The 54,347-nt window shown below is 72.9% G+C and carries 55 protein-coding genes (2 of these 55 cut by a window edge); 20 read left to right on the plus strand and 35 right to left on the minus strand.

From position 1 onward, the window contains the following. Positions 1 to 1,654 carry the 5' portion of a Na+/H+ antiporter subunit A gene (locus tag ACFQ58_RS04395; protein WP_376949832.1) on the minus strand. The gene continues 1,295 nt to the left of window position 1, outside the view, so only the first 1,654 of its 2,949 coding nucleotides appear in the window; the start codon lies at positions 1,652 to 1,654; its stop codon lies off the left edge, out of view. 99 nt (positions 1,655 to 1,753) lie between these two features. Here ACFQ58_RS04395 and ACFQ58_RS04400 point away from each other — a divergent pair, with 99 nt between their 5' ends. Next, the gene (locus tag ACFQ58_RS04400) at positions 1,754 to 2,617 is read left to right on the plus strand and encodes a sulfurtransferase (RefSeq protein WP_376949833.1); all 864 of its coding nucleotides are present in this window, start codon (positions 1,754 to 1,756) and stop codon (positions 2,615 to 2,617) included. 36 nt (positions 2,618 to 2,653) lie between these two features. Here the strand turns inward: ACFQ58_RS04400 and ACFQ58_RS04405 are convergent, their stop codons facing one another. After that, on the minus strand, positions 2,654 to 3,433 hold the full coding sequence (locus tag ACFQ58_RS04405) for a class I SAM-dependent methyltransferase (RefSeq protein WP_376949834.1): 780 nt from the start codon (positions 3,431 to 3,433) through the stop codon (positions 2,654 to 2,656). A 112-nt stretch (positions 3,434 to 3,545) separates the two neighbouring features. Here ACFQ58_RS04405 and ACFQ58_RS04410 point away from each other — a divergent pair, with 112 nt between their 5' ends. After that, entirely contained in the window at positions 3,546 to 4,523 is a 978-nt protein-coding gene (locus ACFQ58_RS04410) for an FKBP-type peptidyl-prolyl cis-trans isomerase (RefSeq protein ID WP_376949835.1), read from the plus strand. Between the two features lie 169 nt (positions 4,524 to 4,692). Here the strand turns inward: ACFQ58_RS04410 and ACFQ58_RS04415 are convergent, their stop codons facing one another. Further along, positions 4,693 to 6,006: a glycosyltransferase gene (locus ACFQ58_RS04415; protein ID WP_376949836.1), complete on the minus strand. Its 1,314-nt coding sequence runs from the start codon at positions 6,004 to 6,006 to the stop codon at positions 4,693 to 4,695. A gap of 242 nt (positions 6,007 to 6,248) precedes the next feature. On the opposite strand from ACFQ58_RS04415, the gene ACFQ58_RS04420 reads away from it, so the two are divergent. Then, positions 6,249 to 6,665, plus strand: a complete 417-nt coding sequence (locus ACFQ58_RS04420; RefSeq protein ID WP_376949837.1) for a transferase — start codon at positions 6,249 to 6,251, stop codon at positions 6,663 to 6,665. 115 nt (positions 6,666 to 6,780) lie between these two features. Beyond that, the gene (locus tag ACFQ58_RS04425) at positions 6,781 to 8,538 is read left to right on the plus strand and encodes an alpha-glucosidase (protein WP_376949838.1); all 1,758 of its coding nucleotides are present in this window, start codon (positions 6,781 to 6,783) and stop codon (positions 8,536 to 8,538) included. 30 nt (positions 8,539 to 8,568) lie between these two features. Here ACFQ58_RS04425 and ACFQ58_RS04430 read toward each other — a convergent pair whose 3' ends face one another. From ACFQ58_RS04430 to ACFQ58_RS04460, 7 genes are all read right to left on the minus strand, one after another. Further along, positions 8,569 to 10,338, minus strand: coding sequence for a carbohydrate-binding domain-containing protein (locus tag ACFQ58_RS04430; protein WP_376949839.1), 1,770 nt, complete (start codon positions 10,336 to 10,338; stop codon positions 8,569 to 8,571). A gap of 91 nt (positions 10,339 to 10,429) precedes the next feature. Then, positions 10,430 to 11,269, minus strand: a complete 840-nt coding sequence (locus ACFQ58_RS04435) for a polyphosphate polymerase domain-containing protein (protein ID WP_376949840.1) — start codon at positions 11,267 to 11,269, stop codon at positions 10,430 to 10,432. Continuing rightward, on the minus strand, positions 11,266 to 11,886 hold the full coding sequence (locus tag ACFQ58_RS04440) for a DUF4956 domain-containing protein (protein ID WP_376949841.1): 621 nt from the start codon (positions 11,884 to 11,886) through the stop codon (positions 11,266 to 11,268). The genes ACFQ58_RS04435 and ACFQ58_RS04440 overlap by 4 nt, the downstream gene beginning before the upstream one ends. Before the next feature lie 165 nt (positions 11,887 to 12,051). Further along, positions 12,052 to 12,423 (minus strand): PepSY domain-containing protein, encoded by a 372-nt coding sequence (locus ACFQ58_RS04445; RefSeq protein WP_376949842.1) that lies wholly within the window; start codon positions 12,421 to 12,423, stop codon positions 12,052 to 12,054. A gap of 75 nt (positions 12,424 to 12,498) precedes the next feature. Continuing rightward, positions 12,499 to 13,872: a sensor histidine kinase gene (locus ACFQ58_RS04450; protein WP_376949843.1), complete on the minus strand. Its 1,374-nt coding sequence runs from the start codon at positions 13,870 to 13,872 to the stop codon at positions 12,499 to 12,501. Then, a complete protein-coding gene (locus ACFQ58_RS04455) occupies positions 13,865 to 14,542 on the minus strand; it encodes a response regulator transcription factor (RefSeq protein ID WP_376949844.1) in 678 nt (225 codons plus the stop codon). The genes ACFQ58_RS04450 and ACFQ58_RS04455 overlap by 8 nt, the downstream gene beginning before the upstream one ends. A 94-nt stretch (positions 14,543 to 14,636) precedes the next feature. Then, positions 14,637 to 15,686: an LLM class flavin-dependent oxidoreductase gene (locus ACFQ58_RS04460; protein WP_376949845.1), complete on the minus strand. Its 1,050-nt coding sequence runs from the start codon at positions 15,684 to 15,686 to the stop codon at positions 14,637 to 14,639. A gap of 216 nt (positions 15,687 to 15,902) precedes the next feature. Between ACFQ58_RS04460 and ACFQ58_RS04465 the strand changes: the two genes are divergently transcribed. Beyond that, positions 15,903 to 17,339, plus strand: a complete 1,437-nt coding sequence (locus tag ACFQ58_RS04465; protein WP_376949846.1) for an FAD-binding oxidoreductase — start codon at positions 15,903 to 15,905, stop codon at positions 17,337 to 17,339. 205 nt (positions 17,340 to 17,544) lie between these two features. Further along, positions 17,545 to 18,729 carry a hypothetical protein gene (locus ACFQ58_RS04470; RefSeq protein ID WP_376949847.1) on the plus strand — a complete coding sequence of 395 codons (1,185 nt, stop codon included), beginning with the start codon at positions 17,545 to 17,547 and terminating at the stop codon, positions 18,727 to 18,729. A 28-nt stretch (positions 18,730 to 18,757) separates the two neighbouring features. Here ACFQ58_RS04470 and ACFQ58_RS04475 read toward each other — a convergent pair whose 3' ends face one another. Then, positions 18,758 to 19,276: a hypothetical protein gene (locus ACFQ58_RS04475; RefSeq protein ID WP_376949848.1), complete on the minus strand. Its 519-nt coding sequence runs from the start codon at positions 19,274 to 19,276 to the stop codon at positions 18,758 to 18,760. A gap of 74 nt (positions 19,277 to 19,350) precedes the next feature. On the opposite strand from ACFQ58_RS04475, the gene ACFQ58_RS04480 reads away from it, so the two are divergent. Beyond that, positions 19,351 to 20,352 (plus strand): LLM class F420-dependent oxidoreductase, encoded by a 1,002-nt coding sequence (locus tag ACFQ58_RS04480; RefSeq protein ID WP_376949849.1) that lies wholly within the window; start codon positions 19,351 to 19,353, stop codon positions 20,350 to 20,352. Between the two features lie 96 nt (positions 20,353 to 20,448). Here the strand turns inward: ACFQ58_RS04480 and ACFQ58_RS04485 are convergent, their stop codons facing one another. Then, a complete protein-coding gene (locus ACFQ58_RS04485; protein WP_376949850.1) occupies positions 20,449 to 20,724 on the minus strand; it encodes a glutaredoxin family protein in 276 nt (91 codons plus the stop codon). A gap of 76 nt (positions 20,725 to 20,800) precedes the next feature. Here ACFQ58_RS04485 and ACFQ58_RS04490 point away from each other — a divergent pair, with 76 nt between their 5' ends. Next, positions 20,801 to 21,235 carry a YdeI/OmpD-associated family protein gene (locus ACFQ58_RS04490; protein WP_376949851.1) on the plus strand — a complete coding sequence of 145 codons (435 nt, stop codon included), beginning with the start codon at positions 20,801 to 20,803 and terminating at the stop codon, positions 21,233 to 21,235. A 39-nt stretch (positions 21,236 to 21,274) separates the two neighbouring features. On the opposite strand, the gene ACFQ58_RS04495 is transcribed toward ACFQ58_RS04490, so the two are convergent. Both ACFQ58_RS04495 and ACFQ58_RS04500 read right to left on the minus strand, forming a co-directional pair. Next, positions 21,275 to 24,823 carry a TM0106 family RecB-like putative nuclease gene (locus ACFQ58_RS04495; RefSeq protein WP_376949852.1) on the minus strand — a complete coding sequence of 1,183 codons (3,549 nt, stop codon included), beginning with the start codon at positions 24,821 to 24,823 and terminating at the stop codon, positions 21,275 to 21,277. 57 nt (positions 24,824 to 24,880) lie between these two features. Continuing rightward, positions 24,881 to 25,897, minus strand: coding sequence for a zinc-binding alcohol dehydrogenase family protein (locus ACFQ58_RS04500; RefSeq protein ID WP_376949853.1), 1,017 nt, complete (start codon positions 25,895 to 25,897; stop codon positions 24,881 to 24,883). A gap of 64 nt (positions 25,898 to 25,961) precedes the next feature. Here ACFQ58_RS04500 and ACFQ58_RS04505 point away from each other — a divergent pair, with 64 nt between their 5' ends. Then, the gene (locus tag ACFQ58_RS04505) at positions 25,962 to 26,354 is read left to right on the plus strand and encodes an MmcQ/YjbR family DNA-binding protein (protein WP_376949854.1); all 393 of its coding nucleotides are present in this window, start codon (positions 25,962 to 25,964) and stop codon (positions 26,352 to 26,354) included. Between the two features lie 16 nt (positions 26,355 to 26,370). On the opposite strand, the gene ACFQ58_RS04510 is transcribed toward ACFQ58_RS04505, so the two are convergent. Next, a complete protein-coding gene (locus tag ACFQ58_RS04510; RefSeq protein ID WP_376949855.1) occupies positions 26,371 to 27,003 on the minus strand; it encodes a TetR/AcrR family transcriptional regulator in 633 nt (210 codons plus the stop codon). A 91-nt stretch (positions 27,004 to 27,094) separates the two neighbouring features. On the opposite strand from ACFQ58_RS04510, the gene ACFQ58_RS04515 reads away from it, so the two are divergent. The 5 genes from ACFQ58_RS04515 to ACFQ58_RS04535 all read left to right on the plus strand — a co-directional run bounded on the left by ACFQ58_RS04515 (position 27,095) and on the right by ACFQ58_RS04535 (position 32,964). Then, a complete protein-coding gene (locus ACFQ58_RS04515; protein ID WP_376949856.1) occupies positions 27,095 to 28,657 on the plus strand; it encodes a purine-cytosine permease family protein in 1,563 nt (520 codons plus the stop codon). Further along, a complete protein-coding gene (locus ACFQ58_RS04520; RefSeq protein WP_376949857.1) occupies positions 28,654 to 29,712 on the plus strand; it encodes an agmatine/peptidylarginine deiminase in 1,059 nt (352 codons plus the stop codon). Before ACFQ58_RS04515 ends, ACFQ58_RS04520 begins: the two co-directional genes overlap by 4 nt. A 107-nt stretch (positions 29,713 to 29,819) precedes the next feature. Then, positions 29,820 to 31,568 (plus strand): amidase, encoded by a 1,749-nt coding sequence (locus ACFQ58_RS04525; protein ID WP_376949858.1) that lies wholly within the window; start codon positions 29,820 to 29,822, stop codon positions 31,566 to 31,568. A 127-nt stretch (positions 31,569 to 31,695) separates the two neighbouring features. Further along, positions 31,696 to 32,064, plus strand: coding sequence for an HNH endonuclease (locus tag ACFQ58_RS04530; protein ID WP_376949859.1), 369 nt, complete (start codon positions 31,696 to 31,698; stop codon positions 32,062 to 32,064). A gap of 144 nt (positions 32,065 to 32,208) precedes the next feature. Beyond that, positions 32,209 to 32,964 carry an SDR family NAD(P)-dependent oxidoreductase gene (locus tag ACFQ58_RS04535; RefSeq protein WP_376949860.1) on the plus strand — a complete coding sequence of 252 codons (756 nt, stop codon included), beginning with the start codon at positions 32,209 to 32,211 and terminating at the stop codon, positions 32,962 to 32,964. Between the two features lie 21 nt (positions 32,965 to 32,985). On the opposite strand, the gene ACFQ58_RS04540 is transcribed toward ACFQ58_RS04535, so the two are convergent. The 8 genes from ACFQ58_RS04540 to ACFQ58_RS04575 form a co-directional block, all read right to left on the minus strand. Next, positions 32,986 to 33,408 (minus strand): TM2 domain-containing protein, encoded by a 423-nt coding sequence (locus ACFQ58_RS04540; RefSeq protein WP_376949861.1) that lies wholly within the window; start codon positions 33,406 to 33,408, stop codon positions 32,986 to 32,988. 79 nt (positions 33,409 to 33,487) lie between these two features. Next, positions 33,488 to 34,174 carry an alpha/beta family hydrolase gene (locus tag ACFQ58_RS04545; RefSeq protein WP_376949862.1) on the minus strand — a complete coding sequence of 229 codons (687 nt, stop codon included), beginning with the start codon at positions 34,172 to 34,174 and terminating at the stop codon, positions 33,488 to 33,490. A gap of 18 nt (positions 34,175 to 34,192) precedes the next feature. Continuing rightward, a complete protein-coding gene (locus ACFQ58_RS04550; RefSeq protein WP_376949863.1) occupies positions 34,193 to 35,119 on the minus strand; it encodes a tryptophan-rich sensory protein in 927 nt (308 codons plus the stop codon). 36 nt (positions 35,120 to 35,155) lie between these two features. Continuing rightward, on the minus strand, positions 35,156 to 36,364 hold the full coding sequence (locus ACFQ58_RS04555; protein ID WP_376949864.1) for a YbdK family carboxylate-amine ligase: 1,209 nt from the start codon (positions 36,362 to 36,364) through the stop codon (positions 35,156 to 35,158). A gap of 122 nt (positions 36,365 to 36,486) precedes the next feature. Next, on the minus strand, positions 36,487 to 37,095 hold the full coding sequence (locus ACFQ58_RS04560) for an adenylate/guanylate cyclase domain-containing protein (RefSeq protein ID WP_376949865.1): 609 nt from the start codon (positions 37,093 to 37,095) through the stop codon (positions 36,487 to 36,489). Between the two features lie 24 nt (positions 37,096 to 37,119). After that, positions 37,120 to 37,713, minus strand: a complete 594-nt coding sequence (locus ACFQ58_RS04565) for a hypothetical protein (protein ID WP_376949866.1) — start codon at positions 37,711 to 37,713, stop codon at positions 37,120 to 37,122. Between the two features lie 40 nt (positions 37,714 to 37,753). Continuing rightward, entirely contained in the window at positions 37,754 to 40,657 is a 2,904-nt protein-coding gene (locus ACFQ58_RS04570; protein WP_376949867.1) for an aminotransferase, read from the minus strand. Between the two features lie 121 nt (positions 40,658 to 40,778). Beyond that, positions 40,779 to 40,958, minus strand: coding sequence for a hypothetical protein (locus ACFQ58_RS04575; protein WP_376949868.1), 180 nt, complete (start codon positions 40,956 to 40,958; stop codon positions 40,779 to 40,781). A 151-nt stretch (positions 40,959 to 41,109) separates the two neighbouring features. On the opposite strand from ACFQ58_RS04575, the gene ACFQ58_RS04580 reads away from it, so the two are divergent. Then, positions 41,110 to 41,328 carry a hypothetical protein gene (locus ACFQ58_RS04580; protein ID WP_376949869.1) on the plus strand — a complete coding sequence of 73 codons (219 nt, stop codon included), beginning with the start codon at positions 41,110 to 41,112 and terminating at the stop codon, positions 41,326 to 41,328. 3 nt (positions 41,329 to 41,331) lie between these two features. On the opposite strand, the gene ACFQ58_RS04585 is transcribed toward ACFQ58_RS04580, so the two are convergent. The 4 genes from ACFQ58_RS04585 to msrB form a co-directional block, all read right to left on the minus strand. Further along, positions 41,332 to 42,039 (minus strand): hypothetical protein, encoded by a 708-nt coding sequence (locus ACFQ58_RS04585; RefSeq protein ID WP_376949870.1) that lies wholly within the window; start codon positions 42,037 to 42,039, stop codon positions 41,332 to 41,334. 65 nt (positions 42,040 to 42,104) lie between these two features. Then, positions 42,105 to 43,154 (minus strand): aromatic acid exporter family protein, encoded by a 1,050-nt coding sequence (locus ACFQ58_RS04590; protein ID WP_376949871.1) that lies wholly within the window; start codon positions 43,152 to 43,154, stop codon positions 42,105 to 42,107. 31 nt (positions 43,155 to 43,185) lie between these two features. Then, complete coding sequence (gene msrA / locus ACFQ58_RS04595; RefSeq protein WP_376949872.1) at positions 43,186 to 43,731, minus strand: peptide-methionine (S)-S-oxide reductase MsrA; 546 nt, start codon at positions 43,729 to 43,731, stop codon at positions 43,186 to 43,188. Beyond that, on the minus strand, positions 43,728 to 44,219 hold the full coding sequence (gene msrB, locus ACFQ58_RS04600; protein ID WP_376949873.1) for a peptide-methionine (R)-S-oxide reductase MsrB: 492 nt from the start codon (positions 44,217 to 44,219) through the stop codon (positions 43,728 to 43,730). The genes msrA and msrB overlap by 4 nt, the downstream gene beginning before the upstream one ends. A gap of 181 nt (positions 44,220 to 44,400) precedes the next feature. Here msrB and ACFQ58_RS04605 point away from each other — a divergent pair, with 181 nt between their 5' ends. Continuing rightward, entirely contained in the window at positions 44,401 to 45,360 is a 960-nt protein-coding gene (locus tag ACFQ58_RS04605; protein WP_376949874.1) for a 5'-3' exonuclease H3TH domain-containing protein, read from the plus strand. A 10-nt stretch (positions 45,361 to 45,370) separates the two neighbouring features. Here ACFQ58_RS04605 and ACFQ58_RS04610 read toward each other — a convergent pair whose 3' ends face one another. The 3 genes from ACFQ58_RS04610 to ACFQ58_RS04620 all read right to left on the minus strand — a co-directional run bounded on the left by ACFQ58_RS04610 (position 45,371) and on the right by ACFQ58_RS04620 (position 47,080). Then, a complete protein-coding gene (locus ACFQ58_RS04610) occupies positions 45,371 to 45,850 on the minus strand; it encodes a hypothetical protein (RefSeq protein WP_376949875.1) in 480 nt (159 codons plus the stop codon). Positions 45,851 to 46,191: 341 nt separating this feature from the next. Beyond that, entirely contained in the window at positions 46,192 to 46,755 is a 564-nt protein-coding gene (locus ACFQ58_RS04615) for a hypothetical protein (RefSeq protein ID WP_376949876.1), read from the minus strand. A 136-nt stretch (positions 46,756 to 46,891) separates the two neighbouring features. Further along, on the minus strand, positions 46,892 to 47,080 hold the full coding sequence (locus tag ACFQ58_RS04620; RefSeq protein ID WP_376949877.1) for a hypothetical protein: 189 nt from the start codon (positions 47,078 to 47,080) through the stop codon (positions 46,892 to 46,894). A 235-nt stretch (positions 47,081 to 47,315) separates the two neighbouring features. Here ACFQ58_RS04620 and ACFQ58_RS04625 point away from each other — a divergent pair, with 235 nt between their 5' ends. After that, positions 47,316 to 47,882, plus strand: coding sequence for a hypothetical protein (locus ACFQ58_RS04625; RefSeq protein WP_376949878.1), 567 nt, complete (start codon positions 47,316 to 47,318; stop codon positions 47,880 to 47,882). 13 nt (positions 47,883 to 47,895) lie between these two features. Here ACFQ58_RS04625 and ACFQ58_RS04630 read toward each other — a convergent pair whose 3' ends face one another. Further along, positions 47,896 to 48,336 (minus strand): hypothetical protein, encoded by a 441-nt coding sequence (locus ACFQ58_RS04630; RefSeq protein ID WP_376949879.1) that lies wholly within the window; start codon positions 48,334 to 48,336, stop codon positions 47,896 to 47,898. A 56-nt stretch (positions 48,337 to 48,392) separates the two neighbouring features. On the opposite strand from ACFQ58_RS04630, the gene ACFQ58_RS04635 reads away from it, so the two are divergent. Beyond that, the gene (locus ACFQ58_RS04635) at positions 48,393 to 49,265 is read left to right on the plus strand and encodes an NAD-dependent epimerase/dehydratase family protein (protein ID WP_376949880.1); all 873 of its coding nucleotides are present in this window, start codon (positions 48,393 to 48,395) and stop codon (positions 49,263 to 49,265) included. Between the two features lie 27 nt (positions 49,266 to 49,292). On the opposite strand, the gene ACFQ58_RS04640 is transcribed toward ACFQ58_RS04635, so the two are convergent. From ACFQ58_RS04640 to ACFQ58_RS04655, 4 genes are all read right to left on the minus strand, one after another. Continuing rightward, positions 49,293 to 50,063, minus strand: a complete 771-nt coding sequence (locus ACFQ58_RS04640) for a hypothetical protein (protein ID WP_376949881.1) — start codon at positions 50,061 to 50,063, stop codon at positions 49,293 to 49,295. Positions 50,064 to 50,086: 23 nt separating this feature from the next. Then, entirely contained in the window at positions 50,087 to 50,434 is a 348-nt protein-coding gene (locus ACFQ58_RS04645; protein WP_376949882.1) for a hypothetical protein, read from the minus strand. A gap of 178 nt (positions 50,435 to 50,612) precedes the next feature. Further along, positions 50,613 to 52,394 carry a glycosyltransferase family 4 protein gene (locus tag ACFQ58_RS04650; protein ID WP_376949883.1) on the minus strand — a complete coding sequence of 594 codons (1,782 nt, stop codon included), beginning with the start codon at positions 52,392 to 52,394 and terminating at the stop codon, positions 50,613 to 50,615. 92 nt (positions 52,395 to 52,486) lie between these two features. Next, entirely contained in the window at positions 52,487 to 53,515 is a 1,029-nt protein-coding gene (locus ACFQ58_RS04655) for an NAD-dependent epimerase/dehydratase family protein (protein WP_376949884.1), read from the minus strand. A 75-nt stretch (positions 53,516 to 53,590) separates the two neighbouring features. Between ACFQ58_RS04655 and ACFQ58_RS04660 the strand changes: the two genes are divergently transcribed. Beyond that, positions 53,591 to 54,238, plus strand: a complete 648-nt coding sequence (locus ACFQ58_RS04660) for a TetR/AcrR family transcriptional regulator (RefSeq protein ID WP_376949885.1) — start codon at positions 53,591 to 53,593, stop codon at positions 54,236 to 54,238. 60 nt (positions 54,239 to 54,298) lie between these two features. Then, positions 54,299 to 54,347, plus strand: the beginning of a protein-coding gene (locus ACFQ58_RS04665) for a GlxA family transcriptional regulator (RefSeq protein WP_376949886.1). The gene runs 899 nt beyond the window's last position; the window shows 49 of its 948 coding nt (coding positions 1-49); it begins with the start codon at positions 54,299 to 54,301; its stop codon lies beyond the right edge, outside the window.

Consider the following 54,347-nt stretch of genomic DNA (forward strand, 5'->3'; position numbering starts at 1 on the left):
TGGTCACGCGTGCGGCGGCCCGGTCGACCGCGCTCACGACGTGGACGTAGCCGCGCGCGGACTCGATGGTGTCGGGGACCGCAGCCTGCAGGCGCGCGACGGTCGCGCGGCCCCACACCAGCAGCGCACCGGCGCCGAACACGAGCGCCGAGATCGCCAGCGCCGGCTCGAGGCCGTGCCAGAGCGCGAGGTGGTACTCGTCGGGCCCGGGCAGCTCGGAGGCGTAGGCCGCGAGCAGCGGTTCGACCAGCGGCAGGGCGAAGGCGGTGACGAGCGACGTGATCGCGAGCAGGCCCGTGGGGAACGACATCATCGCGGGCTCGCGGTGCAGCTCGACCGGCGCCACCTCGGGCTTGGTGCCGAACGCGCCCCAGATGAAGCGCACGCTGTATGCCACCGTGAGCATGGAACCGAGGATCGCGGCGACGAGGGCGATCCAGGCCCACGTGTCTCCGTCGGCGCCGGCCTCGAGCTGGGCCGAGAACACGGCCTCCTTGGCGACGAAGCCGAGGAGCGGCGGCACGCCGGCCATGGACGCGGCCGCGAGCGTCGCGAAGACGGCGAGCCACGGCATCCGGCGCCCGAGGCCCGACAGCCGACGCCAGTCGCGCGTGCCCGCCGCGTGGTCGACGATGCCGACGGTGAGGAAGAGGGCCGCCTTGAACAGCGCGTGCGCCAGCAGCAGCGCGGTGCCCGCGAGTGCGGCGTCGCGCGTGCCCTGCCCGACGACCATCACGAGGAAGCCCAGCTGGCTGACGGTGCCGTAGGCGAGCAGCAGCTTCAGGTCGGTCTGCCGCAGGGCGCGCCATCCGCCGACCAGCATGGTGAGGGCGCCGAGCCCGATGACGATCGGATGCCACACTGCGAGGTCGGCGTAGCCCGGCGCGAGCAGGGCGACGAGGTACACGCCCGCCTTCACCATCGCCGCGGCGTGCAGGTAGGCCGACACGGGCGTCGGCGCGGCCATCGCCGCCGGGAGCCAGAAGTGGAACGGCACGAGCGCGCTCTTCGAGATCGCGCCGACGAGCACGAGCGCGATGGCGACCTCGCCCGCGACGCCGGGCACCGGGTCGGCGACGAGCTCGGAGACCGAGGTGGTGCCGCCCGCGACCGCGAGCAGCACGATGCCGACCAGCATGGTCAGTCCGCCGAAGGTGGTGACCGTGAGCGCCTGCAGCGCGGCTCCGCGCGCCTCGCGCTTGCCGGCGTCGTGCGCGATGAGCAGGTACGACAGGACGCTCGTGGCCTCCCAGAACGTGAACAGCACGTACACGTCGTCGGAGGTGACGAGCCCGAGCATCACGCCCGCGAAGGCGAGCAGCAGTGCGGCGAAGCGCCCGAGCGCCGGCTCGTCGTCGCGGAAGTACCACGTGCAGTAAAGCAGCACGAGCGCGCCGATGCCGGTCACCACGAGCGCGAGGAGCAACGAGAGCGCGTCGAGGCGGAAGGACAGGGCGATGTCGAGCGACGGGATCCACTCGGTGCGCTCGGCGAGCACCTCGCCGCCGGCAACCGCGGGCACGAGCGTGAGCAGCCAGGCGAAGACCGCGGTGGGCACGATCGCGACGATCGGGAAGATCCGGCGACCCATCGCCCTCGCGACGAACGGCGTGACCACGGCCACAGCGGTGAACGCCACGAGGGAGAAGATCATCCGCTCTCCCATCGCGCTGTCACCATCAGTCCGGCTTCCGAGTCTACCGGGGCGCCTCGAACCGGATGTCGCGGCGCGGAGCGGTGGGAGGATGGCGGCATGCGCATCCTCATCGAGCCCGCCGAGCTCGCGAGCCTGCTCGGCACCGCCGCGCGACCCGTCGTGCTCGACGTCCGCTGGACGCTCGCGGAACCCGACGGGCGGCAGGCATACCGCGCGGGGCATGTGCCCGGCGCCGTGTACGTCGACCTCGACGGCGAACTCGCCGACCATGGCGTGACCGGCGAGGGGCGCCATCCGCTGCCCGGCGAGGCCGCGTTCACGACGGCGATGCGGCGGTGGGGACTGCACGACGGCGATCCGGTCGTCGTCACGGACGACGCCGGCGGCACCTCGGCGGCCCGGGCCTGGTGGCTGCTCCGGCACGCGGGCGTCGACGACGTCCGGATCCTGGACGGGGCGCTGGCCGGATGGCGCGACGCGGGGCTGCCGCTCGAGACCGGCGACGTCGAGCCGGTGCCGGGCGACGCGACGGCGCGGTTCGGCTCGATGCGGATGATCGACCTCGACGAGGCGGACGCACTGGCCTCCTCCGAACGCGGCGTGCTGCTCGACGCGCGCGCCGGCGAGCGGTACCGCGGCGAGGTCGAGCCGATCGACCCGCGTGCCGGGCACGTCCCCGGCGCCGTGTCGGCGCCGACGGCCGACAATCTCGGCCCGGATGGCCGGTTCCTGCCCGCCGAAGCGCTGCGGGAGCGATTCGGCGCGCTCGGCATCGACGGCGAGCATCCCGTCGGCGCCTACTGCGGTTCGGGCATCACGGCGGCCCACGAGGTTGCGGCGCTCGCGATCGCGGGCTTCGACGCCGCGCTGTATCCGGGGTCGTTCAGCCAGTGGTCCCGTCGGCCCGAACGGCCGGTCGCGACAGGTGCGACGCCCGAGGGCGACGCACCGCCGGCCTGAGCCGCCCGCCCAGTCCGGCCGGCCGGCCGACCGACCTCAGGCGTCGGGGTCGGATGGCCGATGGCCGACGGCGATGAGGACCGTGACGTCGATCGACGAGACGTCCCTCGCCTCGAGGTCGGCGACGAATCGGTCGTGGCCCGCGGAGGGCTCGGCGAGGCCCGTCGCCGCCGCGATGTCCCACGCGACGTCGGGCGTGACCTCGAGGTGGCGCGCCACCGTCTCGGCGCGCACCTCGACGAGGCCCCGTTCGGTGAGCCAGTGGGCGAATGTCCCGGCGGTCTCGGCGTGCGCGACCGTGAGCGCGTGGTGTCGGGTGGGGGGTGTCACGTCGTCGTCGCCTCCGTCGGCCGGCCCCGCGGCGACGATCTCGCCGAGCGGTTCGAGCGCCCCGTGCGCCCAGACCGTGATCACGACCCGTCCGCCGGGTCGGGCGCACTGCACGAGGTGCTCCGTGCCCTGCTCGACGTCGGCGAACGCGGGCACGCCGAGGACGCACTGGACGAGGTCGTACCCGGTGTACGGCCACGTGGTCGGATCGCCGACGTGCGTGCGCAGCTGCGGCATCCGATCGCCCGCGCGCTCGCGGAGCCGCGCGATCCGGGCCTCGGACGGATCGATCGCGTCCACGATGCCGCCGGGACCCACGAGCTCGGCCGTCGGGAGCGCGGTGGCGCCGTCGCCCGCGGCGGCATCGAGCACGCGCTCGTCGAACCTCGGGCTCGACCGCAGCATGCTCGCGCGCGCGATCGGATCCCATAGCTCCGCATCGAGGCGTGCCGCCACCGACAGGTCGACTCCAGCGTCTTCCCCCATGCCGTCATTGTGGCCCCGACCTGCGGATCCGTGAAGTCTCAGGGAATCGATACCCGGATCGGGCAGACTGGTTCCTCGACCTCCCTCCCCGATCGAAACGAGAAGTCCCACCATGAACCGTGCCCTCCGCCGAGGCGCGCCCTTCGCGCTCGTGTCCGTGACCGCCCTGCTGCTCGCCGGCTGCGCGGGCAGCGGCACCTCGCCCGACTCCACCGCCGAGGCGACCGACGAGGCCGCCGCCTGCCTCGAGGTCGAGGCCGGCGAGCAGAGCGACGCCGTCGAGGTCGAGGGCGAGTTCGGCGCCGCGCCGACCGCGACGTTCGAGACGCCGCTCGAGGCCGACGAGCTGCAGCGCACCATCGCGATCGAGGGCGACGGCGACGAGACCGTGTCGGGCGACGAGGTCTCCGCGGTCGTCACCGCGTTCAAGGGATCCGACGGCACCCAGGTCTTCTCGCAGCCGGCGTCGCTCACCGTGGGCGACGGCTCGCTCTACGAGGGCTTCCTCGCCGGAGTCGACTGCGTGCCGATCGGCTCGCGCGTCGTCACGGTGGCGCCCGCCTCCGCCGTCTACGGCGACCAGGGCAACGAGGGCATCGGCGTCGCGGCCGGTGAGACCCTCGTCATCGTGACCGACGTGCAGGAGGTCGTCGAGGCCGAGGACCTTCCCACGCCCGGCGAATGGACCGAGAACGTGCCCGAGGTGGAGTTCAACGGCGAGGAGCCGCCGACGGTCACCATCCCCGATGCCGACCCGTCCGACGAGCTGCTCGTCAAGGTGATCGAGGAGGGCGACGGCGCCGAGGTGCAGGCCGGCGACACCGTGACCCTGCACTACCAGGGCCTCAACTGGGCGACCAAGGAGATCTTCGACCAGAGCTACGGCAAGGAGGCCGCCCGCTTCGGCACCGGCGACGTGATCCCCGGCTTCGGCGGGGCGCTCGTCGGCCAGAAGGTCGGCACGAAGCTCATCGTCACGATCCCGCCGGCGCTGGGCTACGGCGAGGAGGAGTCGGCCAACGGCCTCGGCGGGCAGACGCTCGTCTTCGTGGTCGAGATCCAGGACACCGAGAGCGCCGCTTCCGAGTAGGCGCTCCCGACGCATACACGCCGCGCCCGCGGCATCCATGCCCCTTCGTGGGCGGATGCCGCGGGCGCGGCGCTTGCATTTCAGGAGAACGGAAGCTGCTCAGGTCCCGATCGGCGAGACGATCCTGAACAGCCTCCGTCCTCCTGAAACGGGATGGCGGTCCCGCAGCTCAGCCGACGGGTGACTCGAGCCGCAGGCGGGCGGATGCCACGGCGGCCTCGAGCTCGGACTCGATGATGCCGAACGTGTCGTACTCCGCGATGCGGGCGGCCATCTCGCGGGCGCGCTCGCGGAACCCGGGGTCGCCGAGCACGCGATCGACGGCGCTGCCCACGGCCGCAGGCGTCGGCGTCCCGGTCTTCAGTGTCAGGCCGACGCCGCTCCACTGCACGCGCATCGAGACCTCGGGCTTGTCCTCGGTATCGCCGGCCGCGACGATCGGCACTCCGTGGCTCAACGCGTACTGGGTGCCGCCGAAGCCCGCGTTCGTGACGAAGACGTCGGTCTTGGGCAGTAGCAGGTCGTAGGGGAGGAACTCCGCGGCGCGCGCGTTCGCGGGCAGTCCGCCGAGCTCCGACACCGGGCGTCCGCCGGTCGCCGCGACCACGAGCACGTCGCGGTCGGCGAGTGCCTCGAGCGTCGGGCGGATGAGACGGTCGAAGTCCTTGTTGTCGATCGTGCCCTGGCTGACGTGCACGACCGGGCGGTCGCCGTCGAGCTCGTGCCACCACTCGGGCAGGTCGCCGTTCGCGGGCGAGCCGGGCAGCACGGTGCCCGCGAAGCGGACGTTCGGGCTGAGGTCGCTGCGGCGGTACTCGAACTCGGCCGGCGAGAGCTGCAGGTACCGGTCGCACATGCGGGTGAAGTCGAACACGAAGGCGTCGAGGCCGGGGCGGCCGAGTTCGCGCATGGTCTTCTGCGCGAGCGCCTGCGTCTTGCGGAAGATCACCTTCGTCACGAACGCGTTGAGGACCCGGTTGCGCAGGCGGCCGACGGCATCCGACCTGGGTGCGAGGCCGAGCCCGCCGGGCGCGGTGTCGACGCTGAGCTGCACCAGCGGGATGACGCCGACGCCGATGATCGGCGGTCGCGACGTCGGGTCGTCGAGCAGCAGCGGCAGGACGCCCGCGAAGGCGCCTTCGATCAGGATGGCATCGGGTGCGAGTTCGTCGATCAGCGTTTCGATCGCGCGGAACTGCTCGGCGACGGGGCGGACGAAGATCGTCTGCACGTCGTACTCGAGCTTGGCGATGCCGCGGTGGCGGTCGCGGTCGGGCAGGTGGTCCTGCATCACGCGGTCGTCGAAGTCGGCGATACCGGTCAGGGAGCGGTGTCGCGCGCCGGCCGCCTCGACGGCGGCGCGGAACCGCGAGCCGGTCAGGACGGTGACGTCGTGGCCGCGGGCGACGAGGTCGCGGGCGATGGCGATGACGGGAGCGGCGTGACCCTGGATGGGGCTCGCGCAGAGGAGGTACGTCGACATGTGAGGTCTTCCGAGGTGGTTCCGGGGTCGTCGCGCCTGGCGGCGATCATGCCCTCCGGTCGGAGGCACGAGGGCGAAGGTATGGCCGTCGAATCGGCGCCGACAAGGCTTCCAGCGCGGAATCAGGGATATCCCCGCCGGTATTCAGGGAAGGCCCGGAGACTTGGGGAATGCCCCGGTCAGCCGGGATGTTGTACCTGTATCCGGGAGCGGAGACTCCGCAACCGGCGAATGGAGGACACGTGGGCATCAGCTACGTCGAGTTCGAGGACGAAGCCGGGATCCTGCGTCGCTACCGCAAGCACGTCAACGGCCGAGGCCTCGTGGCCACGACCGCCAAGGTGGACCCGACGGCGTTCGTCGACCCGACCGCCTACGTCGACCCCGGCGCGGAGGTGCAGCGCGGTGCGACCATCTCGCACGGCGCCTGGGTCGAAGCCGACGCGATCATCGCCGAGAAGGCGACCGTCGGCGTGAACGCACGCGTCGGTCGCGGCGCGGTCGTCGGTCGCTTCGCGGTCGTCGGACCCTACGCGGCCGTCGGCGCGGGCGCGCGCGTCCAGAACGGTGCGCGCGTGCCGCGTGAGGCGCACGTCGTCGAGGGCGGCGAGCACCGCGCGTCGGGCGACGACCTGCGACGGCTCGGCCTCGCGGCCTGAGCCGCGGGCGCGCGACGCCGACCCGAACCGCAACGGATGCCCCGGGCACGAGCCCGGGGCATCGTCATGTCCGCAACCGGGTGACGGATCGGTTCGCGGCTGCGAGGATCGGCACATGTCGAACGCAGCCGAGCCGCGCCATCCGTCGACCGCCCCCGACTGGTGGAAGTCGGCAGTGGTGTACCAGGTGTACCCGCGCAGCTTCCAGGACTCCGACGGCGACGGCGTCGGCGATCTCCGCGGCATCCTGCGCCGCCTCGACCACCTCGAACGCCTCGGTGTCGACGTGGTGTGGCTCTCGCCCGTCTACCGCTCGCCGCAGGCCGACAACGGCTACGACATCAGCGACTACCAGGACATCGACCCGACGTTCGGCACGCTGGCCGACTTCGACGACCTGCTCGCCGCCATGCACGAGCGCGGCCTCAAGCTCGTCATGGACCTCGTGGTGAACCACACGTCCGACGAGCATCCGTGGTTCGTCGCCTCTCGCTCGAGCCTCGACGACCCGAAGCGCGACTGGTACTGGTGGCGTCCCCCGCGCGAGGGGACGCACGGCGGCGACCCGGGCGCCGAGCCGACGAACTGGGAATCGTTCTTCTCGGGACCGTCCTGGGAGTGGGACGAGTCGACCGGCGAGTACTACCTGCACCTGTTCGACCGCAAGCAGCCCGACCTCAACTGGGAGAACCCCGAGGTGCGGCACGCCGTGTACGACATGATGCGGTGGTGGCTCGACCGGGGCGTCGACGGCTTCCGGATGGACGTGATCAACCTCATCTCGAAGCATCCGCACCTGCCCGACGGCCCGATCCGCGACGGGCGGCGGTACGGCGACGGCGGTGCGTTCTACGTCGGCGGACCGCGCCTGCACGAGTTCATGCAGGAGATGCACCGCGAGGTGTTCGACGGGCGCGAGGGGCTCATCACGGTCGGCGAGACGCCGGGCGTGACGCTCGACGAGGCCATCCTCTTCACCGACCCGGCGCGGCGCGAGGTCGACATGGTGTTCCAGTTCGAGCACGTCGGCCTCGACCACGGCGTGAGCAAGTTCCGGCCGCGGCCGCTCGAGCCGGGCGAGCTCGCCGCGTCGCTCGCCAAGTGGCAGGTGGGCCTGCACGAGACCGGCTGGAACAGCCTCTACCTCGAGAACCACGACCAGGCGCGGTCGGTCAGCCGGTTCGGCGACGCCGCGGAGCACTGGTACTCGTCCGCCACGGCGCTCGCGACGATGCTCCACCTCCAGCGCGGCACGCCCTACGTGTACCAGGGCCAGGAACTGGGCATGACGAACGCGCCGTTCTCGGTGATCGACGAGTACCGCGACGTCGAGTCCCTGAACGCGTACGCCGAGGAGGTCGCGAGCGGAACAGCCGTCGCCGATGCGCTCTACGGCCTCAGCCTCATGAGCCGCGACCACGCGCGCACCCCGATGCAGTGGGATGCCACGCCGAACGCGGGCTTCACCACCGGCACGCCGTGGCTCGCGGTGAACCCGAACCACGATCGGATCAACGTGGCCGCCCAGGCCGGCGACCCGGGCTCGGTGCTCGAGTACCACCGGCAGCTCATCGCGTTGCGACACGAGCGGCCGGTCGTCGCGCACGGCGACTTCGAGGGCGTCGATGCTGGGCACCCGGCCATCTTCGCGTTCGAGCGCGTGCACGCGGGCGAACGCCTCCTTGTCGTGGTCAACCTGTCGTCGGTCGAGCACGTGCCCGCCTTCGACGCCGAGCTCGCGGGCCGCTGGGGGTCGGCTCCGGGCGAGCCGGGCGACGTGCCGATCCTCACCAACACGATCCCCGACTCGCCCGCGCCGTTCGATGCACCGCTCGCGCCATGGGAGGCGCGGGTCTACGCCTCGGGCGACTGACGCGGCCGACTCGGCCGGCACGGCCGCCCGTCAGGGGCGCGGCGGCATCGCGCCGCCACCGGGGCCGCCCATACCGCCCGAGACCTGCTCGCCGGCGACCGCGGAGCCGACGGCCGTGCCATCCGCCGTCACGATGTATGTCTCGCCGTTCACGAGCTCGGGCGTCGACACCGCGAGCGTGGCCGCCGACTTCGTCGTGGTGATCGTCGCGACGACGGTGCCGTCGGGCGCAGTCAGCTCGAGTGCGGTGCCGGCGCCCACCTGCTGGTCGAGCGTGACGAGCACCGACGCCTGCGCGGCATCCGCGCCGGGCGCCATCGCCATGCCGCTCGAGCCGGCGGCGACGATCGTGCCGCCGCTGATGTCGAATCCGGCGTCGGAGTCGATCGCGCCGTTGTTCTGCGCCGTCGGGCCGTTCACGACGACCGTGCCGCCCGACATCGTGATGGCGCCGTTCACGTCGAGCCCGTCGCCGTCGGCGTCGGCGGTCAGCTCGCCGCCCGTGAGGTCGAGCGTGCTGCCGGCGTTCACGCCGTCGTCGGATGCGACGACCGACGTGCTGCCGCCGGCGATCGACACCGCCGCCGCTTCGAGGCCCTCGTACGACTCGCTCACGCCGACCGTGCCGCCCGAGATGGTGAGCGCGGCGTCGGCGTGCACCGCGTCGTCGCCGCTCGCGAGCTCGAGCGCGCCGTTCGCGAGGTGTACCGTGCTGTCGCTGTGCACGGCGTCCTCGGCGGCGTCGACCGCAACCTCGCCCCCGTCGACGATGATCGAGACGGTGCCCTTGAGGCCCTTCGCAGAGTCGCCATCGGCCACGCTCGAGCCGGCGCCGCCGCCGGCCGTGACGTCGAGCGAGCCGCCCCAGACGATCACGTCGGTCGCGGCATCCAGCCCGTCGCCGGCGGCGTCGATCGTGACGGTGCCGCCCGAGATCGCGAGGTAGCCGCGGTCGGCCTCCTCGGCGTTGTCGGCCTTGAGCCCGTCGCCGCCGGCGGTCACCGTGACGGTGCCGCCCGCGATCATGACCTCGTCCTTGCCGCGGATGCCGTCGTCGACCGCGTCGACCGTGATCTCGCCGCCCGAGATGATGAGCCCGTCCTTCGACGCGATGCCGTCGTTACCGTTGCCCTGCACGGTGAGGGCGCCCTCGCCGGCGATCTCGAGGTCGGCCGCGCTGAAGAGGGCGGCGTTCACGTCGGCGTCGTCGGCGTAGCCCGACGCGTCGCTGAGCGCGTTGTCGCTGCCGTCGGCGAGCACGAGCTGCACGCGCTCGGCGCTCGTGACGGCGAGGGCGGCGGTCGTGTCGCTCGAGATGTCGGCACCGTCGAGGATGACGCGCACGAGCTCGGTGGCGGTCGTGTCGACGACCACCTGGCCGGCGAGTTCGCCGCTCAGGCGGTAGGTGCCCGCCGCGGTGATCGTGACCGTGTCGCCGTCGATGCGCACGCCGGTAGCGCCATCCGCCACCGTCGCCGTGTCGCCGTCGAGCGAGATCGCGACCTCGGATGCCGCGTCCCATGTGTCGTCGCCATCCTCGCCGGGCGGCGCCTCGTTCTCGGCCATGGCCTCGGCGGCAGTGACGCCCGGGTCGACGGCGGCGGTCGAGGCGACAGAGACGGTCGAGTCGGTCGTGCCCGAGCGGTCGGACGTTGCGGCCGTGGTCGCGGTGCAGCCCGCGAACGCGAGCGCGCCGGCGAGCAGCACCGGCGTGATCCGCGCGGCGGCGAGCCAGGGGCGTCGCCGGCGGCCGTCGGGCTGGTCGGCGGTGGTCGGGCGGGGGAGGCGGAAGAAGGTCATGGTCGTGTCCTCTCGGGGTCGGGTCGGTGGAGTGCGGTGGGGATGGGGGGAGTGATGCGTCGTCGGCGGTCGGATGGCGCACCGTCGCGGCTCAATCGAGCGGCTGGGCGATCGCGGCGCGGAAGTGCCGGTCCAGCACGCGCATCCAGCGGTTGGCGGGCAGCCCCGGCCGGATCGCCGCGAGCCCGGTCGCGTACTTCGAGACGCGCATCGGACGGTGGCCGGCCGCCCACAGCGCCCGATCGACCGCGCCGGCCTGCGCGCCGGACTTCGTCTCGACGATCGCGGAGTCGGGGGTGCGCAGCATCCGGCGGAAGCGGCCGTCGACGCCGCGGTCGGTCCACGCGAGGTCGACGTCGATCGTGGCGCGGCTCGCGGGTCGCCCCGACGCAGCGGGCAGCAGCAGGGTCGCCCGCCGGTAGGCGGTGGTGAGCACCGGCTCGAGGCGCTCGTGCGACAGGTCGCCGACCCCGGCCTCGACGAGCACCTCGTCGGCGTAGGCGCGCGCCTCGCCCGAAAGCGTGGCGGTGAGCGCGGGGTCGACCGGGATCCGGTCCTTCACGGTGAGCGCCCGACCGCCTCGGGTCTTCACCTCGAGGAAGCTCGCCTCGGAGTCGACGTACGACCGCGTGCGGATCTTGAACCTCCGCCGACGGGCGTGCGCCGCGAGCCGGAAGCTCGTCAGCTCCGGGGTGTCGAAGTAGACGGACTCGTACGAGCTCGCCCGGGCGCCGTCGAGGTCGAGCACGCGCACTCCGTCGGGAAGCCGCTCGAGCAGCGCCGGCAGCGCCGCGATCGGCAGCATGTACTTGCGGTCGACGCGCGTCTGCAGTTCGGCCTCCGCGTTCAGCTGCTCCAGATCGACCGCCTCGAGCGCGTCGAGGGCGCGCAGTGCCGCGGGCGTCACGGATGCCGCGTGGCGGGCGGTCATCGTCCCGCTCCCTCGAGCTGCACGGCGCGGGCCGGCGCGCCGCCGGGTCCGGCTCCGAGGACGGGCCCCGAGGCGCGGGGCACCTCGAACCGCACCGTCACGGTCGTCGAGTCGTTCACGAGGTCGAGCTGGTCCACGCGCGCCGACCGGATGCGGCCCCCGAGCAGCGACGCGAGATGGTCGTGCAGCTCGACCTCGTCGGGGAACGCACGGTCGAGCACGAGCACCTGCTGCCGCGTGCGACGGAACAGCGCGGGGTGATCGCCGACCGCGAGCACGACGAGGACGAGCGCCATGAGCCCGAGGGTGAGCCATCCGAACGACGCGCCGAGCCCGCCGAGCAGGCCGATCGCGAGCGCCGCGAAGTAGTACGCGACCTCGTGCTGCTCGATCTCGCTCGAGCGCAGCCGGATGATCGACAGCACGCCGAACAGGCCGAGCCCGAGTCCGGCGCCGATCGTGCTGGTGCCGAGCACGAGCGCGACCGCGAGCACGCCGACGTTGACGGTCAGGTAGGCGACGACCAGGTCGCGTCGTCGGTGACGCGGGAAGTAGAGGGCGAAGACGAGCAGGGCGACCGCGACGAGGTCGGCGGCGATGAGGAGGGTCTGATCCATGTGGGGCTCCGAAACGGTGTGCTGGGAGCTCCCATCCAGCCGCAGCCGCCGAGGCGGGCCCTATGCCGATCCGATGCCCTTCCTATGCAGCGCGTGCGGGTGCGCTGGCAGGCGACGCGGAGAAGGGCCCCGCGCGAACGCGCGGAGCCCTTGGAGCGGATGGCCTCAGTCGTCCTGGCCGGCCGGGTCGTCGTCGCCACCCGACCCGTCGTCCTCGGTCTCGGTCCCGATCGGGTTGAAGTCCGCGTCGAGCATCACTTCCACCGACGCGCCAGAGTCGAGCCGGATCTCGACCTCGTAGGCGCTCTCGCCGTCGTCGCCGACCTCGGCCTCGAGGACCTCGCCCGGGCCGGCCTCGTCGAGCGCGGCCTGCGAGGCGCGCTCCAGGTCGGGGCCCGTGAGCACCTGCTCGGACTCGCCCGGCCCGTCGTCGTCTCGTTCGAACCCATTCGTCGCCGAAGCGGCGATCGCGGTGCCGCCCAGCGCGATCGCGGCGGCGGCGCCGGCCGCGGTGATCCAGATGGTGCGCTTCTTCATGTCAGCCTCCTGCTTCGTCGAAGCCAGATTCGCTCCACATGGCTGAACCGTGCCTGAATTCCCCTGAAGGTGGCTTCAGGCACGGTCGGCGGATGGCGCGGCCGGCAGCTCCACGAGCAGCCGCGTGCCGCCCGACGGCGCGTCCTCGACGCGCACCTCGCCGCCATGGGCGCGCGCTATCTCCCGCACGATCGACAGGCCGAGCCCGCTACCGCCGGTGTCGCGTGCACGGGCGTCGTCGAGCCGCACGAAGCGGTCGAACACGCGGTTGCGCTCGGCCGGCGGGACCCCGGCGCCGTCGTCGTCGACCGTGAGGACGACCGTCGCGCCCGGTGCAGTCCCCTCGCCGACGGGCGCGACCGCGAGCGCGATCCGCGCACGCGCGTGCCGCGCCGCGTTGTCGACGAGGTTCCGGACGAGCTGTGCGAGCAACGCGGCGTCGCCTCGCACCCGCGTCGCCCGAACGCCGCTCGTGTCGACGGCGAGGTCCGGCGAGCGGATGCGACGGGCCTCCGCGAGCAACAGGTCGTCGAGGTCGACGTCGACGGGCTCCGGCCGCAACACGCCCTCGTCGGCACGGGCGAGCACCAGCATGCCCTGCACGAGCCGCTCGAGCCGCCCGCCTTCGGCGAGCACGACGTCGCGGAGCTCCTCCGGACTGACGCGCTCAGGGTGGTCGCGCGCGACTTCGGCGAACTGTCGCAGCGTCGCGAGCGGCGATCGGAGCTCGTGCGAGGCATCCGAGATGAAGCGCCGCTGCGTCGCCTGGCTCGACTCGAGGCGGCCGAGCATGGCGTTGAGGGTCCGCGCGAGCCGGGCGATCTCGTCCGTGGTCTGCGGCTCGTCGAGGCGTGCCGCCAGCCGCGTCGCGTTCACGGCGTCGACCTGCCTCCGCATCCGATCGACGGGTGCGAGCGCGCGCCCGACGACGAGCCACGAGGTGAGGCCGACGAGGGCGACGAGGAGCGGCACCGAGACCGCGAGCAGCCGCGCGACCGTCGCGAGCGTCTCCTCGGCCGACTCGGTGCTGCGCCCGACGACGATCTCGACGCCGTCGTCTGCGGACCCGACCGCGATGACGTAGGTCTCGTCGTCGACGCGGACGGTGGAACCCTCGTCCGGGTCGACGGCCGTGCCGGGCGCGTCCTCGCTCGCGGCGACGACACCGCCGGACTCGTCGAGGACCTGCACGAGCCGTTCGTCGTCGAACTCGCCGATCGTGCCGAGCGAGCCCGCTCCGGCCGCCTCGACCTGCGAGGCGATCGCCGCGGCATCCTGCTCGGCCGCATCGGCCAGCGCCTCGAGCAGCGACGCCCGCAGGGTCAGCCAGAAGCCGACCGCGCCGAGCACGAGGGCGGCGGCCACGACGGATGCCGCGACGAGGGTGATGCGCCCCCTGATCCCCATGCGCGGGCGGGCCGCCCGGCGCACGACCACCGGTTCAGTCACCGCTCGCCGCCAGTCGGTACCCAGCACCGCGCAGCGTCTGGATGTCGTCGCGCGCGAACGGGCGGTCGACCTTGTTGCGCAGGTGCCGGATGTACACCTCGACGATGTTCGGATCGCCGTCGAAGTCGAAGTCCCACACGCCCTCGAGGATTTCGCGCTTGGAGACGACCTCGCCCGCGCGGCGCATCAGGAACTCCAGCACCGCGAACTCGCGCGCCGTGAGGTCGACCGGGGTGTCGCCGCGACGCACCGCGCGCGTGGCGGGGTCGAGCTCCAGGTCGCCCGCCGACAGCACCGCCGGCCGCGGCGCCGCGCCGCGCCGGATGAGCGCCCGCACCCGCGCCACGAGCACCGCGAACGAGAACGGCTTGGTCAGGTAGTCGTCGGCACCGGTGTCGAGCGCCTCGACCTGGTCCCACTCGCCGTCCTTCGCCGTGAGCATGAGGACCGGCGTCCAATCGCCGGCCTCGCGGAGCGCGCGACACACGAGGTAGCCGTTCGTGCCGGGCAGCATGATGTCGAGCAGGATCGCGGCGTACCGGTTCTCGCGCGCGTACCAGAGCCCGTCGGTGCCGTTCGCGGCCACGTCGACGGCGAAGCCCTCGGCCTCGAGCCCGCGCTTGAGCCCCTCGGCGAGGCGCGTCTCGTCCTCGACCACCAGCAGGCGCATCCACGGCCTCCCTCCGTTCCGCCCATCCTGTCGGATGGCGCTGAAGCGACGCTGAAGCAGCGCTGAAGCAGCGCGAATCGGAGGCGGCGCGCGGCTATGCCGCGAGGCGATCGGCGAGCAGCTCGAGCGTCCGCACGCGGCCCGGCGCGGCATCCGTCGGCTCGTCGGCCCGCGCACCGGCGACCGGCGCGACCATGACCTCGTCGATGTCGTGCCGCGCGGCGAGGGCGCGCACGGCCGAGGCCGCGGCATCCGCATCGCCGATGACCCACCGCGGCCGCATGCGCCTGATGACCTCGTCGGCGTCGGAATCACGCGGGCCGGCGAGCGCCTCGTCGACCGTCTCGAGCGGCCGCATCGGGCGGTTGAGGCGCAGCCGCGCCATCGACCGCAGCTGCGGCAGCGCTCGCTCCTGCGCATCCTCGGCGGTGTCGGCCACGACCGCGTTCAGCGTGAGGATCGTCTGCGGCGACGGATGCCGCTCGCTCGGCCGGTACCCGGAGCGGTACAGCTCGAGCGCCTGCTCCAGCCCCTCGCCCGAGAAATGGTTCGCGAACACGTACGGCAGGCCCAGCTCGGCCGCGAGCCGCGCCGAGTAGTCGGAGCTGCCGAGCAGCCACAGCTCGGGCACCGCCGTGGCGGCCGGGGTGGCCTGGATCGGGTACTCGCGCCCGCTCGTGAGGCGCAGCGTCGCGCCATCCGGCGACAGCAGGCTCAGGATGTCGGCGACGTGGTCGGGGAAGCGGTCGACGTCGGCCGTCGGACCCGAGATGCGCAGCAACTGCGTGATCACGGGGTCGCTGCCGGGCGCGCGACCGATACCGAGGTCGATGCGGCCCGGAGCGAGCGCCTCGAGCGCCGCGAATTGCTCGGCCACCACGAGGGGTGCGTGGTTCGGCAGCATCACGCCGCCGGAGCCGACACGGATCCGCTCGGTGCGCGCGGCCGTCGCGGCGATGAGCACGGGCGGCGTCGTCGACGCGACCGCCGGCATGTTGTGGTGCTCGGCGAACCAGTAGCGCGTGAAGCCGAGGCGATCCGCGGCCTGGGCGAGGGCGACGGATGCCGCGACCGCGTCGGCCGACCACTGGCCGCTCCGCACGGGCACGAGATCCAGGACCGAGAGACGTGGCGAGAGAGACATCCCTCATCGCAACCGGGCCGATCGGGCCGCTATTCCGGGGCCGCCGGAACAGGGGATAACCCTGAGCCGTCGGGCGGGATGCTCCTGATCCCCGGACCCTGCTCTCCGCATTGGATGGAACGCGTCGTGAGCGCCCCCGGCCACCCGGGCGGCCGTCGGAACGAGCTTGACCCAACGCCCGGCCCGCGACCCCCATGCACTCCGAAAGGATCACCCGTGAACTCCCTTGCCTTCGACACCGCCGCCCTGTCACTTCGCGAAGCGTTCGCGATGCTCGCCGAACGCCTCGACGGCCGGCTCGTCCTGCCCGGCGATGCCGACTGGGACGCCGCCCGCGCGGCGTGGAACCTCTCCGTGGACCAGCGTCCGGCCGCCGTCGTCATCGCGGCGACCGCCGCCGACATCGCCCGCACCGTGCGCGCCGCCCGCGAGATGGGTCTCGCCGTCGCCCCGCAGGGCACCGGGCACAACGCCGCACCGCTCGTCGAGGGCGACGGCCTCTCGGACGCCATCCTGCTGAAGACCCACGAGCTGCGCGCCGTCGAGGTGCGCCCGACGCAGCGCCTCGCGCGGGTCGAGGCCGGCGCGCTCTGGGGCGACGTCGTCGCCGCGGCCGCGCCGCACGGTCTCGCCGCGCTCGCCGGGTCGTCGCACGACGTCGGCGTCGTCGGCTACACGCTCGGCGGCGGCGTCTCGTTCCTCGGCCGCCAGCACGGCCTCGCCGCGAACCACGTGGTCGCGGTCGAGCTCGTGACCGCCGACGGCGAGTTCCGCCGCGTCGACGCCGAGCACGACGCCGAGCTGTTCTGGGCCGTGCGCGGCGGCGGGGGCGACTTCGGTGTCGTGACCGCGATCGAGTTCCGCCTGTTCGAGCTCGAGCAGGTCGTCGCGGGCACGCTGTTCTTCCCGATCGACCGCGCCGAGGAGGTGCTCCAGGCATGGGCCGACTGGACCCGCTCGGTGCCCGACAGCGTCACCTCGGTCGGCCGCGTGCTGCGCATCCCGCCGATGCCCGAACTGCCGCCGTTCCTCTCGGGTCGGTCGTTCGTGGTCGTCGAGGCGGTCGTGCAGGAGTCGCCCGAGCGGGCCGACGCGCTGCTCGCGCCCCTTCGTACGCTGCACCCCGAGATCGACACCGTCCACCCGCAGGCGCCGGCCGAGCTGCTGCAACTGCACATGGACCCGCCCGGCCCGACGCCGGGCCTCGGCGGCGGCATGATGCTGGGTGATCTCCCGGCCGAGGGCGTGCGCGGCTTCGTCGACGCGGTCGGTCCCGACGCCGACACCGCGCTGCTCTCGGTCGAGATCCGCCACCTCGGCGGTGCGTTCGAACCGGCTGCCGCCGTCGACCTCGCGGCCGAGTCCGGGCTGCCGGAGCCCGGCGCGATCGCCGGCTTCGAGGGCCGGTACCTCGTCTACGCGGTCGGCATCGCCGTACCGGAGACCGCCGAGGCGGTCGTGGCCTCGCTCGGACGGCTGCTCTCGCGCATCGAGCCCTGGCGCGCCACGGCGGAGTACCTCAACTTCGTCGAGCGGCCGACGGCCAGCGAACAGGTCTTCGGCGACGACGGCCGGCTCGCGCGCCTGCGTGCGCTGAAGAACGCGGTCGACCCGACGGGCGTCATCCGCTCCAACCACCCCGTGCGTCGCTGACGACCGCAACCGCACACGCTCCACACGATGGGCCCGGCACCTGCCGGGCCCATCGGCGTGTCCGGGCGGATGTCCCGGGCGGATCTCCTGGGCGCGACTCGCCCGGCCGACCGTCCGGATCCGAATCGGGGGTGTCGGTGCGGCGCCGAGGTTCCTAGGCTGGAGGGACGCGACGATGTCGTCGCCGGATTCGCGGGAGGGACGAATGACGACCCATTACGAACTGCCCACCACGACCGACTTCGCGGCGCTGGCCGGTGAACATCACCCGGCCGTCACGATCTACGTGTCGACCTCTCCCGTCGTGAGCGAGCGGGAACGCGCCGAGATCGCGGTGAAGAGCGCGTTCGATGAGGCCATCGACCGGCTGCGCGCCGACGATGCCGACCCTGCCGCCCTCGACGCGTTGAAGTCCGAACGCGACCGCGTCCTGGCCGACAAGTCGGTGTGGAGCGCGCTCGCCCGCTCGCTCGCGGTGTTCGCCGCGCCGGGCTTCAACGAGGTGTACGTCCTGCCCAACCGGCTCGACGACGCGATGCACGTCGGCTCGCACTTCACGCTGGGCCAGCTGTTGCGTGCGCCGAGCCAGGACCAGGAGGCGTTCGCGGTCTGCCTGTCCTCGAACGAATGGACGCTGTGGCACGCCCAGCCGACCGCTCGCGCGGAGGAGATGCCGCTCGACCCCGACCTGCCGCGCAACCTCGAGGACGCGGCCAACCGCGAGCGGGGCGATGCCGGGCAGCGCCGCACGGGCGGGCACGGCGACCGCGGGACGCACGAGGGCGACCGTCGCCCCGAGATCCACGACATCTACGCCAAGCGGGTCGCCGACGCGGTCCGCGGCGTGCTGCAGGCGCACGACCCCGACGATCGCGTGCCGCTGTTCGTCTTCGCCGCCGAGCCGCTGCTCAGCTCGTTCCTCGAGCGGGCGAAGAACGGGCGGCGCGTCATCGCCGTGCCGGGCGGTGCGGATCGGCGCGCGGCGGCCGAGATCGACGAGGAGCTGCGACGCCAGCTGGCCGAGCTCAACGTCGACGAGGCGCGCACGGCGCTCCACCAGCTCGCCGACGGCAGCAAGGGCCGGGTCGAACGCGACATCGCCGCGATCGGCCGCCTCGCGATCGACGGGGCCGTCGAGACGCTCTGGTTCGACTTCACCACGTCGGTCAACGGCACGCTCGACGCCGAGTCGGGTGCGGTCGAGTTCGCCACCGGGAACGGCGAGGGCGACGCGCTGTCCGACGGGCGGCACGCGGGCGATCTTCTTCCGCAACTCGCGATGCTCGTGCTGGCCAAGGGCGGCAAGGTGGTCACGGTCCGCAGCGAGGATCTCGCCGACGACGTGTGGGACGGGCCGGCCATCGCCGAGCTCCGCTTCGCGCTGACGTAGGCGCCGCCGGCCGTCCAGCGAGCCGGGTTCAGAGTGCGACGGCCGCGCGCGGGCCGGCGACGGCCTGCGCCAGCTCGTGCAGCGCTGAGCGCACCGCCGCCGACGCGGCATCCGTCATCGCCCGGACCCGCTCGGGCCATCCGGCGCGCGCATCGCGCTCGTCGCGCACCTCGGGACGCGAGGCCCGTGCGCTCGACCCGAACGAGCCGTTCGCCTCGAGCACGGGGACCACGACCGGAGGCTGGCACTCGAGCCTGACCTCGACCTCGCGCGTGCGCGAGTCCTCGATGATCGCCTCGAAGCTCACCTTCGCCGACCGGGTGCGCCCGCGGCGCCGCGGCGCCGTGCCGCGCACGCCGAGCGTGATCCGGCCTGGACGCGTGCTGCCAGGGAGCACCGGCCCCGCGGGCACGAACTCGACCCGCCACAGCTCGCTCGGGCAGACCGCCACACCAGAGAGGTGGATGACGCGGACGCCGCCCGTCGTGATCGCGACGGCCATGAGGTCGTCGGCGTGCACGTGCGCGTGGTCGGGCTGGTGGTTCATGCTGGCGACGCTACGGCTGTCAAGGGGCGGGGTCATCAGGGCTGGCGCTGACTGCGCGGTCATAGGCTGGCCGGATGCGATTCGGATACTTCATCCCCCAGGGCTGGCGCCACGACCTCGTCGGCATCGACCCGGCCGACCACTGGGCCACGATGCACGGCCTCGCCGCCCACGCCGATCGCGAGGGCTCGCCGTGGGAGTCGATCTGGGTGTACGACCACTTCCACACCGTGCCCGTCCACAGCGAGACCGAGGCCACGCACGAGGCGTGGTCGCTGATGTCGGCCTTCGCGGCGTCGACCTCGCGCGTGCGCCTCGGCCAGATGTGCACGTGCGTGGCGTACCGCAACCCCGCCTACCTCGCGAAGGTCGCCGCCACGGTCGACGTGATCTCGGGCGGCCGCCTCGAGATGGGCATCGGCGCCGGATGGTACGAGCACGAGTGGCGCGCGTACGGATACGGTTTCCCCCACGCACCCGAGCGGCTGCGCATGCTCCGCGAGGGCGTCGAGATCATGCACCAGGCATGGACCACGGGGCGCGCGACCCTCGACGGCGAGTTCACCAAGGTCGACGGCGCGATCGTGCAGCCGCAGCCGCTGCAGGACGGCGGCATCCCGATGTGGGTCGCGGGCGGCGGCGAGAAGGTCACGCTGAAGATCGCGGCGAAGTACGCGTCGTACACGAACTTCTACGGCAGCCCCGAGGAGTTCAGCCACAAGAGCGAGGTGCTTCGCGGGCACACCGACAAGCTGGGCCGCGACTTCGACTCGATCGTGCGCAGCGCCAACTTCAACACGGTGATCGGCACCGATGAGGCGGATGTCGCGCGGCGCCTCGAGCGCCTCGAGGCGCGGGTCGCGCCGTACCTCGGCGCGGGCGCGACCCGGCGCTTCATCGGCGACTACCGCTCGGAGTCGGCGATCGCGGTCGGCACGGTCGACCAGGTGATCGAACGGCTGCTCGACATGAAGGCGCGCGGACTCGGGTACGCGATCCACTACATGCCCGAGCTCGCGTTCGACGACTCGGTGCTCGACCTCTACGAGCGCGAGGTCGTCCCGGCGCTGCGCTGACCCTCCGCTGGCCCGCGGACGCCCGCGAGATGACGCGAACGGCGCTTCCCCTGGTCGGGAAGCGCCGTTCGCGTCATCCGGGCGCGTGGGTGCCGCTCAGGCGGCGGGCGCGAGCGCGTCGAGCTTGGCGCCGAGCTCGGCGTCGGTGGGCTCGGTGAAGTGGGTGCCGTCGGGGAAGACCACGACGGGGATGTTCGTGCGGCCCGAGATCGCCTTGGCGCGCTCGGCGCCCTCGATGACCACCTCGAGGTCGACGTAGTCGTAGTCGACGCCACGGCGGTCGAGCAGGGCCTTCGAGCGGCGGCAGTCGCCGCACCACGCGGCGCCGTACATCGTGATGCGGGCAGGGCTGAGTTCGGTGGGGGAAGTCACGTCCACAACCTACGTGCCGCGGCTGTGCGGTGTTCCCAGCCTTTCGGGCGCCCGCGACCGGTGGCAGACTCGCGGCATGCGCTTCGAGACGGAACTGCTGCTGACGGGCGAGCGGAACACGGGCATCGAGGTGCCGGCCGAACTCGTCGAGGAGCTCGGTGCGGGCAAGCGGCCGCCCGTCGTGGTCACCGTCAACGGGTACGAGTACCGCAGCACGATCGCGCCCATGGGCGGGAAGTTCCTCATTCCGTTCAGCTCGGACAAGCGCGCGGCGACGGGACTCGGCGGCGGCGACGCGATCGTCGTGGACATCGAGCTCGACACGGCACCCCGCACCGTCGAGCTCCCCGCCGACTTCGCCGCCGCACTCGACGAGGCCGGCGCACGTGAGGCGTGGGACCGGCTCTCGCCGAGCCACCAGAAGGCGCACGTCACCGCGATCGACGGCGCCAAGGCCGCCGAGACGCGTCAGCGCCGCATCGCGAAGGCGGTCGAGGCGCTCACGAGCTGAGCGCGATTCGCGCACGAGCCGCGGCGACGCGGCCGCCGGTCACCCCGAGACGCCGACCGCCTCGGGGACGTCGGCCCCCACCAGCCGGATGAACGCGCTCAGCTGGGCGACCCCGTCGGGGCGGCGCGGCAGCGCGTCGAGCAGGCCGGGGGAGTAGAGCAGGTAGGCCGCCCACTTGGCGCGGGAGATCGCGACGTTGAGCCGGTTCTTCAGCAGCAGGAACTCGATGCCGCGGGGTGCGGCACTCGCCGACGACGCGGCCAGCGAGACGATGGCGACCGCAGCCTCCTGGCCCTGGAACTTGTCGACGGTGCCGACCGGCACGTCGGGGAATCCGACGCGGTCGAGCGCCTCGCGCACCGTGGTGAGCTGCGCGTTGTACGGCGTCACGACGATGAGATCGGTCTGCGCGAGTGGCCGGGCGAGCGATCGGACCGGCCCGGATGCCGTGTCGCGCGCGTCGGACCAGTCGCGCCCGAGCAGTGAGGCCACGAGCTCGACCACGATCTCGGCCTCCTCGGGCGACCAGGTCGTGTTGCCCTCGTGCTCGACCGGGATGGGTCGCACGCCGGGATCGATGCCCTCGAGGTGCCGGGTCGAGGCGACCGCATGCGAGTGGAGCTCGCCCTGGTAGGCGAGCCGTGACACGGGCGCGGCGACGGCAGGATGCATTCGTCGGCTCTCGGCGAGGAAGTAGCCGTACTCGGGTGGGAGGACCTCGTGGCCGTCGGCGACCCAGCCGAGAGCGGACGTGTCGACGGGCTCGGGGTGCAGGGCCTGGCTCACCTGCGGCAGTTGTTGCGGGTCGCCGAGCAGGAGCAGGTTGCGGGCGGCCACCGAGACGGCGATCGTCGACGCGAGCGAGAACTGCCCCGCCTCGTCGATGACGAGGAGATCGAGCGAGCCCCGCGGTACGCGCTTGACGTTGCAGAAGTCCCACGCGGTGCCGCCGATGACGTAGCCCGACGGGCGCTCGGCCGTGAACTTCGACAGGTCGTCCTTCTTGGCGAACGCCGTGAACACCCGTGACTCGACGTCGGCCGGGTCCTTCACGGCCTTGCCGACGAGCGTCGCGTCGAGGCCGGCCTCGACGACCGCCTCGAGCACGTGCTCGACGACGGCGTGCGACTGCGCGACCACGCCGATGCGCCAGCCGTGGTCGGCGACGAGGCGCGCGATGACATGCGAGGCCACGTAGGTCTTGCCCGTGCCGGGTGGGCCCTGCACCGCGAGGTACGAGTGCTCGAGTCGCCGCACCGACTCGACGACCGCGTCGACGTAGTCGGCCCCGATCACGGGCGCGAGCCCGCCGGCGGCGCGCGGAGCCAGGCGTCGCAGCACGTCCATCGCGGGGTTCGACGGCAGCGCAGGCACGGTCGCGGGGATCGGCGCCGCCCACTCGGCGATCGCCGCCTTGAGGGCCCGCGAGTCGGGCGGCCACCCTGGGGTCATCGCCATCGGGAGCGCCGGCCACGTGGCGTCGGCGACGCCGACCTCCTCGACGAGCACGCCGGTGTCGGTGACCTCGAGGATGGTGCCGCTCGACCAGGCCCGCTGGCCGGGGCGCTGCGTGCTCGACGGGAACGGGGCCGGCCAGTCGTAGAGCAGGAAGACGTTCGCGCCCACGCCGAACCGGGAGCCGGGGGCGATGCGCCCCCCGAGCCGCACCTCGCGCCGGGGGTACTGCCGCGTGCCCTCTTCGTACCAGCGCTGCTCGACGCGCGAGGCCTGGGGGTCGACGACGAGCACGTCGCGGTGGTCCTCCCACGAGTCGACGGGCTGGTCGACGCGGAGGTAGTGCGACCACCAGAAGCTCTTCGCCTCGCGGTCGTGGTAGTCGATGGCCGCGGCCGACAGGGCGAGCGCGAGCTCGTCGGGCGTGCGTCCGTCGCCGGGTGCCGCGGGACCGACGAGCTCGCGCAGCTGGAGCGCGAGCGGCGTCGGCTCGTAGACCTTTCCCGCACCCTCGGCGAGGTAGGCGGGCGGCACGGGCTCGACGCCCTCACGTCGCGCGATCGCGAGCAGCCAGTCGCGCAGGCGTCGCGTGGAGACGCAGTCGTAGCGGTTGTAGTCGGCGAGGTCGTCGAGGATGCGCTCGGCCTCGACGGTCTCGGCCACCCCGCCCGACTCGACCAGCTGGCGCGCCCGCACGTACTCGGTGATCGAGTCGGCGCCGCTCTTCACGTCGGCCTCGCGCAGCTCGTCGCCCATGTAGAGCGGCTCGAGCTTCTTGATCGAGTACGAGCGGCTGCCCACTCGCACCGAGCGCTTCACGATCGGGTACAGGTCGACGAGCACGCCGTCGTGCAGCAGCTGGTCGACCTCGGCCTCGCCGACGCCGTGTCGGGCGGCGATCGTCGTGAGGTGCGTGCGCTCGTAGGAGGCGTAGTGGTAGATGTGCAGGTCGGGATGCGCCCGGCGACGCAGCTTCACGAGCTCGAGGAACTGCAGCAGCGCCTCGCGCTCCTCGGCGAACGAGTGCGCCCAGAGGGCCGTGTACTGCTCGTGCTCGTCGACCATGCCCCAGAGGTAGTCGAGGTTCCACGACGTGGCGTCGCCCTCGGTGTAGAGCGGATCGCCCTCGAAGTCGAAGAACAGGTCGCCGGGGTCGGGCGCGGGGATCGCGGCGAGGGCGGCCGCCTCGCGCACCTCGACCGGCGGTGCGAGGGGCGGGTCGTCGGGGCCGCGCTCGCCGGATGCCTCGGCGGCGCGCGCAGCCGCCTCGGCGACGAGCTGCAGGCGGGCCTGCGCGCGGAGGTTGTCGACCGTCGAGTCGATGAGGTGCGGGACCGCCCCACTGGATGCCGCGAGCTCGTCGATCGTGGTGATGCCGGCCTCGGCGAGCGGCTCGCGCTGCGTGACCCGCAGGCTGCCGACGAGCAGCACGTCGCGGTTCGCCTGCACCTCGAGCTCGCAGGTGGGGCAGCGGCCGTCGTGCGTGTAGCGGGGGTCGCCCCAGGCGACCGGACCGTCGGCGGCCACGCGCTCGTCGACGAGTTGCCGCAGCCGCGCGACGCGCTGCACGTAGACGGGCGTGATGTCGTCGCGGCGGTGCTCGCTCGTGGTGCCGTCGCCGAGCAGCAGCTCGACCACGTCGTCGCACGGGATGCCGATGCGATCGAGCTGGGACGCGTAGGCGGCGAGCTGCAGGAGCGCGGTGACGCGGGCGTGCCGCGCGAGCTTCGAATCCTGCACGCGGTAGCGGCCGTCGGGCCGCCGCACGATGAAGTCGGCGAAGCCGATGAACCCCGCGTCGGCGAAGGTCGCCTGGTACACGACGGGCGCACCGCCCTCGAGCGCAGCGCGCGTGGTCTCGACGGCCGCGGCCACCGCCTCGGTGTCGCGCACGTTGGGCTGCGGGATCTCGACGACGCCGGCGCCGAACTGCTCGCGGTAGCGCGCGAGCACCCGCCGCTCGTGCTCGTCGCCGAGCCGGCCCGCGCGCTCGAGCATCGCGTCGGTGTTCGGCTCGAAGAGCGTGTCGCGGCCGAGCTTGACGTCGAGCTCGCGCAGGAACGTGAACTCGCAGTCGGACGCCTTCTTCAGGTCGCTCGCGCTCGTGACGACGGAACCGCCTACCAGGTACATCGGGCTCCCTCCGTCGTCATCGAGACCACGGTAGCCGCGCCATCCGACATCGCCCGATCAGCGGGTCAGCACGACCTTGCCGATGCTGCCACCGGATGCCACGATCGCGTGCGCCTCGCGCAGTCCCTCGGCGTCGATCCCCGAGATCTCGCGCGTGAGCGTGCTGCGCAGCCGCCCGGCCTCGAACAGGGCGGATGCCTCGTCGAGCAGCTCGTGCTGGCGGATCATGTCGGGCGTCTCGAACACCCCGCGCGTGAACATCGACTCCCAGAGCCACGCGATGCTCTTCGCCTTGAGCAGCCGCATGTCGAGGTCGGGGTCCTCGTCGATCGCGACGATCGAGCCGAACGGCCGGAGCAGGTCGGCGTAGACGGGCAGGCGTCCGCCGGTCGACGGCGTGAACACGCGGTCGACGCCCTCGGGCGTGATCTCGCGCACCGCGGCGGCGAGGTCGCCATGGTGGTCGACGACGTGCGGCGCCCCCATGCGACGGACCCACTCCTGCGTCTCCGGGCGCGACGCCGTGCCGATCACGGTGACCCCGGTCAGCGCCGTGGCGAGCTGCGTCAGGATCGAGCCGACGCCGCCGGCCGCGGCGACAGCCAGCAGCGTGCCCTCGCTCTCGGACGTGAGCCGGAACCGGTCGAACAGCGACTCCCACGCGGTGATCGTCGTGAGCGGCATCGCCGCGGCATCCGCTATCGAGAGGTTCGCGGGCTTGCGGCCGACGAGGCGCTCGTCGACCGCGTGGTACTCCGCGTTCGTGCCCTGCCGGTTGATGACGCCCGCGTGGTACACCTCGTCGCCGGGCGCGAAGAGCGTGACCTCGGGCCCGACCGCGACGACCGTGCCGGCCGCGTCGAAGCCGAGCACCACCGGCGGCGCGTCGGCAGCGCGCCGCCCGCGCGTCTTGAGGTCGACCGGGTTCACCGAGACCGCGGCGACCTCGACGAGCACGTCGCGCGGCCGCAGCTCGGGCAGGGGCAGCTCGACGTCGGTGAGGGCGCGCTCGTCGTGGAGGGGGACGGATCCGGTTGCGGCGACCGCGTGCATGGTGTTCGGGAGCGTCGTCATGGTGTCCCCAACCGTCTCACGTCGCCCGTTGTTCCGTTCCGGCGCGCGGCGTAGCGTGGCGCGCATGATCGAGTGGGACGAGGTCCGCGAGCTGGCGCTCGCCATGCCCGAGGCGACCGAGGCCGTGAGCCGCGGGCTGCCGCACTGGCGCGTGCGCGACCGCGGATTCGTGTGGGAGCGACCCCTGCGGAAGGCCGACCTCGCGTTCCTCCACCTCGACGACCAGCCGTGGCCGGTGCTCGGCGCGCGCGTCGAGGACGAGGCGGTGAAGTTCGCGCTCGCCGAGATGGATCCGACGGTCTTCTTCACGACGCCGCACTTCGAGGGGTTCCCGGCGATCCTCGTGCGGCTCGACACCGTCTCGCGCCGCCGGCTCGAGGAGGTCGTCGCCGACGCCTGGCTCGCGGTCGCCCCGAAGCGCCTCGCCGACGAGTGGTACGCGCAGCAGGGCGACTGAGCGCGGATGCCGCGGCTCAGCCGCGCGCGGACGCGAGCGCGCCGCGCGGCATCCCGAGCATGCCCTCCACCGCGTGCCCGATGCGTGAGCCGCGATCGGCGGCGTCCTCCCAGCGCACCAGTGCGTGCGCGTTGAGGCCGTCGATCATGCCGAGCAGCTGCCAGGCGACGGATGCCGCGTCATCCGTCTCGAACTCGCCGGCCTCGACGCCCGACTCGATGATGCCCTGCACGAAGCGGCGCCAGTCGTCCATCTCGGCGCGGACGGTCTCGGCGAGCGGCTCGTTGCGGCGGCCGAGCGCCCACGACTCGACCCAGACGACGGTGACGTCGTCGCGCGTGCCGTCGAGGAGGGTGTCGAGCAGCACCGCGAGCCGTTCGCGGGGCGTCGACAGCGCACCGACCAGGCCGCGGACCTCGGCGAGCTCGTCGGCGACGATGCGCCCGAAGGTGCTCGCGACGAGCGCGTCCATGTTCGGCTCGTAGTGGGCGACGAGGGCCGGTGCGACGCCGACACGGGCCGCGATCGAGCGGAGCGTCACGGCGGAGAGGCCCTGCTCGAGCGCGGCGGCCCGCGCGGCATCGGCGATCTCGGCTGATCGCTCGGCGGGGCTCTTGCGGGACGCCCTCGTGCGCGTGGGTGTTGACATCGTGCCGACAGTCTATGTAACCTCGGCTTCTATTGATCGCATGATCAATAACGATTCTTCCCCGCAGTCCACGCGAACGACGAGGTTCAGCATGAGCATCCGCACGACCGAGGCCACCGCGCCGCCGCCGCCCCACGCGCACGCCCTCGCCCACGACGGCGCCTCCGACCGCGTCGGCCACATCGAGACGCACGGCATCGAGACCATCCCCGATGCCGACCGCCACGGCCGCCCGTCCAGCCTGTTCTGGGTCTGGATGTCGGCGAACGTCGTCTACCTCTACTTCGTGCTCGGCGGCGGGCTCGTGCTGCTCGGCCTCTCGATCTGGGAGGCGCTCGCCGTCACCGTGATCGGCAACCTGTGGTGGGCCGTCGTCGGCTGGCTCGCGATCAGCGGTCCGGCCGCCGGCGCACCCAGCGTCACGATCATGCGCGCCATGTTCGGCGTGCGCGGCAACACCGTGTTCGGAGCGGGCCTCGGCGTCGCCATCGGCCTGTTCTACGAGATCATCAACATCGCCGTGGCGACCCTCGCCGCGAACGCGCTGCTCGCGGTGCTCGGCATCGACCTGGGTCCGGCGGGCGGATGGATCGTGCTCGCCGTGATCGCCGCCATCAGCTTCGTCTTCGGCGTGTACGGGCACGCGACGATCCTCGCGCTCTCGCCGTACTTCTCGGCGGCGCTCGCGTTCGCGTTCGTGGTGCTCGCGTTCTTCGTGCTCGGCGCAGCCGACTTCTCGTACCAGCCTGCACCGCTGCCCGAGGGCGAACGGTGGGCGATGCTGCTGCTCGGGTACGCGATCATCGCGTCGGGTCCGCTCTCGTGGGGCACCGGCGCCGACTACGCGCGGTACCTCCCGAAGGACGTCTCCAAGCGGCAGGTCGCGTGGTGGACCGCGCTCGGCGGGTTCCTCCCGGCCGTGCTCATCGGCTCGCTCGGCGTGATCGCCGCGACCGCGATCGACATGACCGACCCGCAGCTGACCATCGGCGAGATCGTGCCCGCGTGGTTCACGCCGATCTTCCTCGCGATCGTCGTGCTCGGCAGCATCACCAACAACTCGCTCGTCGCCTACTCGACCGGCTTCTACGCCCAGGGCCTCGGCGTGCGGGTGTCGCGCGCGAGCACCGTCGTGATCACGGGCATCCTCGCCACCGTCGCCGCCGGCTGGTTCGTGTACGTCGCACCGAGCTTCCTCGACACGCTCAACGCGTCGCTCGAGCTCAGCGTCACGGTGCTCGGCCCGCTCGTCGCGGTGTACGCCGTCGACATCCTGCTGCGCCGCAACCGCTACGGCGCCCGTGACCTCGGCGACCTGCGACCCGGCGCGCCGTTCTGGTACACCCGCGGATGGTTCCTGCCCGGCACGATCGCGATGGTCGCCGCCACCACGGTCGCCGTGCTCATGGCCAACACGACGCTGTACGTCGGGCCCATCGCGGCGGCGCTCGGCGGTGCCGACCTGTCCGCGATCGTCGGACCCGTGCTCGGCGGCGCGCTGTACGCGGTGCTGTGGCTGACCACGAACCCGTACCGCGACCGGGCGAAGCGGCCCGCCGCGGCATCCGTCGCCCCGCCTGCCCCGGCCGCACTCGCTGCCATCATCGAGACGGATGCCGCGGCATCCGCCCGCACCCAGGAGGAACCCGCATGAGCTGGCGCATGCCCGCCGAGACCGCACCCCACGAACGCACCTGGATGGCGTTCCCGCGCGAGGGGCTGACGCTCGGATCCGAGGCGGCCGAGCGCGAGGAGGGCTACGCGGCGTGGACCGCGGCCGCCCACGCGGTCGCCGAGTTCGAGCGCGTCACGATGGTCGTCGACCCGACCGAGGCGGCGCGTGCTCGCCGCATGCTCGGTTCGGAGATCGAGATCGTCGAGGCGCCGCTCGACGAATTCTGGATGCGCGACTTCGGTCCGACCTTCGTGGTCGACGACGAGCGGCCCGGCGTGCTCGGCGCGGTCGACTGGGTCTTCAACGGCTGGGGTGCGCCCGACTGGGCGGAGTGGGAGGTCTCGGCCGAGATCGCCCGGTTCGCGGCGGCGCATGTCGGCGCCGAGCTCGTGAGCTCGGTGCTCGTGAACGAGGGCGGCGGCATCCACGTCGACGGCGAGGGCACGGTGCTGCTGACCGAGACGGTGCAGCTCGACCCGCGCCGGAATCCGTACGCCGACCACGCCCGCGTCGAGGCCGAGCTCGCCCGCACGATCGGCGCGACGCAGGCGATCTGGCTGCCCCGCGGACTCACGCGCGACTACGACCACTTCGGTACGAACGGACACGTCGACATCGTCGCGACCATCCCGTCGCCCGGGCGCCTGTTGCTGCACCACCAGGCCGACGCCGCGCACCCCGACTTCGAGGTGACGCGCGAGCTGCGCACGCTGCTCGAGGGGCAGGCGGATGCCGCGGGCCGGCGCTTCGAGATCATCGACCTGCCCGCCCCCGCGACCCTGCGCGACGACGAGGGGTTCGTCGACTGGAGCTACGTGAACCACCTCGTCGTGAACGATGGCGTCGTCGCGTGCGGCTTCGGCGAGCCCGAAGCTGATGCGCGCGCGGCGGCGATCCTCGCGGACGCCTACCCGGGCCGGCGCGTCGTGACCGTCGACGCACGCCCGATCTTCGCGCGCGGCGGAGGCATCCACTGCATCACGCAGCAGCAGCCCGCGCTCGCCGCCGCGGCTGCCGAGGAGGTCGCGCGATGAGCCCGCAGTCGCCCGCGCTCCCCGGACCGTCCGCCCTCCCCGGGCCGTCCGCGGTTCACAGGAGAAGCGGCGATATACAGGACCGGATCGAGGATGGAGGCCTGCACATGCCCGAATCTCCTGCACACCCGCCGTTCGACGTCGTCGAGGCGTCGATCGCCGACCTCCGTGCGGCGCTCGAGGAGGGCCGCGCGACCGCGGTCGGGCTGGTCGAGGCGTATCTCGCGCGCATCGAGGCGTACGACGTACCGGGCACGGCGACCGCGCTGAACGCGCTCGTCGTGCGCAACCCCGGGGCGCTCGACGAGGCGCGTGCGTCCGACGAGCGTCGCGCCCGCGGCGAGGTGCTGGGCCCGCTCGACGGTATCCCGTACACCGCGAAGGACTCGTACCTCGTGCGAGGCCTGACCTCGGCCGCCGGCAGCCCGGCGTTCGAGCACCTCGTGGCGCAGCGCGACGCGTTCACGATCGAGCGGCTGCGCGCGGGCGGCGCGATCTGCCTCGGCCTGACGAACATGCCGCCCATGGCGAACGGCGGCATGCAGCGCGGCGTCTACGGTCGCGCCGAGAGCCCGTACAACGCGGAGTTCCTGACGGCCGCCTTCGGGTCGGGCTCGTCGAACGGCTCGGGCACCGCGACGGCCGCATCGTTCGCGGCGTTCGGCCTCGGCGAGGAGACCTGGTCGTCAGGCCGCGCGCCCGCGTCGAACAACGCGCTGTGCGCCTACACCCCGAGCCGCGGCGTCATCTCGGTGCGCGGCAACTGGCCGCTCGTGCCCACGATGGACGTCGTCGTGCCTCACGCGCGCACGATGGCCGACCTGTTCGAGGTGCTCGACGTGATCGTCGCGGACGATGCGGAGACCCGCGGCGACTTCTGGCGCGCCCAGCCGTGGATCGAGCTGCCCGCGGCATCCGCCGTTCGCCCGCCGTCGTATCGCGACCTCGGTTCCGCGCCAGGACGGGCCGCGCTCGCCGGCACGCGCATCGGCGTGCCGCGCATGTACGTCAACGCCGACCCCGAGGCGGGCACGGCCGAGCCCGGCGGCCCACCCGTCGGCATCGGCGGGCCCACCGGGCAGCGGATCGAGACGCGCGCGACGGTGGTCGAGCTGTGGGAGGCGGCCCGCCGCGACCTCGAGGCGGCCGGCGCCGAGGTCGTGCTCGTCGACTTCCCGGTCGTGTCGAACTACGAGGGCGACCGACCGGGAGCCCCGACCATCGCGACGCGCGGCCTCGTGAGTCCGGAGTACCTCCGGCGCGAGATCGTCGACCTGTCGGCCTGGGCATGGGAGGACTTCCTCGCCGCGAACGGCGACCCCGCGCTGCGGACGCTCGCCGACGTCGACGGCGCGCGCATCTTCCCGCGGCCCGAAGGGGCGCTCCCGGACCGGTACGCGGGCTTCGACGACGACATCGCCGAGTACCCCGACTGGGTGCGCGCCCACGCGGGCGCGAGCTGGGCCGACATGCCCGAGCTCGAGGAGGGCCTGCGCGGTCTCGAGGAGACCCGCCGCCTCGACCTCGAGCGGTGGATGGACGACCTCGGCCTCGACGCCGTGGCCTTCCCCGCCGTGGCCGACGTCGCCCCCGCCGACATGGACGTGGATCCGGCCTCCGCCGATCTCGGCTGGCGCAACGGCGTCTGGGTCGCGAACGGCAACCTCGTGCCGCGCCATCTCGGCATCCCGACCGTCACGGTCGCCATGGGCCTCCTCCGCGACATCCGGATGCCGGTGGGACTCACGTTCGCGGGTCGCGCCCACGACGACACGGCCCTGCTGCGCCTGGCCGCGGCCTTCGAGTCGCTCGCCCCGCGCCGCGTCGCGCCACCGCGAACCCCGCGCCTTCCCTGACGTCGTTCACAGCGGTCGCGAGAGCACCAGCGCCCGGGGCATCGCCGCTCAGCCCTGGGGAGGACGAGTGAGACCACGCCGGACGAAGGCGGCCGACGCCCGCGGCGGCGCGGCTAACCTGACCCGCATGGCGGTGAGCCGGACGCGCGCGGCCGTGTACGCGCGACGACGCAAGCGGCGGATGTCGCGCTCGACGCACGACCTCTCCGATGCGCAGTGGGCGGCACTCGTCGAGGCGTGGGGTGGATGCGCGTACTGCGGCGCGATCGAACGCAGCCTGCAGCGCGACTGCGTCCTGGCGATCTCGCGCGGCGGGCGCTACACGCTGCTCAACGTGGTCCCCGCGTGCGGGTCGTGCAACGCGAGCAAGTGCAACGACGAGGTGACGTCGTGGCTGCGGCGCAAGCGGCTCGACGAACGCGCGTTCCTCCTCCGCCACCACGAGATCGGACGGGATCTCGCATCGCGGTTCGCCGCCGATGCGCCCGGGGAGTGACTCCCGGCGGCGGGACGCAAGGCCCTGTCGGGCCCGGGAGGGACGTGCGACGGTGAGGGTGCGGTGCGGATGCCGCGGCATCCGCTCGGCCGCACCAGACGCACGAGCACAGGCACACACACCCACACCCGGAGGAGACGGCTCATGGCCCAGTACGACGTGGCGGACCGATCGGCGATCGTGACCGGAGCAGGCAGCGGAATCGGCCGGGCCATCGCGCTGCTGCTCGCGGCGAACGGCGCCTCGGTGGTGGTGAACGACATGGACGGCGAACATGCTGACAGGGTCGTCGACGAGATCCGCAAGGCCGGCGGCGTCGCCGAGCCATCCGTCGGCGACGTGACCGACACCGCCTGGATCGAGGCGTCGATCGGTGTCGCGAACGAGCTTGCACCACTGCGGATCGCGGTGAACAACGCCGGCATCGGCGGGCCGTCCGCCCTCGTCGGGGAGTATCCCGTCGACGGATGGGACAAGGTGATCTCCGTCAACCTGAACTCGGTCTTCCTCGACATGCGCGCCCAGCTGCCGGCGATGGTCGCCAACGGCGGCGGTTCCATCGTGAACGTCGCGTCGATCCTCGGCAGCGTGGGCTTCGCGATGTCGTCGGCCTACGTGACCGCGAAGCATGGACTCGTGGGCCTCACCAAGAACGCGGCGATCGAGTACGCGCCCCTGGGCGTGCGCGTGAACTCGGTCGGCCCCGGCTTCATCAAGACCCCACTCATCGATGCGAACCTCGACGAGGCCACGCAGGAGTTCCTCGCCTCCAAGCACCCGATCGGCCGCCTCGGCACGCCCGAGGAGGTCGCCGCGCTCGTGGTGTTCCTCGCGAGCGACGCCGCGAGCTTCATCACGGGCACCTACCACCTCGTGGACGGCGGCTACACCGCGGTGTGAGCGCCCGCAGCGCAGGCGGCGTCAGCTCGCCGGCCACCACGGCAGCGCGGGCAGGATCTGCTCGACGAGGATCGAGAACGCCTGCGTCACCGCGCCCATGACCCAGCCGAGCAGGATGCCGACGGCCGTCACGATCCACGCGATCGTCTGCTCCTGGCGAGTGCCGACCACGCGTCGGCCGTCCTTGTCCTTCTGGGCGTTCGTGAGCGTCAGGACGAGGTCGACGAGCCACCAGATCCCGAACCCGCCGAAGGTCAGCAGCTTCAGGATGCCGGTGCCCACCTTTCCCAGGTAGAACCGGTCGACGCCGATGAAGCCGAGCAGCCACGCGAAGAGCCACGTGGCGAGGAATGACCGGGTGGAGGTCGCGCTCTGCGAGGCTCGCGCGACGTGCGGGTTGGGTGCAGCGGGGCCCTCCGGTGCGGTGGGCGGGTACGCGCTCATGGTCGCTCCCCTCAGTGGCCTGATGTGCGTGGTTCGAGTCTGCGAGCGACGCCGCGCCGGCGCCGGGGCCGAAGGTCCCTCAGGCTCGGGAGTGCGCGTCGATGAACTCGGCCGTCCGCGGCGCGAGTGAGGCGCCGACCTCGCCCGCGGGCCGTTTCGCGCCCTTCACCTCGAAGGAGTGGTTCGCGTTCTCGATCCAGTCGAGCACGGCGCTCGGGCCGATCCGGCGCACGAGGTCGTCGAGCTGGTCGTTGGGGATCGCGAACGGGTCGTTCCTGCCCTGCAGGAACAACATGGGCACGCCCGTGAGCGACGTGAAGTGCTCGTCGCGCGCTTTCTCGGGCCGGCCCGGCGGATGCAGCGGGTAGCCGAGGAAGACGAGCCCCGCGACATCCATGCCGTCGGCCACCGCCATCGACGCCATACGGCCGCCGAAGGACTTGCCGCTCGCCCACACCGGCTCGCCCTCGCGCGCGTGCGACGCTGCGGCATCCGCCACCGCGCGCCACGTCGCGATCGCGACCGGCGGCCGATCGGGGAACCGCCGGCCGGCCGCCACGTACGGGAAGTCGAAGCGCAGCGTCGCGATGCCGAGTCCGTCGAGTGCCCTGCAGAAGCCCGACATGAACGGATGGTCCTTGCCCGCGCCGGCCCCGTGCGCGACCACGATCGTGGCACTCGCGTCGTCGGGCCGGGCGAGCACGGCGGGCACCGAGCCGATGCCGTCGCCGACCTCGATCGTGAGGGGGTGCTCGTCGACGCTCATGCGTCCATCGTGCACCCCTCACGCCGGAGCCGCCGCGGCTTCCTCCCTGAGCCGGTCCTGCCGGTCGGCGCGTTCGGCCACCATCGCGCCGATGCGGGCGCCGATCGTCACGATGGCCACCACACCCGCGGCGATGAGCGCTGCGATGCCGGCGATCCGCGAGGCGGGCTCATCCGTGAGGCGCGCGACGCTGATCCAGGCGAGACCCCAGCAGATCGAGAGCATCGGGGCGAGGCGCCCCCGACCGGCCAGGCCGATCGCGACGCCGATGCCCCCTGCGACCGAGATCACGATCACCGCCCAGACGATCGGGTCGAACGGGCCGCCGTCGAAGCCGGCTGCCGCGAGCACCGCCGTGGCGTTCGCGGCCGTCGCGACCACGACCCAGCCGAGGTAGAGGCCGATCGAGCCGTCGGTGATGATGCCGTCGAGGACGCTGCGCTGCGGCATCCGGCGCAGCTGCAGGAAGATCCAGCCGAGCAGCGCCGCGAGGACGGCGATCACCGCGAGGCTCGCGCCGAGCAGTCCGAACTGCACCACGCCGATCCACAGCGCGTTGAGGACGAGCGATGCGGCCACCGCGTACCCGACGCGGCGGTGCCGAGGAGCAGCGTGCTGCGCCGGCAGCAACTGCCAGAGCGCGTACGCGAACATGCCCGCGTAGATGAGACTCCAGATCCCGAACGCCGGACGCGCCGGTGCGAGCAGCGTCGCGTCGGCGTCGAACCAGCCGCCCGCGGCGTCCTGGATCGGCGTGGCGGTGAACGCCTCGAACCCCATGAACGTCCCGGGCAGGATGAACGCCCCGGACCCGATGAACGCCGCCGCGATCGCGAGCAGCGATGTCAGCAGCACCACGAGCTGGCGCAGCGTGTCCGCCGCGCCGGCCGGTCTCGCGGATGGGGCGACCGTGCCGTCCGTCGAGCGCTCGCGCCCCGTCGCCATCCCCCGTCCCCCTTCGACGCACCCGTGACGCCGGCCTCACGCCGGGCCGTTCGCCACCCGCGGCTCGTCGGACTGGTGCGGCGACCGGCCGAGCGGAGGGTGGACCGACGTGGGCGCCACGATGGTCGCCGCGAACAGCCGACGCAGGCCGGCATTGCCGTTGCGTCGGAACGCCTCCACCTGGCGCGTTGCGCCCGTGCCGTCGCGCAGCAGGCGCCGGATGAGCTCGTGCACGGTCGCGCGGTCGCCCAGGCGTTCGAGCGTCTCGGCGGTGTACCGCTCGAGTCGGCGCAGGAGCTCGGGCGCCGGCCGCAGGCTGCCGGTGGCCGGATCGAACGCGTCCCGCGAGATGCCCGCGTGCGCGGCATGCACGATGCCGGCGCTGAGCAGCTCGGGCGGGAGGTCGGGGTCGGGGTCGTCGGTGGAGCGCACTCTCCGGAGCATCGCCGCGTGGTCCTGCCCGGCTCGGTCGAACTCATCGATCGCCCGCTGCACCAGCGCGCGGCAGAGCGCCGTGACGAGCAGCGTGTCATCCGCGGTGAGCTGCGCATCCGCCATCCGGAACTCGATGGTCGGCAGGTGCTCCGACAGGCGCACGTTCCACGAGATGAGGGCGAGGTCGTTGGTGCCCGCATGGCCGATGAGCTGCCGGATGCGACGGTCGTAATCGGCCGCGTCGGCGAACCGCGGCGGGCAGCCCGAGGTCGGCCAACGGCGCAGCTGGATGGTGCGCCAGCTGCCGTACCCGGTCACGTTGCCCCGCCAGAACGGCGAGTTGCCCGAGATCGCGGTGAGCAGTGGCAGCCACGGGCGCACCGCGTTCTGCACCGCGACGCCGTGCTCGCGGCTCGGGATGCCGATGTGGACGTGCAGTCCCGCCATCTGGTGGTCGGCGATGACGCCGGCCATGTCGCGCACGATGCGGTGGTAGCGGTCGTTGTCGGTGATCGAGGGGAAGGCGTGCGCGTCGGGCGTCGTCCCGATGCTCGCGACCGAGACCGCGTGCCGCGCGGCGTCGCTGTCGACCTCGTGCCGGAACGCCACGAGCTCGGCGCCCGCCTCCCCGAGGTCGGTGAACACGGGCGAGGCGTGCTCCACCTGCGAGGCGAGGAACTCCTGGTGCGTGACGGCGCTCCACGCCGGGTCGCTCGAGAGACGCCGGAACACGTCCAGCGCGACATCCGCGGGCAGCATCGTCGAAGGGTCGAGGAAGAAGAACTCCTCCTCGATACCGAACGTCGTCATCGCCGCTCCTCTCGCGGCCGCGCACCGGCCGCCGCCCCCCAGCGGTACCGCGCGGCTGCTGCTGGCAGACTGCGCTGGGAACCGCCGTCCTGTCAAGGGCTTTCCCTGCGACCCTGCGGCGGCTAGGCCCCTGCCGGCTGGCGGCCGGTCGCCGCCGCCTCGAAGACCGTCACCCGATCGGCGAATCCCTTCAATTCGATCGGACCGACCTCGCGGAACGAGAGCGCGGGATCGTCGGCAAGGTCGACGACCGGGCCCGTGACGAGGGTCTGCCCGGCGACCGCCGCCCCGGAGATCCGCGAGGCCAGGTTCACGGCGCGGCCGAAGTAGTCGCCGTCCTGCATCACGACCGGGCCGACGGCGATCCCCGCATGGGCGGGCAGTCCGATCACCGGCGCCGCGTCCACCATCTCCAGCGTCGCGCGCACCGCCTGTCCCGCCTGCCGGAAGTGCACCATCACGCCGTCGCCGAGCCACTTCACGGGCGTGCCGGCGTGGTCGGCGACGACGCGCTCCACCATCGAGCTCATCCGGCCGGCGAGCCGCGCGCCCGCGGCATCCCCCTGTGTGTCGGTCAAGTCGGTGTACCCGGCGAGGTCGATGAAGACGAAGGAGGGCGGTCGCGCGGGCCCGGCGTGCGTTCCCGCCGCCTCGAGGGCGCGCTCGATCCCTTCCACCATCCCCGCGGTCCATCCGCGTTCCTGCTGGCGGCGGTACAGCGCGAAGACCATGCGGTCGACCCGGGGCGTCAGTCGCTAACCGAGATCGGCCGCCTGCTCGAGCGCTTCGCCGTACGTCATGCCGGCCTGCACCAGCGCCCCGACGATGTAGGTCTGGAAGAGCTCGTTCTCGGCCTCGGCGACACGGCGCATGCCGTCGACGTACACCCGCCCGAGTCGGGTCAGCGCGTCCGCGTCCACCATCCCGGCGACCATCTGCATCACCGAGAAGATCGCCTCGTCGTCCTCGCGCGTGCGGTCCTCGGGCGTGAGCACCCGGTTCGCCAGCGTCGTGCCGGTCTGCCGGATCAGGTCGAAGGGCATGCCCAACCGGGCGGCGAGTTCGCCGTACGTCTCGGAACGGAGCTCCGACCATCGATACTGCGGGCCGTCCAGGAACTCGAGGTCCAGCCGGCCCGCCGCGACGGCCTCCGCGATCGCCTCCGCGCGGAGGCCCGCGCGGTCGCAGGCCTCGACGAGACGCACCCGCTGGACGTCGCCGCGCCCGAACCTCCCGTCGGCGGCGGGTGCGAGGACGCCGAGTTCGAGCAGCCGGTCGACGAACCCGGCGTGGGCCCCCGCACGCTCGACCAGGTCGTCGCGCGTGTACCGATCAGCCGATCCGTCCACGGGCCCGAGCGTAGACGATGATCGGAGCGCCCGCCGGGATTCACCAGCCCTCGTCGAGCACCCGATCGAGCATGTCGACGAAGAAGTCGGCGCTCTCGCGCGTCACGACGAGCGGCGGCTTGACCTTCAGCACGTTCTGGTGGTCGCCGGTCGGCTGCATGATCACGCCGAGTGTCAGCAACCGGTCGCAGATCGCCGCGGTCTCCTCGGTCGCGGGCTCGAGCGTCGCGCGGTCGCGCACGAACTCGACGCCGAGGTACAGGCCCAGGCCGTGCACGGCTCCGATGAGCGGATGGCGCTGCGCCAGCGCCTCGAGGCGGCCCTTCAGGTACGCGCCCGTGTCGGCCGCGTTCTGCTGGAGCCGCTCGTCGCGGAACGCGTCGAGCACCACGAGCCCGGCGACGCTCGAGGCCGGGCTGCCGCCCGTCGACGAGAAGAAGTACCCCTGCGTGCGGTAGCGCGCGGCGATGTCGCGTGTCGTGATGACCGCACCGAGCGGGTACCCGTTGCCTGCGGCCTTCGCGACCGCGATGACGTCGGGCACGACATCCTGCTGCTCGAAGCCCCAGAACCACTGGCCGAGCCGGCCGTAGCCGGCCTGCACCTCATCGGCGATCGCGAGCCCGCCGACCTCGCGCACGGCGGCGTACACCTCGGCGAGGTACCCGTCGGGCAGCGGGATGCCGCCGGCGTTGCCGGAGAAGGTCTCGGCGATGAAGGCTGCCGGCGGGCGACCGGATGCCGCGAGCTCGCGGATGCGCGCGGCGGCCTCGGGTGCGTACCGCGCGGCGTCGTCGCCGCGGTGGATGCCGCGGAACGGGTTCGGCGCATCGAGCGCGTACACCCAGTCGGGGCGGGTCGCGAGGGCGTTCGGGTTGTCGGCGGTCGAGGTGCTCACCGCGTCGGACGCGTAGGTCCAGCCGTGGTACGCCTCGAGCAGCGACACGACGTCGCGACGGCCGGTCGCGGCCATCGCGACGCGGATGGCGAGGTCGGTCGCCTCGGAGCCCGAGTTCACGAGGAACACCGTGTCGAGCGGGTCCGGCGCGAGCGCGGCGAGGCGCTCGGAGAACTCGACGACCGCGCCGTAGTTGAACCGCGAGTTCGTGTTGAGCGTGCGCAGCTGCGTCGCGACGGCTGCGGCGAGGCCCGGGTGGCCGTGACCCAGCGGCGTCACGTTGTTGACCATGTCGAGGTAGACGCGGCCGTCGGTGCCGACGAGGTGCTCGCGCCAACCCCGCTCGATGCGCGGCGGCGCGTCGTAGTAGTGCTCCTGCACCTCGGCGAACGCGCGGTCGCGTCGCGCGACGAGCCGAGCCGCATCGCTCGAGGCGCCCGCACCGGTGACCGCGAGCGCCGTTTCGGGCGCGGCGTCGCCGAGCCCGAGGGCGAGGGCCGGATCGGCCGTCAGTCGAAGCCACCCCGCGGCGTACTCCGGCCGGACGAAATGCGGCACCCGGGGCCCGTCCGGCGATTCCAGTCGGAGACGCGACCGGGTCCGCGCCGGCACCGTGCCGTCGAGGATGGTGGCGCCATCGGCGCCCTCGACGACGAGGCGCGAGCTGCCGGCGAGGTGGTCGATCCGTTGCGCTTCCGCGAACCAGGCGTCGATGCCCGTCGGCACGGTTGCCGGCGACGCGGCGGAATGGATGCGCGAGCCCGTGAGGCGAGGGATGCCACGCTCGAGCCAGGCTGCGGGAGCGCCCGCGTCGAGCGCGTCGAGCGCGAGCCGGTCCTCGAGGTCGCTGTCGAGCCAGGCGCCGGCGTCGACCGCGTCGGCGGTGATGGACACGTCGAGGCGCACCGCGTCCGCCGACGCGAGCCCTGGATCGGTTCCGAGCCGCGATCGCGTCGCCCAGCCGCCATCGTCGAGATCGATGCCGAGCGCCTCGGCGATGACCCCTTCCATCACGGCCGACGGCACCGACACCGCCTGCTGGAAGATGCGCCACTCGCGCTCGACGCCCGCGGCGGCGTACGCGTTCGCACCGCCGTCGATCTGCACCTGGTGTTCGCCGCTCACGACGAGCACGGCGCCGCGCAGCACGACGAGGGGCCAGAGCGCGCGCACCTCGGCCGCGGAGAGGGGACGCAGCGCGTGGAACGCCCGCACGGCAGGGAGCACCGAGGCCGGCTCGGCGCCGGCGTGATGCAGCACCGACGAGATGGTGATCGCGAGCTCGGAGGCCGCCCAGCTCGCGGTCACGTCGCCGAAGTCGATCATCCCGTCGGGCAGGCGGATGCCACGGTCGGCCGTGCACACCACGTTGTCGTCCGTGAGGTCGAGGTGCACGGCCTGGATCGGGAGGTCGGACGCGACGCGCTGCACGTCGGCCCAGGCGCGCGCCGCGGCATCCGTCACCAGGGCCCGCTTCGCCGGGTCGGGATGGTGCGGCGCGAGGAGGTCGACGACGCGATCGGCGTGGCGCGGGTCCCACTGCAGCACGCGGTCGAGCCCGGGGTGCGCGAACCCGGCGAGCGCGAGGCTGGCGTGCGCCGCCAGCTCCCCCATGCGCGCGATCACTGCGGGGGAGAGGTGGGCGCTCCCGGTCAGCGTGCCGCCCGGCAGGTACTCGAGCAGCCGCATGGCGAGCGGACCCTCGCTCGTGTCCGCGACGACGGAGCGCGGGGAGCCGTCACCGTCGCTACTCGTCGTCGCGATGCGCAGCTGCGGTGCGGCCGCGGCGATGCGGGATGCCGCGTGGTCCTGCGCGTCGAGCTCGGCCGCGGTGAAGGCGGGGTTCGTGATCTTGATCACGCCGACACATTCGCCGGCGGTGTCGCGTGCGAGGAAGTTCTGGTCCTGCTGGCTGCCGAGGGGATCGAGCTCGACGTCGAGCCCCCACCGCTCGCGCACGATCGTCGCCACCTCGTCGGCGCTGAGCCCGGGCGCGGGCAGCTCGCCCGCCGAGAAGAAGTCGAATCCGGCGGGGCCGTGCGTCATGGTCGTCTCCTCGGCCGCCGGCGATCGGCGGCATCGACTCGACGATAGACCGGACGCGCGTCGACTCGGGAGCGCCGTCGCGTCGAGCGCGCTCGACGCGTTTCGCCGCGGAGGCCTCGGGTCAGGCGCGGTGGCGTGGGGTGTGGCGAGCCACCTGCGGGACGGGGACCGGCGCGGCGCCGTCGACGCGGCTTTGGCGGTGGATGAGCGGGGTTCCGTTCACGGCGGCGAGCGTGAACAGCATCGCTGCGGCGAGCGCGCCGAGCCCGAGCGCGCTGAGGGTGGTGAGCAGGACGTCCATAAACGGCACCTCTTCCGTGAGCTGTCGCTTCGACGCTATGCGCGGGATTCCGGGGGGACGAGGGTCTTGACAGTCGGCCGTTCGTCCGCCATGACGCGACGCGCGGGCAGCGCTGCGAGCGATGTCGGCGGCCCCGCCTACCGTGATCTGCATGACGAACCCGACGCATTCGACGATCGAGCCAGGTGTGCTCGACGAGCCCTGCCTCCGCTGCGGCTCCGCCGCCGTGCGGGTCATCGTGTACGGCCCGCTCGACCTCGAGGTCGAGGCCGATGCCGCCGCCGTCGGCCTCCATTCCGAGGCGCCGATCTTCGACTGCCGCGACTGCGGATTCGAGTGGGGCGAGGCGGTGCGCGACCTCCTCGCGTGAGGTTCAGCGTGCCCGTGCCGTCGGGGCGGCCCGATCCATCCGGGTCGCCGAGGTGTTCGGCGGTCGGCTCGAGGTGAGGACGCTGACGGCCGCTCGGCCCACGAAGACCGACCACGCCACGATGCCGAGCAGCTTGGTGCCGTCCTCGACCAGCACCGATGCCTGCGTCGGGGCCACCAGCAGGTCGACCACCGCCGACCCGGCGAACGCCGCCATCGCCAGCAGGAGCAGGCCGCCCGCCAACCGGGTGCGGATCAGCTCGTGGTATCGGGCGAGATAAGCCACGAACGCGATGGCGTACCCCGCGGCGGCGCCCGCACCGGCCCACTGGCCGAATGCGGCGGACTCGTGCAGCAGCAGCAGGTCGTCCAGCACGAACACCAGCCCGAGGCCGGCGCTCCAGGCGAGGAGTGAGCCGGCCGGATCGCGGGTCGCGCGCGAGGCGAGCCATCCCAGCAGCGCCATGCCGCAGGCGACCGCCATCAGGACGATGCCGACGTTCGAAAGCACTCCGTACGCCGGACTGGTCGCGTCGTGTGCGACGGCGACGGACTGGCTGTCGCGCGTGAGGTCGCTGGGCCGGAGCCACGGCTGCGTCGCCGCGCCCACGATCGCGACGATGACCGGCGCCGCCACGGCCGCGTAGACGAGGGCGGGCGTGCCGGACGATCGGGCCGGGTTCCCGCTGGGACGGGTGTCGGGTTGGACCATTCCGGGCACCATACGGAGCTTCGCCGCGGGACGGGAACCCCTTGACAGGCGCCGGACGTGCGTTGTCAGCCCCCAGGCAGCGACGGATCCTCCGCCTGGAGCTCGTCGCGGATGCGCCGCAGGTCCTCGAGCAGCGAGCCGACCAGGATCCAGTGGTCGGACTTCGGCGCGGCGATCTCGAGGGGCGCCGTGAGCGCGGGGATCGCCGAGGTCGGCGGTTCCGGCTCCACGTCGGCGAGGTGCACGGCGAGCCTGATGTCGTGCGCGACGCGGCGAAGCTGCTCCGCGATCGCGCCCACGGTCGGTTCGCCACCCAGGCCGTCGTCGTAGTGGTCGACGAACGCGCGGGTCATCCCGATGACCTGCGTCACCATCGGGCCGAGGCGATCGAGCAGCCGGCGCTGCTCGAGGATGTCGCCGCGATGGGCCGATCGGCGAGGGTTCAACGTGAGGGAGTCCTCGGCGTCGGCGATCGCGCCATCCGCCGCATCGCGCATCGGCCTGAGCAACCGCGCCTCGATCATGAGCCCGTCGAGGTCGGCCTGGCGCTGCGGGCGCTCGAGCGCTCGGGCGAGGCGGGTGACGGATGCCGCGAGCTCGGCCCCGAGCGCGGCGAGCTGGTCGCGCGACGGGCCGGCGAGCACCGGCGGCACGATGAGCGCGTTCACGATGATGCCGATCGCCGCGCCGATGAGCGTCTCGATGATGCGGTCGAACGCGTACTCGGGCGAGGTGCCGCCGAGCGCGAGCACGAGCATCGCGCTGATCGCCACCTGGTTGGACGTGCCCGTGGTCATCCGGGCGGCCCACGCGGCCAGCATCGCGACGAGGATCGCGACGAGGATCACCCAGCTGCTCGACCCGAAGACGAGGCCGAGCAGCGACGCGATGACGACGCCCGCGATGACGCCGACGCTGCGCTCGATCGCCTTGCCGAGCGACTGGTTCACGCTCGGCTGCACGACGAGCAGCGCCGCGATGGCGGCGAAGACCGGCGGCGGCCCGGGGATCAGCCAGCCCGCGAGGAGCCAGGCCGCCACCGTGGCGACCGCCGACTTCAGCACCTGCAGCAGGGGCGCCCGCCTGGTCGCGCGGAACCGTTCGGAGAACCGCATGGCTCTCACGCTAGCGGGCGCCTCCGCCGGGTCAGCTCGCCTCGGCCGCGTTCCGCTTCGGCAGGCGCCATCCGGGTCGCACGAAGTGGCACGTGTAGCCCCACGGGATGCGCTCCAGGTAGTCCTGGTGCTCGGGCTCGGCCTCCCAGAACGCGCCGGCGGGCGCGACCTCGGTCACGACCGGCCCGGGCCAGATGCCCGAGGCGTCGACATCCGCGATCGTCTCGATCGCCGTGTCGTACTGGGCGTCGCTCGTCGGGAAGATCGCCGAGCGGTAGCTCGTGCCGATGTCGTTGCCCTGTCGGTTCCTCGTGGTGGGGTCGTGCACCTGGAAGAAGAACTCCAGCAGCTCGCGGTAGCTCAGCGTGCCCGGATCGAACACGACCTCGAGGGCCTCGGCGTGCGTGCCGTGGTGGCGGTAGGTCGCGTTCGGGACGTCGCCGCCCGAGTAGCCGACGCGCGTGTCGAGCACGCCCGGCAGCTTGCGGATCAGGTCCTCCATGCCCCAGAAGCAGCCGCCGGCCAGGACGGCCGTCTCAGCGCCGGCGCGGGTGGTGATGGTGCCGGGGGTGGTCATGCGCGGTGCTCGCTCTCGTCGGTGGTGCTGGTGGTGTCGGTGTCGGTGGTGAACAGGGTGCGGTACTCGCCGTAGCCCTCGGCCTCGAGGTCGTCGAGGGGCACGAAGCGCAGCGCGGCGGAATTGATGCAGTACCGCAGGCCGCCCTCGTCGACGGGTCCGTCGTCGAAGACGTGCCCGAGGTGGCTGTCGGCGCCCGAGGAGCGGACCTCGACGCGCTTCATCCACAGCGAGCGGTCGACGTGCTCGGTGACGGCCGCGCCGTCGATCGGCCGGGTGAAGCTCGGCCAGCCGGAGCGACTGTCGTACTTGTGCACGCTCGCGAAGAGCGGCTGCCCCGAGACCACGTCGACGTAGAGGCCGCGGTCGTGGTTGTTCCAGTACTGGTTGCGGAATGCCGGCTCGGTCGCGTCCTCCTGCGTGACCTTGCGCTGCAGCGGGGAGAGGCGGTCGATCGCCTCGGGAGTCTTGCGGTAGTCGTGTGACACGGGTGCTCCTTCTCCTGGCGGCTCCGGCTGGGCCGCCCTCGGATCCTGCGACACCGGCTGAGCCGGTTACGTGGGTGTCCATATGGAAGAACCGCGGAAGGACGGCGTGTGTTCCGCAGGATGCGCCCGCTCGCTGTGGGTTCGCTGTGACTGCGTCGGGCGGTGGTGAAAGGATCAGCCCATGGCCGATCGTCTGATGCTGCTCGACACCGCCTCGCTGTACTTCCGCGCCTTCTACGGCGTGCCCGATTCGTTGAAGCGGGCCGATGGCACGCCGGTGAACGCCGTGCGCGGGCTGCTCGACATGATCGCGCGGCTCGTGACCGACTTCGAGCCGACGCACCTCGTGGCCTGCTGGGACGACGACTGGCGTCCGCACTGGCGTGTCGAGCTGATCCCGAGCTACAAGGCGCACCGCGTCGAGGAGGTCGTGCCCGCCGGCCCCGACATCGAGGAGGTGCCCGACCCGCTCGAGGCGCAGGTGCCGATGATCCGCGAGGTGCTCGGCCTGCTCGGCATCCCGGTCGTGGGGGTCGCGGCGCACGAGGCCGACGACGTGATCGGCACGCTCGCGACGGACGCCGGCATGCCGGTCGACGTCGTGACAGGCGACCGCGACCTGTTCCAGCTCGTCGACGACGCGTCGGGCGTGCGCGTGATCTACACGGCGCGCGGCATGAGCAAGCTCGAGCTCGTGACCGACGGATGGGTCGTGGCGAAGTACGGCATCGCGCCGTCGCAGTACGCCGACTTCGCGACGCTGCGCGGTGACACCTCCGACGGACTGCCCGGCGTCGCCGGCATCGGCGAGAAGACCGCGGCCGGCCTGCTCGGCGAGTTCGGCTCGCTCGACGAGATGCTCGCCGTGGCGTCGGGCGAGGCGGGAGTCGAGGTCCCGCCGCGGATGTCCGCGACGATGCGGGCGAAGTTCGCGGCAGCGCACGACTACCTCTCCGTGGCGCCCACGGTGGTGAACGTGGTGCGTACGCTCGACCTGCCCTCGGCCGAGCAGCTCGGTGCACGGCTCGCACCCGCCGGCGACGGCGCGCGCGCGACGATCGAGGCGCTCGCCGAGGAGTGGAACCTGGGCGGGTCGGTGCCGCGCGTGCTCGCTGCGCTCGATCGAACCGGCGCCGCGTAGCGCCCGGCGTTCAGCAGCCGGGGCCGCTCGGCGCGGCGTTGCAGTCGCCGGTCACGAGCACCGTGTCGAACTCGCCGACGAGCACCTGCTGCCGCGCGCCCGGGATGCTCAGCGTCCCGTCGATCCACCGCCACACCGAGCCGTCGAACCGGTACTCGGCGACGTACACGACCGCGAGGTCGGCCGTGTACTCCCCGGATGTCGCGTACGCGTGACTGGTCGCCGTCGCCGTGAACTCGGCCTGGCCGAGCTGCGCCCACGTCGCGCCGGGTGCGGTCGCCTGCACCACCGCGCCGTCCGAGTGCGCCCACTGATAGCCGACCGGGTGGAAGCGCACCTCGGCCGCGCGCCCGAGCAGTGTGCCCGACCTGGTCTGCACGGATGCCTCCGCCACGAAGTTCGCGGGCAGGCCCACGACCGCCCAGCCCGACGGCTCCATCGCGTTCCCGGGCGTGCTCGGACGGAACGACGCGATGTCGCGCATCGTCACGGCGGGCTCCCCCGCCGGAACCGGCTCGGGCTCGGCCCCATTGAACGCGCACTCCACGATGTTGATCGGGCTGCAGAGGTCGCTCGGCGGCGCGGTAGGGCGTGCGGGTGAGTCGGTCTCCGTTTCGCCGGACGGGGACGGTAGCGATTCCTCGGCGATTGGTTCACCAGAACCAGGATGCGACGTCGATGCTTCGACGTTGGTCCCCCACGGCGTCATGCTGCCGCTGGTGCAAGCCTCTGTTGCTACTTCCCAGACCGCACAGCTGCCCGGCGCGCCCCACGTCCCCGCGATCGCGGTGTCGGTTCCAGGCGTCGAGACTGTCACGAGCGCCACCGCGGCTAGCAGACGGAGGAGCCAGACCATGGTTCCGTGGCGCTAACAAGGAGCTCGCTCGTGTTGCCTTCCAGTGAAACCAGGAAGGTCACCGCATCCGCGCGGTCAATCGGGGTGATGTCTTTACCCGCCGCGTCAATGAGGCGGTACTGCGAGAGCTCATTGCACGCGTACATCCGGATTCCGACAGTGGTGCCGTCATCCGTCACTTCGGCGAGCCTGAACCCGCGCAAGGTAACCTCGCCCGTTGTCCGAACACCTGATTCCCGGAGCGATCCCAAAGACTCGATTGTCTCCGCGGCGTGTGACTCGGTGGCAACCTCGCGGAGCCGCCCCACATCAATATTCGGGTCCGCACTGAGCTGCGTATTCACCTTGGTGTAGCTCTGGTACGCGGCGACGGCCGCGGCGAGGGCTTCCTCGTCGGAGGCGAAGATGGGCTCGTCCGTCGCGGATTCGACCGGCGGCGGCGACGTCGGCTCGGGCTCGGCGGTCGCGCACGCCGCGAGCGACGTGAGGGTCACGCCGGCGAGCAGCAGCGCCGCGAGCCGGCGGGGAGTGCGGGGCATGCGCACCACCGTAGGGGAAACGCACGATCGCCTCGGCGATCATCCACAGGGCGCCCGCGCCCGGACGCCGAGATGACGCGTATCGTCGCCACGCTCGACGGGAACCGGGATTCGCGGCATCTCGATGCGGCGCGGATCACCCGGGATCGGCGCCGTCGCGCTGGGCGGCGGCCTCCGGATCCTCCTCGGGCTCGAACGTCGTCGGCTCGCCCGCGCCGACGCCGACGCTGCCCGGCTCGTCCGGGATCGTGCCGTCGGTGCCTCGCCCGCGGTCGAGCTCGTCCTCGTCGCCCGAACCGGTCGACGGGTTCACGGTGTCGCTCATGTCGGTTCCCCTTCCCGAGGGCATTCACGCTGCCAGCGCCGAGTCGTCACGTCCACGGGCTTGACGGGTCCCGCTCGGCGATCGAGTTGCCGCGAACGCCGGGTGCCCGCGTCGGGGACCCGGCGCAAGTGGCATCTCGAGCGCGGTGAGTGCTGCGAGCGCGGCGCCCGCCGGCGCCGGCCCGTCCGGGCGCGCCCTGAGGCGAGGGCGGGCGCCGCCTCGGTAGCCTCCGCGTATGGACTCGAGCCCCCGTACCATCCGTCGTGCCCACCGACGCCAGTCGCCCCGCCGACCCCGCAGTCTCGCCCGAGCCGCCGCGACCGCGCTGACCGCGGCCGGCATCGCCGCCGCGCTCGCCGCGTGCGCGCCCGGCGGCACGTCGTCCGACCCGTCGGTGGAGCCGCCGGCCACCACCCCGGTCGAGACGCCCCCGCCGTCCGAGACCGCGATGCCTCCGGCATCCGACACCCCCACCGGCACGGCCGACCGCGCGATCGAGGCGCTCGACGCGTACGCGCTGTGCCGCGCGCAGACGTACGCGTTCTACCCCGGCGACTTCGCGCTGCTCGAGTACGCGCCGTTCACCGAGGCGACCGTGCTGCAGCGCGACGACGGCGACTGGTTCGTGTACATCGAGGTGGACGACGGCAACCGTCCGGCGGATCTCGTCGAGTCCGGCGGCAGCGAGTGCATCGTGGGCGGCACGGTCGGCGAGCCCGAGTGGCAGTCCTTCGGCGCGATCTCGCGGGATGTCGCGGAGGACTCGATCGCGAACTACAACCGGCCGCCCGCACAGCCGTAGCGGGCCGGCCGCATCAGGTCGGCACGCCGGGTGCGGACGGCGCCGGCGGTCCGAGCCAGTAGTCCGGCGCGGGCAGTATCACGCCGCCCGAGGCCGCCCAGATGACCACGAACGCGTAGATCGCGGCGAGGATCGCCAGCGCGCCGAGGCCCATCGCGACGGGCACGGCCCACGACACCGCGACGCCCGCGCGGCGGTACCGGGGGATCGCCATCCACGGCACCCACATCGCCGCCGCGCCGAAGCCCGCGATCCACACGGTGCGCAGCGCCTGGCCCTCGAGCGGTGCGAACACCGCGATGGCCAGCGCACCCGCTCCGAGCAGCAGGCCCGCCCACGCGAAGAAGCGGGCCATCCCGAGGCCCCCGACGTCGTACTGGTCCTGCCACCAGGGCGTGGGGATGCCGCGCTCCTCGGCGTCGCCGTCGTCGTCGCGCGGTGCGGGGTCGGTCATGGGTCGATCGTAGGGCGCACCCGGTGTGGGATGGTGGGAGTAGCATCCGGAGCACGATGTCGAAGCGGATCTGCGTCACGGGCGCGTCGGGGCTCGCGGGCCGAGCGGTCGTGCACGACCTGCTCGCGCACGGCTACGAGGTGCTCGCGACCGACATGGCGCCCCCGTCGCCCATGCTCCCCGCGCGCGAGTCGCGGCACGATCTCGTCTACACGCGGGCCGACCTCATCGACTTCGGCGACACGATCGAGGTGCTGCGCGGCGTCGACGCGGTCGCGCACCTGGCCGCCATCCCGGCGCCCGGGCTGTTCACGCCCGCGCGCACGCTCAACGTGAACAACGCCATGAACTCGAACGTCTTCCTCGCGGCGGCGCAGCTCGGCCTCGAACGCGTCGTGTGGGCGTCGAGCGAGACGACGCTCGGGCTCGACTTCGGCGCCGACAACCAGCCGTGGTACCTGCCGCTCGACGAGGACCATTATCCGCGACCGACCACGACGTACTCGCTGTCGAAGGTGCTCGGCGAGACCATGGCCGAGCACGTCGCCGAGTGGTCGGGCATCCCGTTCGTGGCGCTGCGGTTCTCGAACGTGATCGACCCCGGGCGCTACGACGAGTTCCCGGGCTTCGAGGAGCGGCCCGAATCGCGCCTGTTCAACGCGTTCGGCTACATCGACGTGCGCGACGCCGCCCAGTCGGTGCGGCGGGCCCTCGAGGCGGAGGTCACGGGCGCGCGAGCGTACGTCATCGCGAACCCCGACACCGTCATGTCGCGGCCGACCAGCCGGCTGGTCGAGGAGTTCTTCCCCGGCGTCGAGCTGCGCAAGGAGTTCGGCGAGCACGAGTCGCTGTTCTCGATCGAGCGGGCACGGGCCGAGCTCGGCTTCGAGCCCGAACACGGATGGCGCGGCGCCTCGCCACTCGACTGATCGGGTGCGATCGGGCTCGGGTGGCCCTCAGCCCGCGGGCGTCGGCGGCGGCGCTGGCGTGGGCTCCTGATCGCTCACGTGCGCGCGCCCGCCGAGCGGACCCGCGAGGCTCAGTTCGAAGTGCTCCGCGTCGCGCCAGGTCTCGTACCGAACGCGAGTGTCGTACGGCAGCTCCACGAGCACGTCGCCGTCGGTCGTGAGCAGGACGTCACCGTCGGTCGTGACGGCCAGGCGGATCGGGTAGACGCCGGCCTCCTCGCTGCCCAGGGCATCGGATGACTCATCATCGACGAGCCGGATCAGGCGGGTCGCGGCGAGTGCCGCGGCCTCCTCCAGCTCCCGCTGCTCGAAGTCGAGCGCTCGAGCGGAGGCCGCCGGCGTCAGCGGGGGCTCGGGTTCCAACCGCTCCGCGAGCACGGCCAGCAGGACGGTGGGAACGAGCCCGAGGAACGCCGAGACGGCGCCGAGCCAGATGCCCGTAATCGCCATCGGCGAGGTCGGGCGACCCGTGCGACGCGACCATCGCCTGGCCAGCATGCCCACCACCACGGCGAGCACCGCGACCGCGGCGAGCGCGATCGCGGTCGGGGGGTCGCGGAACGGGCTCGTCACGAGCGTGAACGCCGCGAACACCCCGAGGCCGAGTGAGACGACGGCCGCAGCTCGCGCCCAGCCCACCCGGCGTGCGGAGTCGGGGGCTCTCGGTGGCCCGCCGCTCGTCGGCCCGCTCGGAGGGTCGGCGGCGTTCGGGGGAGTGGGCGACGCAGGCACGAGCGGATCGGAGGGCGACGCGGTCATGGGCGGCCCTCCTCCGTCATGGCTCAGCCCGCCACGCCGAACTGGAGCGCCGCCGGGACGAACGAGACCGCGAGGATGCCGAGCGCCGCGACGCCGAGCATGAGGCCGGCGGTCGCCGGGCCGCTCGTGCGGTGCCCCGTGCGACGAGCGCCATCCTGCACGAGCGCGCCGACCACGACGGCGATCACCGCCAGGGCGGCGAGCCAGCCGGTCATGGCTGCCGGGCGGGTCAGCGTGACGAATGCCGTGGCGGCGGTCGCGAGGCCGAGGACGAGCGACGCGAATCCGAGCACGCGCAGCGCGCCGCGCACCGCCGGCGGGTCGGCGGGCGTGTGCGCCGAGGCGGCAGCACCGCGTGCGACGGCCGTCATCGCATCCCCCTTCCGGCACCCGTGATCGCGTCTCGTCTCAATCCTCCCGCCGGTCGGCTCGCGGATCCGGCGAATCACGGGCGTGGACGGTTGCGATCCGATCACGACGATTGCGATCCGGTCACGACGGTCACGACGAGGTCACGAAACGTCACGCCGCGATCACGAACGAGTCCGCTCAGGCCTCGCTGTCGGGCGGCGGCGCGAGCCGGCCGACCCGGTCGAGCTCGACCACCGGGCGGAGCCCGGGCCGCGTTGCGAGCAGTCGCGCGACGAGCGGCATGGACCGGCAGTCGGCGACGACCAGCGTCGCCGTGTCGGGAAGCTCGACGGCGGCGACGGGGCGCAGCCCGGCGAGCTCGCGCCGCACCGCCCCGAGGCCCGCGCGCACGCCGCTGCGTCGGGTGGCGCCCACCGCCGACGACGCGGCGCGACGCACCCGAACGCCGAAGTGCTCGGCACGCGCCGGGTCCACCGCGACCGGTGCGACCACCGCGACGGTGCCGCTGCCGCCGGCAGTCGGCTCGGTCGCCAGCGATGCGATCGTCGGGTCGGCGGTGATGACCTGCGCAGTGGCGCCGAGGCGATGGATGGCGTCGAGTTCGGCCTCGACGTGACCTCGGCGCCATCCGGACAACGCGGCGAGCACGATCCGCTCGGGTTCCGGGGTCGCGTCGGCCGCGGGCTGCACGGCGGTCGCGACCACGGGCTCCGCGGCCGCGTCGCCTGTTGACGCGTCGCTCACTCCGTAGGCGTGCGCGAGTCGCCGTCGGACCGCCTCCAGTCCGTACCGTGCATCGAGGGTGGACCGTGCCGCGTCCAGGTCGAGACGTGCGATCCCGTCCGACAGGTCCCGCCAGGCATCGATGAGCTGGTCGGGACGTTCCTCGACGTCGACGAAGCGGCCGACCTGGTCCTCCACCCCGGCGAGTGCCTCCTCCGGGCCTCCGCTGCGGCTGACGATGACGGGCACGCCCGCAGCGACCGCCTCGGGCACGGCGAGATGGAAGGTCTCGTACGTGCTGGGTGCGAACAGCACGTCGTGGCCCGGCAGCGCGGCCAGCAGTTCACGGTGTCCGAGGACGCCGGCGATGTGCAGCCGGTCGCTGACTCCGGCCTCGCGGGCGATCGCGACGACCTGGTCCTCCAGGGGGCCGGTGCCGTACATGGTGAGGCCGACCTGGGGGTTCTCGCGCGCGGCGATTGCGAAGGCGCGCGCGAGGCGCAAGACGCCCTTGCGCTCGATGAGGCCGCCGACGAAAACCCAGCGGTGCAGCGCCTCCGGCGCGTCCGTGCGCCGGGCGGCGGCGGCGAAGTCCACCGGGTTGGCGAGCACCTGCACGCGCCCGTGCGGGTCCTCGATGCGCTCGAGCACCTGGCGTCGTACCAGCTCGCTGACGCAGAACACGGACTCCGCGCGGTCGACCAGCTCGGCGTAATGGTCGCGCGCCTGCGGCTGGGCGAGCACGTCGCGCAGGGCCGTGGAGTGCTCGGTGGCGACGACGCGCGCGCCGGTTTCCGCGAGCCGTGCAGCCAGCAGTCCGCCGAGGTAGCCCACGTGTCCGTGCACGGCGGGCGAGTCGAAGCCGCCGACCGCCCGGCGGACGTCGCGTACGAGCGCCTCGCCTCGTCGCCCCCAGTCGTCGCCGGCGACCGTGAACACCGGCACTCGGTGGACCGGACCAGCCGCTCCGGAGACCCGCATGCCGCCGCTCGCCCGCAGCGCGTCGAGTGTGGCGTCGAAGCCGGGGCGGAGCTGCTCCGCCTCGTGCGGGCTGCCGGCGGGCCATTCCTCGCCGTGGACGACCTGGGTGCCGCCGGCGCGGCGGATCTCGTCGAGTCCGGCCGCGAGCCGTGATTGCTCGGCGACGAACGAGCCGGCCATCCGCTGGTGCGCGGTCGGGTACCACGGGGTCGCGACGGTGAGGCCGTGGCGGTCGGAGGCGCTGGCTGAGGTCACGCGCTTCACGATACCCAGCGAGCACGCAGGTCGGGATGAACATCGACGGGCGGATGTCGCGACCTCGCGTCGCGCCATCCGCCCGCCGTCGTTCAGGGCCTGACGAGCCCGAGCTCGATGAGGCTGCGCGCCGAGGCGAGCACCGCCTCCTCGCGCGAGCGCGGGGTCCAGCGGAGCATGCGGGTCGCCTTCTCGTGCGAGGCGTTCCGCCGAGTGCCGAGCTCGGGCGCGAGCGATCGCAGGTCGGCGCTGAACGGCGCGCCGACGCGCACGACCCAGTCGGGCAGCGTCCGCCTGGTCACGCGATGTGCGGCGTCGCCGAGCTCGGCGCGCAGCAGGGCGGCCAGCTCGGGGTAGGTGAACGCGTCGCCCGACACGGCGATGAAGCGTTCGCCCGCGGCATCCGGATGGCGCATGGCCCGGACGTGCAGGTCGGCGACGTCGCGCACGTCGACGGCGTTGAACGAAGCGCGCGGCACCGCGGGCGCCTGACCATTCAGCAGCATGAGCAGCAGCGCGAGCGAGCTCGAGAGGTCGGGTCCGATCGCCGGTCCGAACACGCCGCCGGGGTTCACGACCGCGAGTTCGAGGTCGCCGTCATCGCGGTCGACGAAGTCCCACGCCGCGCGTTCGGCGAGCGTCTTCGAGCGCGCGTAGGCCCCGACGCCGGCCTGGTCGGGGTCGGTCCAGTCCGCCTCGGTGAACCGGTGGCCGGGGTGCGGTCCGTAGCCGACCGCCGCGAACGACGAGGTCTGCACCACCCGGCGCACGCCCGCATCGCGCGCGGCACGCAGCACCCGCAGCGTGCCCTCGCGGGCGGGCGTGATCAGCTCGTCCTCGTCCTTCGGCTGCCGAGTCGGGAACGGGGAGGCGACGTGCAGCACGTGCGTCGCGCCGCGCACGGCGTCGGGCCAGCCGGCGTCGTCGAGCAGGTCGGCCGCGACCACCTCGATGCCCGCGGGATCGGCGCCCCCGAGCCGGACGAGCGCGCGCAGGTCGTCGGCCCGACGCCGGTCGCGCACGGTCGCGCGCACGCGCGTGCCGTCGGCCAGGAGGCGGACGATGCAGTTCACGCCGATGAAGCCAGTTCCGCCGGTGACCAGGACGAGTTCGTCGCTCATGCGCGCCTCCCGGTCGGGACTCTACTCCGCCGCGCTTTCGCGCCCGGACGCGGCCGCGGTGGGTAGGGTGACGGCATGAGTCGAGCGGATGCGCTGCCGCCGAGCGCCGCGGCGGATGCGTCGGTCCCCGCGTCCGTGCCCGACGACCCGCGCCTTCTCCGCACGCGCGCGGCGCTGACCGATGCGCTGCTCCGCCTGCTCGAGCGCATGCCCCTCGACGCGATCTCGGTGGCCGCGCTCTGCCGCGAGGCGGGCGTGCACCGCACCACGTTCTACGGCCACGCGCCCGGCGTGCACGCGTTCGCGCTCACCGTGTTCACGCAGGACCTCGACCAGCTCACCGCCGTCGCGGTCGAACCCGCCGAGACGCCCGAGCACCTCGCCGAGCGCTACTTCGACTCCCTCACGCGCGTGCTCGACCACGTCGCCGGCGAGCGCGCCGGCTACCGCGCGCTGTTCGGCTCGACGAGCCGCGGTGTGTTCCGTGCGGCCCTCGACGAGCGGATGCGGCACCGCGCGCGCATCGCGCTCGAGGTGTGGCGCGCCAAGCGCGTTCCCGGCGCGCCCGTCGCCGACGCGGCCGTCGACGAGGCGGCGGCGTTCATCGCGGGCGGCCTCGTGGGCGTGCTCGAGGCGTGGGCCGTGGGCGACGAGACGGATGCCGCGGCATCCGCTGCTCGCATCGCAACGCTCATGCCGGGCTGGTGGCCCCGCCGCCGCTGAGCGCGCTGGCGATGCCGAGCTGAGGAGCGCGATCCTTGCGGGCAGTGGCATCCTTGCCAGATGACCAGGCGCAACCACCGCGTGGCCGTGCTCGTGCTCGACGGCGCGA

Source organism: Agromyces sp. NPDC056523 (genome assembly GCF_042794545.1).
GTDB lineage: Bacteria > Actinomycetota > Actinomycetes > Actinomycetales > Microbacteriaceae > Agromyces.

What these genes read in the sequence shown, in the direction of transcription:
- ACFQ58_RS04555 (WP_376949864.1), bottom strand. Translation starts at nt 36,364, where the DNA reads ATGACGACGTTCGGTATCGAGGAGGAGTTCTTCTTCCTCGACCCTTCG.
- ACFQ58_RS04535 (WP_376949860.1), top strand. Translation starts at nt 32,209, where the DNA reads ATGGCCCAGTACGACGTGGCGGACCGATCGGCGATCGTGACCGGAGCA.
- ACFQ58_RS04630 (WP_376949879.1), bottom strand. Translation starts at nt 48,336, where the DNA reads ATGACCGACCCCGCACCGCGCGACGACGACGGCGACGCCGAGGAGCGC.
- ACFQ58_RS04410 (WP_376949835.1), top strand. Translation starts at nt 3,546, where the DNA reads ATGAACCGTGCCCTCCGCCGAGGCGCGCCCTTCGCGCTCGTGTCCGTG.
- ACFQ58_RS04655 (WP_376949884.1), bottom strand. Translation starts at nt 53,515, where the DNA reads ATGAGCGACGAACTCGTCCTGGTCACCGGCGGAACTGGCTTCATCGGC.
- ACFQ58_RS04460 (WP_376949845.1), bottom strand. Translation starts at nt 15,686, where the DNA reads ATGTCTCTCTCGCCACGTCTCTCGGTCCTGGATCTCGTGCCCGTGCGG.
- ACFQ58_RS04475 (WP_376949848.1), bottom strand. Translation starts at nt 19,276, where the DNA reads ATGAACCACCAGCCCGACCACGCGCACGTGCACGCCGACGACCTCATG.
- ACFQ58_RS04435 (WP_376949840.1), bottom strand. Translation starts at nt 11,269, where the DNA reads ATGACCGCCCGCCACGCGGCATCCGTGACGCCCGCGGCACTGCGCGCC.
- ACFQ58_RS04495 (WP_376949852.1), bottom strand. Translation starts at nt 24,823, where the DNA reads ATGTACCTGGTAGGCGGTTCCGTCGTCACGAGCGCGAGCGACCTGAAG.
- ACFQ58_RS04455 (WP_376949844.1), bottom strand. Translation starts at nt 14,542, where the DNA reads ATGCGCCTGCTGGTGGTCGAGGACGAGACGCGCCTCGCCGAGGGGCTC.
- ACFQ58_RS04530 (WP_376949859.1), top strand. Translation starts at nt 31,696, where the DNA reads ATGGCGGTGAGCCGGACGCGCGCGGCCGTGTACGCGCGACGACGCAAG.
- ACFQ58_RS04520 (WP_376949857.1), top strand. Translation starts at nt 28,654, where the DNA reads ATGAGCTGGCGCATGCCCGCCGAGACCGCACCCCACGAACGCACCTGG.
- ACFQ58_RS04605 (WP_376949874.1), top strand. Translation starts at nt 44,401, where the DNA reads ATGGCCGATCGTCTGATGCTGCTCGACACCGCCTCGCTGTACTTCCGC.
- ACFQ58_RS04560 (WP_376949865.1), bottom strand. Translation starts at nt 37,095, where the DNA reads ATGGTCTTCGCGCTGTACCGCCGCCAGCAGGAACGCGGATGGACCGCG.
- ACFQ58_RS04480 (WP_376949849.1), top strand. Translation starts at nt 19,351, where the DNA reads ATGCGATTCGGATACTTCATCCCCCAGGGCTGGCGCCACGACCTCGTC.
- ACFQ58_RS04570 (WP_376949867.1), bottom strand. Translation starts at nt 40,657, where the DNA reads ATGACGCACGGCCCCGCCGGATTCGACTTCTTCTCGGCGGGCGAGCTG.
- ACFQ58_RS04430 (WP_376949839.1), bottom strand. Translation starts at nt 10,338, where the DNA reads ATGACCTTCTTCCGCCTCCCCCGCCCGACCACCGCCGACCAGCCCGAC.
- ACFQ58_RS04470 (WP_376949847.1), top strand. Translation starts at nt 17,545, where the DNA reads ATGACGACCCATTACGAACTGCCCACCACGACCGACTTCGCGGCGCTG.
- ACFQ58_RS04405 (WP_376949834.1), bottom strand. Translation starts at nt 3,433, where the DNA reads ATGGGGGAAGACGCTGGAGTCGACCTGTCGGTGGCGGCACGCCTCGAT.
- ACFQ58_RS04550 (WP_376949863.1), bottom strand. Translation starts at nt 35,119, where the DNA reads ATGGCGACGGGGCGCGAGCGCTCGACGGACGGCACGGTCGCCCCATCC.
- ACFQ58_RS04660 (WP_376949885.1), top strand. Translation starts at nt 53,591, where the DNA reads ATGAGTCGAGCGGATGCGCTGCCGCCGAGCGCCGCGGCGGATGCGTCG.
- msrA (WP_376949872.1), bottom strand. Translation starts at nt 43,731, where the DNA reads ATGACCACCCCCGGCACCATCACCACCCGCGCCGGCGCTGAGACGGCC.
- ACFQ58_RS04505 (WP_376949854.1), top strand. Translation starts at nt 25,962, where the DNA reads ATGATCGAGTGGGACGAGGTCCGCGAGCTGGCGCTCGCCATGCCCGAG.
- ACFQ58_RS04585 (WP_376949870.1), bottom strand. Translation starts at nt 42,039, where the DNA reads ATGGTCCAACCCGACACCCGTCCCAGCGGGAACCCGGCCCGATCGTCC.
- ACFQ58_RS04490 (WP_376949851.1), top strand. Translation starts at nt 20,801, where the DNA reads ATGCGCTTCGAGACGGAACTGCTGCTGACGGGCGAGCGGAACACGGGC.
- ACFQ58_RS04620 (WP_376949877.1), bottom strand. Translation starts at nt 47,080, where the DNA reads ATGAGCGACACCGTGAACCCGTCGACCGGTTCGGGCGACGAGGACGAG.
- ACFQ58_RS04525 (WP_376949858.1), top strand. Translation starts at nt 29,820, where the DNA reads ATGCCCGAATCTCCTGCACACCCGCCGTTCGACGTCGTCGAGGCGTCG.
- ACFQ58_RS04615 (WP_376949876.1), bottom strand. Translation starts at nt 46,755, where the DNA reads ATGCCCCGCACTCCCCGCCGGCTCGCGGCGCTGCTGCTCGCCGGCGTG.
- ACFQ58_RS04635 (WP_376949880.1), top strand. Translation starts at nt 48,393, where the DNA reads ATGTCGAAGCGGATCTGCGTCACGGGCGCGTCGGGGCTCGCGGGCCGA.
- ACFQ58_RS04415 (WP_376949836.1), bottom strand. Translation starts at nt 6,006, where the DNA reads ATGTCGACGTACCTCCTCTGCGCGAGCCCCATCCAGGGTCACGCCGCT.
- ACFQ58_RS04440 (WP_376949841.1), bottom strand. Translation starts at nt 11,886, where the DNA reads ATGGATCAGACCCTCCTCATCGCCGCCGACCTCGTCGCGGTCGCCCTG.
- ACFQ58_RS04400 (WP_376949833.1), top strand. Translation starts at nt 1,754, where the DNA reads ATGCGCATCCTCATCGAGCCCGCCGAGCTCGCGAGCCTGCTCGGCACC.
- ACFQ58_RS04645 (WP_376949882.1), bottom strand. Translation starts at nt 50,434, where the DNA reads ATGACGGCCGTCGCACGCGGTGCTGCCGCCTCGGCGCACACGCCCGCC.
- ACFQ58_RS04425 (WP_376949838.1), top strand. Translation starts at nt 6,781, where the DNA reads ATGTCGAACGCAGCCGAGCCGCGCCATCCGTCGACCGCCCCCGACTGG.
- ACFQ58_RS04545 (WP_376949862.1), bottom strand. Translation starts at nt 34,174, where the DNA reads ATGAGCGTCGACGAGCACCCCCTCACGATCGAGGTCGGCGACGGCATC.
- ACFQ58_RS04575 (WP_376949868.1), bottom strand. Translation starts at nt 40,958, where the DNA reads ATGGACGTCCTGCTCACCACCCTCAGCGCGCTCGGGCTCGGCGCGCTC.
- ACFQ58_RS04590 (WP_376949871.1), bottom strand. Translation starts at nt 43,154, where the DNA reads ATGCGGTTCTCCGAACGGTTCCGCGCGACCAGGCGGGCGCCCCTGCTG.
- ACFQ58_RS04515 (WP_376949856.1), top strand. Translation starts at nt 27,095, where the DNA reads ATGAGCATCCGCACGACCGAGGCCACCGCGCCGCCGCCGCCCCACGCG.
- ACFQ58_RS04540 (WP_376949861.1), bottom strand. Translation starts at nt 33,408, where the DNA reads ATGAGCGCGTACCCGCCCACCGCACCGGAGGGCCCCGCTGCACCCAAC.
- ACFQ58_RS04580 (WP_376949869.1), top strand. Translation starts at nt 41,110, where the DNA reads ATGACGAACCCGACGCATTCGACGATCGAGCCAGGTGTGCTCGACGAG.
- ACFQ58_RS04500 (WP_376949853.1), bottom strand. Translation starts at nt 25,897, where the DNA reads ATGACGACGCTCCCGAACACCATGCACGCGGTCGCCGCAACCGGATCC.
- ACFQ58_RS04625 (WP_376949878.1), top strand. Translation starts at nt 47,316, where the DNA reads ATGGACTCGAGCCCCCGTACCATCCGTCGTGCCCACCGACGCCAGTCG.
- ACFQ58_RS04640 (WP_376949881.1), bottom strand. Translation starts at nt 50,063, where the DNA reads ATGACCGCGTCGCCCTCCGATCCGCTCGTGCCTGCGTCGCCCACTCCC.
- ACFQ58_RS04445 (WP_376949842.1), bottom strand. Translation starts at nt 12,423, where the DNA reads ATGAAGAAGCGCACCATCTGGATCACCGCGGCCGGCGCCGCCGCCGCG.
- ACFQ58_RS04510 (WP_376949855.1), bottom strand. Translation starts at nt 27,003, where the DNA reads ATGTCAACACCCACGCGCACGAGGGCGTCCCGCAAGAGCCCCGCCGAG.